Here is a 56,984-nt window from a genome sequence, read left to right as displayed (position 1 = left end):
TCCTGCTGATGCTCGGGCTGCTTTTGTACGGCCTGCGGTTTCTGTGGCGGTACCTGTTGAACGGGGGAGCGCTGATTTTGGAGAAGACGCTGCGGGAGCGGCTGTTTGCCCATTTGACCCGCATGACGCCTTCCTTTTACAACCGCAAGCGCAGCGGCGATCTGATGGCGGTCGCCACCAACGACATCCCGAACATCGAGCAGACGGCGAGCATGGGAGTGCTGACGCTGGTGGATTCACTGTTCATGACGCTTTTGACGTTCATTGTCATGCTGACGGCTATCGACTGGAGGCTGACAATTGCCGCGTTGATTCCGATGCCGTTTTTGGCGTGGTCGACGGCGTATTACGGAAAGCTTTTGCACGAGCGCTTTTATTTGGCCCAGGAGGCGTTTGGCGAGATGAACGACCACGTGCAGCAGTCGGTCTCCGGCGTGCGCGTGCTGCGTGCCTTTGTCCAGGAAAAAGCGGATGTGGAGGCGTTTCGCCGCGTGAGCGAGAAGACGCTGGAGCGCAATGTGAGCGTCACCCGGATCGATGCCTTGTTCGAGCCGACGATTGCCATTATTATCGGGTTCAGCTTTTTGATCGGGCTCGGCTACGGGACGTATCTCGTCTTTACGAGCGCCATTTCCTTGGGGGATCTGGTCGCCTTTAACATGTATCTGGGACTGTTGATTTGGCCCATGTTCGCGTTCGGCTGGCTCATCAACGTCCTGCAGCGAGGCGGCGCTTCGCACAAGCGGCTGGCGGAGCTGCTGAGGGAGGAGCCGGATGTGCAGGAGCAAGAAATGCCTGTCGCGTCCGCCATCGCCAGTACAGTAGAAGCGCGTCATTTTTCGTTCACGTATCCGGGGGCGGAGAAGCCTGCCCTTTGCGATGTGACGTTTACGCTGGGAGAAGGCGAGACGCTCGGCATCGTCGGACGCACGGGCAGCGGCAAGTCGACGCTGTGCCGCACCTTGCTGCACCAGTATCCGGTGGACGAAGGCTCGCTCTTCGTCGGCGGCGTGCCGATCGAATCGCTGTCGCTGTCTGCTCTGCGTGAGAAGATCGGCTATGTTCCCCAGGAGCATTTGCTCTTTTCCCGCAGCATTGCCGAAAATGTGGCCTTCGGCAAGCCGGACGCGGCGGAGCAGGAAGTGCTGCGCGCGCTGGAGCTGGCGGAAATGGGCAGCGATCTTCTGCAGTTTCGGGATGGCATCCGGACGATGGTGGGGGAAAAGGGCGTCACCCTCTCCGGCGGTCAGAAGCAGCGCATTTCCATCGCCCGCGCCTTGCTGCTGAACGCCGATATTTTGATTTTGGACGATTCCTTGTCGGCTGTAGATGCCCGCACGGAGGAGAGCATTCTGCGCCATTTGCGTAAGGAGCGGGCGGGCAAAACGACCATTATTACGGCGCATCGGCTGTCTGCGGTGCAGCATGCCCAGCTGATTCTCGTCCTCGATGAAGGGCGGATCGTGGAGCGGGGAACACACGACGAACTGATGCAGCGAAACGGCTGGTACGCCGAGCAGTTCAGGCGCCAGCAGATGGAGCAGGATGTCGTCGGGTAGACAGGAGGTCAAGTCATGAGCGGACAAAAAGCAGGAAGGCGGCTGGTCGATTTCGCGAAGCCGTTCCGAAAACAGATACTGGGGGCGCTCCTGCTGCTGCTGCTCGGCACCAGTGCGGAGCTGGCTGGCCCCTTTCTGGCGAAGGTGATGATCGATAGCCACATCCTCGCCATCCAGAAGCCGTGGTACGAATTTGCGAAGCAGCCGCAAGCAGCCGAAGCCGTGCAGGTGGACGGGAAGTTCTACGTACGTCAGGATGCGCTGGAAGCGGCGGGGTTGTCGGCTGATCCCGGGAGCCAGGTAAGCATTTTGGCGGAAGGAGTGACGTACTACCTCGTGCACGGAGAGGTAGACCAGAGCGAAGAGAAGCGGATTACGCCGCTGCCTGCGGAAAGCGGCCGTGAGCGCGTGCAAGTGGTCACGGGTGATGCAGCGGCGGGTGCGGCACATACGGGCATTCGCCTGACCGCCGATGAAGTCAAGGCGTTGTACCAAAGCGAAGTGCTGCCGATCATCTGGCTGTCTTTCGGATACGGCGCCCTGATCCTGCTGTCGGCGGGCTTCAACTACGTGCAGATTTTGTGGCTGCAGACGATTGCCCAGCGGATCATTCAGCAGATGCGGATGAAGCTGTTTGTGCATTTGCAAAGGCTGCCCGTCTCCTTTTTCGACAAGACGCCGGTCGGCTCGCTCGTCTCCCGCGTCAGCAACGATACGGAGGCGATCCGCGAACTGTATGTCAGCGTGCTGGCGACCTTTGTGCAGAACGGCATTTATTTGCTCGGCATCCTCGTCGCGCTGTACATTTTGCAGCCCGAGCTGGCGCTGATCTGCTTTTTGACGGTGCCGGTGCTGGCAGTGCTCGTGGTCGTGTACCACAAATACAGCTCCCGGTACTACGCGCTCATTCGCTCCTGCTTGAGCGACATGAACGCCACCATCAACGAAATGATCCAGAATATGGCGATCGTTCAGGCGTTTCGCCGCGAGACAGGCGTGCAGCGCGAGTTCGCCCAGGTAAACGAGAAGTATTTCAAAGTCAAACTGAAAGAAAACAACATCGAGGCGCTCCTGCTGCGCCCGGCGGTGGATTTGGTCTGGAAAGTGGCCTTGACCTTGATCGTCTGGTACTTCGGTTCGTCCTCTTTTCATGGCGCGATTTCCTTTGGGGCGCTGTTCGCTTTCGTGGACTATATGGGGCGTTTCTTCGAGCCGATCAACATGATCATGAACCGGCTGTCCCAACTGCAGCAGGCGACCATTTCGGCGGGGCGTGTTTTCGCGATCCTCGATACGGAGCCGGAGGAGCAAACGGGTACGCCGGAAAAGCCCATCGAGCGGCCGCAGGGGGAAGTCGTCTTCGAGAACGTCTCTTTTGCCTATACGGGTGACGAATACGTCCTGAAAAACGTCTCGTTCACGGCGAAGCCCGGCCAGACGATCGCGTTGGTCGGTCATACGGGTTCGGGCAAAAGCTCCCTGATGAACCTGCTGCTCGGATTTTATCCGGTGACAAAAGGAAAAATTTTGATCGACGGCAAAGACATGGGCAGCATCGACACCCAGGCACTGCGCCGTCATATCGGGCTCGTGCTGCAGGACCCGTTCCTGTTTACCGGCAGCATCGGCTTCAATATCCGGATGTACAATGAGGGCATCACGGATGAGGAAGTCCGGCGGGCGGCCGAAGCCGTGCGGGCCGACGAATTCATTCGCCAGCTTCCCGGCGGTTACGACGAGCCGGTTGTAGAGCGGGGGATGACCTTGTCTGCGGGACAGCGGCAGCTGATTTCGTTTGCCCGGGCGCTGGCGGCGAATCCGGCCATTCTCATTCTGGATGAGGCGACGGCGAGCATCGACAGCGAGACCGAGTCTGCCATTCAGGAAGCGCTGCACGTCCTGTCGCGCGGACGCACGACGTTCATCATCGCGCACCGGCTGTCGACGATCCAGCATGCCGACCAGATTCTGGTGCTCTCGCGCGGGGAAATTGTCGAGCGTGGCACGCATGAAGAACTGATGGAAGAGGATGGCTTGTACCAGAAAATGTACCGGCTCCAGCTTGGCAACGAATCCGTTACAATGAACGGATAGCCTGCTGGAACGAAACCAGTGAGAAATAAGGAAGAAAGGAGATCAACACCGATGGCTTCATCGCGCTTTACCTTTTGGGTGTTGATTTTGGTAGTAGCGATCGCAGGACTTAGCCAGGGATTGAGCATCCCGCTGCTTGCGGTCTTGTTGGAAAAACAGGGAGTTTCTTCGCTGATGAACGGAGTAAATGCAGCGGCATTGTACATCGGTATGGTGCTGATCAATCCGTTCCTGGAAATTCCTTTGAGAAGGCTCGGCTACCGGACGACGATCATCTGCGGACTCTTTCTTGTGACACTCGCGACTGCGCTGATCCCCATGTTTTCGCACCTCGCTGTATGGTTCGCACTACGCTTCCTCATGGGGGTAGGCGACACGGCGCTGCACTACTCCAGCCAGATGTGGCTGACGAAAATTTCTGCGCCGGAAAACCGCGGTCGTGACCTGTCCATATACGGACTTGCTTACGGCGTAGGCTTCAGTGCGGGGCCGCTTGGTCTCAACCTGCTGCCGCTCGGCTTGTGGGTCCCGTTTGGCGTGCTGCTCTTTTTGTACGCCGTGGCATTTCTCCTGCTCGGTCAGATAAAAAACGAGTATCCGGACGCCATTGCCGCGTCGGAAAAGAAGCAAAACAAGTACGCCGTCGTGCTCCGTTACGGCTGGCTGGCCCTGATTCCGTCCTTTTTGTACGGGTATATGGAGACATCGCTGAACGGCAGTTTTCCGGTCTACGCCATGCGCTCCGGAATATCGCTGGAATGGGTGTCGGTCATTTTGCCGTCGTTCGTCGTCGGGAGCATCATTTTGCAAATGCCGCTGGGGACGCTGAGTGACCGGCTGGGGCGCAAGCGGGTGATGACTGCCTGCGCTCTCATCGGGGGTGCCGCGTTTTTCCTCTTTCCGCTGTCCGGCGAAAACGTCTGGCTGATGATGCTGCTGCTCGCCATCGCCGGGGCGGCTGTAGGCTCGTTTTATTCGCTGGGCCTTGCGTTTGCGGCAGACGTGCTCCCCGCTTCCATGGTGCCGACCGCAGGCATTATCGCGGGGATCAATTTCGGCGTGGCCAGCATTCTCGCGCCAAGTCTGAACGGCGTATTGATGGACGTGTGGGAGCCGTGGACGATTTTTTGGCTGATGGGGGCCTTCCTGCTCGTCTTTGCCGCTGCCTGCCTGGCTTCGCGGCGCGGCACGCCGCATGAGCAGCCTGTTGCGGCAAGACACAACACTTGAACGGCGCTGAGTGTGAACGACGCTGCGTCCGCATACCACGAATACAGCCGTGACCGTTGCTTATTCCGGAAGGCGACTTCCCTCATGCAGGGAGGGCGCCTTTTTGCGCTCCTAAAAAATGTTGCCGAAAAATGGGGAAAAGAATAAACGGGCGCAGGGGTGGGAAGCGTATGAATAAAGAGGCAGAAGTTTGGAAGGGGTTGACCCGATGCTTACTCCGTCCGTTTTCAAGCGGGGTATCGTGTGGATTCTGTTTTTCGTCATCAGTCTGGTGATTATCCCGTTCTTTTCCGATGACAGCCCGACACCGCCGCCTGCTCCAGCTGCGACCGAAGCAACCGCGCAATAGACCGTACGCGAAAATCCTCCTGTGCCGACAGTTGCCGCAGGAGGGTTTTTCTTTGCGCAGTTTCGCCTGATTGCATCTACGCCCGGCGTTCGCGAATGACGTACGTTTTGGCGAGCAGATCGTGCCAGCCTTGCTTGCGTGCATTCCAGCCCGCCCACATGTACCCGAGAAGAAAAGGCAGGGAGGACAGAAACTTGCCGATGAATTCGCGCAGAAAGACTTGTCCGAAAGTCAGATTGCCACGCGACTGGCGGGCGTTGACCACGCGGATGCCCACGATGGTTTTGCCCAGCGTCTTCCCGGTCCACCACGTCAACAAAATGATGTACAGCAGGTCAAAGATGATTTCCAGCAGGTCGACGACGGAAAAGACGGCATCCATGGTTCCCCACGCCCGCCGCAGCGGGTTGAAGACCAGCATGCTGACTCCGACGAGAAAGAGCGAGTCCAGCAGTGTCGCCGCCACGCGAATCCAGAAGCCGGCGTAGCGGACGAAAGAGGCGTCTTGCGCGAAGCGGGCTGATTCCTGGGAAGAAGGGGAAAAGGTATGGTCGGTCATAAGGCACCTCCTGTCATGGCATGAACTGGTACAGCAGCTGCGGAGAGCTTTGCCGCTCCAGTACGCGATTGAGTCCCAGCGGATCGGGATTCGCCCAGTGCTGCTTCAAAGTAAACAGCATCTTGCTTAGAGATAGCTGGTCTGTGTAGCGGACGACGGTGGCTTCAGACAGCCCGGTGAGGGTGAGGGCATGGCGGGTCGCCTCCTCCAGGTCACCGAATTGGTCGATCAGACCGAGCCGTTTCGCCTGCTCGCCGGAATACACACGGCCATCAGCGATTTCCAGCACCCGCTGGCGAGACAGATTGCGGCCGTCCACGATCACATCGACGAACTTGTTGTAGCTCTCGTTGACGAGCGTCTGAAAGATTTGCCGCTCCGGCTCAGTCAGAGGGCGCGCAGGGCTGCCAATGTCCTTGAACCGCCCGCTTTTGATCGAAAATTGATGCACGCCTAGTTTGTTTGCCGCATCGCTGTAGTTGACCAGATTGAAGATGACGCCGAGACTGCCGGTCAGCGTATTGGGATTGGCGAAAATGACGTCTCCCGCAGTCGCCAGATAGTAGCCGCCGGAAGCTGCCGTCGAGCCCATGCTGACGACGATCGGGATGTGGCGCACCTGTTTCAGGCGTAGCAGGCGGGAGTGCAGCTCATCAGTCGCCACGACCTCGCCGCCCGGGCTGTTGATCCGCAGCACCAGTGCCTTGACGCTCTCATCCTCTTCCACACGGCGCAGCTGCTCCGCGAGCAGCTCGCTCATGGAAGGCATCCCTGTGGCATTCGGCTCTCCGGAGATGACGCCGTTGACGAAAAGCTGGACGATCTTGCCCGAACCGTAGCCGGAGACGACGGTTTCCTCCCAGGAAAAAGCGGGACTTTCCGCCAGCTCGTCGTAGCGTGCCGAGAGCAGCTCTACAGCGAGCCCTGCTCCGAACACCACGAGGACGACGATCAAGGCAATCCATTTATGACGTTGCATGAGAACCACCTCGCTCCTTAGCATGAGCCAGGAGTGCCGGAGTTACGCATCGCGCAGAGGTTGGAAAAAAAGGGATTGACGAAATCAACGGACGAAATTAGAATAATTATAAATTTATTTCCTCTGCGCAAAAAAATTCACCAAGGTAAAGATAGGAATAATCATTATCAATTAGGATGCTGTTGCCCTCGGGCAGCAGCTTCCACTGTTTTTACGGAGGAAATAAATCTGATTCTCTTTCTCAACAAGCGTGCTGGATTGTCAAAAATGCCGATAGAAAAGGGGATGGAACGTATGTGGCAAAAAGCGGCAATGATCGTTTCGGGAGCAGGGTTGCTTTGCAGTTGGCTGTACGGGGAGATTGGAGGGGTGGATGCCGCATGGCTGGCGGTATTGCTGTGCGGAGTGCCGATCGCGTGGACGGCCGTGAAGGAGCTGTTCGCCGAGCGGATCATCAACAGCGACTTGCTGGTGACGATCGCCATTATCGCGGCGGTCTTCGTCGGAGAAATTTTTGCAGCCGGGGAAGTGGCACTCATCATGATGCTCGGCATGTGGCTGGAGCAGCGGACGGTAGCCAAGGCGGCTTCCGCGCTGGAGGATATGGTACAGATGGTGCCGCAGACAGCACGGGTCAAACGGCAGGGGGATTGGGTGGAAGTCGCCCTGGAGCAGGTCGCTTGTGGCGATGTCATCCTGGTGAAGCCGGGCGAGAAGGTGCCTGTGGACGGAATCGTGGAAAGCGGGCAGGCGGCTGTCAACCAGGCGGCGCTTACCGGGGAATCGCTGCCGGTGGAAAAACGCGCGGGTGACGAAGTGTTTATGGGCACGCTCAATACGAACGGCTCGATCGAGGTTGTGGCCGAGCGCGTAGGCGAGGAGACGACGTTTGCCAAAGTGACGAGACTCGTGGCGGAAGCGATGGAGCGCAAGGCCCCGGTACAGCGCCTGCTGGACAAATGGGCGGCGTGGATCGTTCCGAGCAGTCTCACCTTGGCCGTGCTGATGTATTTGTTTACCGGCGACCTCGTGCGTGCCGTGACCATTCTCATCGTCTTTTGCCCTTGTGCGCTCGTCCTCGCTACACCGACCGCGATCATGGCGGGGATCGGCAGCGCCGCCAAGCACGGCATTTTGATAAAAAGCGGTGTGGCGCTGGAGCAGATTGGGCTGGTCAACGCGCTGCTGTTCGACAAGACTGGTACGCTCACGGAAGGCAAGCTGCAAGTGACCGGCGTCGCTCGTCTGCACAGCTGGAAGCAGGAAGAAGTGCTGCGCCTGGCTGCGGCCCTGGAGCGCCATTCGGAGCATCCGCTGGCGCAGGCGATCGTCGCGGCGAGCGAGCGGCAGCGCCTCGAACTGCCACAGGTAGAGTCGTTCCTGGTCCATCCGGGCAACGGTGTCTCGGGAAGGGTGGCAGGACGGGAAGTGCTCGTCGGCAACCGCCGCTTTTTCGCTGACATGGGCGTCTCCACCAAGGAGCTGCATCAGCTGCAGGAAGAACAGGAAAAGGCAGGGCAGACCGCGGTATTCGTAGCGAGTGAAGGACAACTGATCGGCATGGTGTCGCTGGCAGACCGCGTGCGGATGGAGTCGCGCGAGACAGTCGGGCGGCTGCGCCTGTACGGTGTGGGAGAGATCGCGATGCTGACGGGAGACAACAAAGGGGCAGCAGGAACGATTGCCCGCCAGGCCGGCGTGACCACGGTCTTTGCGGAACAGTTCCCGGAAGCCAAATACCAGCGCGTGGAAGAGTATCGGGCGCGCGGTCTGGTCGTCGGGATGGTCGGAGACGGCATCAATGATGCGCCTGCTCTCACCTCTGCTCATGTAGGCATCGCCATGGGGGCAGGCGGTACCCAGATCGCTGCCGAAGCGGCGGACATCGTCATCATGACCGATGACATTTCCAAAGTGGCAGATGCGGTGAAACTGGGCCGCAAAGCGCTCCAGGTCATTCGGGAGAACTTGATTGTATCCAGCGTCATCAACGCGGCTGCCATCCTTCTCGCGATGGCGGGCATCTTAGGTCCGGTCGGCGGGGCTTTTGTGCACAATGCGACTTCGGTGCTGGTGGTGCTCAATTCCGCGCGGCTGATCCACTATTTGTCGCGTGGCGACCGGGCGAAGAGGATGACGCCGCCGACGATTTCGGCCTGCGATTCCTGTACGTGCAGCAAAGGCGTTTGCGATCTCGGGGCATCCAAAGGTTGAACCGGGGAATGGAAAGTCGATCAAAACAACAGCCGGGGCGATTACGAGCACAGCCCCGGCTTTTTGCTGGAATCCTCGTCTAAAGTTCATGCAATCTTTCAACTATTCATGTAAACTATAAACACAGATGAAACAGTATAGAAGGAAACAGGGGGCGCAAACATGATTATTCAAGTGACGGATCTGAAAAAAAACTACGGGCAGCTGCAGGTGTTAAAAGGCATTACGACACAGGTGGCCGAGCGGGAAGTGGTCTGTGTCATCGGGCCATCGGGCTCGGGAAAAAGCACCTTTTTGCGCTGTCTCAATCAGCTGGAAGAAATGACGAGCGGACGCATCGTCATCAACGGGCACGATTTGTCCAACCCGAAAGTCGATATTAATAAAGTGCGGGAAGACGTAGGCATGGTCTTCCAGCGCTTTAATCTGTTTCCGCACAAAACGGTGCTGGAAAACGTGATGCTGGCTCCCGTGAAGGTGCGCAAAATTTCCCCGGAGCAGGCGCGGAGCCGTGGTCTCGAGCTGTTAAAAAAGGTAGGTCTGCAGGACAAGGCGGATGTCTATCCGGATCGTCTGTCCGGCGGGCAAATGCAACGGGTGGCGATTGCCCGTGCGCTGGCGATGAATCCGAAAGTCATGCTGTTTGACGAGCCGACTTCTGCGCTGGACCCGGAACTGGTAGGGGAGGTGCTGGCCGTCATGAAGGACCTCGCCAAGGAAGGGATGACGATGATCGTCGTAACGCATGAGATGGGATTTGCCCGTGAGGTGGGAGATCGCGTCATTTTCATGGACCAAGGGGTCATTGTGGCCGACGGAAAGCCGGAGGAAATCTTTGAAGGCACGCAAAACGAACGGCTGCGCGCATTTTTGGGGAAAGTGCAGATGAAATGATCGCTCCTTTGATTTTGGGCAGCCGGAGAGCGAGGCAAAAGACCGGAGCCGTATCGGTGAACTAGCAGCAAACAGTGAAAGCAGATCGACGCCAAAAAAGCACCAGGCGCTTTGGCAGCGGGACTGGCCCTTGTTCGCAGGGCATGGAGCAGTCCCGGCAACGTCAGCGCCGGTGCTTTTTCGCTCACTTCGCCGCGTCCAGCAGCTGGCTGACCGTGACGAAGCGGTAGCCTTGGGAGCGCAAATCCGTAATCAGCTCCTGCAGGGCGGCGACGGTCTGCCGTTGATTTAGTCCGCCGTCGTGAAACAGGATAATATCTCCGGGAGCGACGCTTTTCTTCACGCTTCTGGCGATGACAGAAGCGGTGCGGGCGAGCGACCAGTCTCTCGGGTCGACCGACCAGTGGATGATATCGTAGCCGCACGACTGCACGGCATTCATGACATCGTGCGTCATGACGCCGCCAGGAGGACGGTAATACTGGGCGAGGACACCGGTCGTCTTCAGGATCGAACGCTCGCCTCGCTTGATGTCTTCGTACACTTCATGCTCGGTCAGTTTGCTCAGGTCCCCGTGATGGTAGCCGTGATTGCCGATCTCGTGGCCGGCCTTGTAAATCCATTGCATCACGCGGGGATGCTTGTCCACCTGGGAGCCAAGCACAAAAAAGGTGGCGAGTACCTGGTTTCGATGCAGCACCTCTAATATTTTCGGGGTATAGATCGCATCGGGGCCGTCATCGAACGTAAGCGCTACGACTTTTTTCTGCGTGTCTATCCGGTGGATCGGTTCGTAGGACGGTGTCGGTGAATTCGCCCGCGCAGGCAAAACGCTCCAGCCGAGAAGGCAGGCGATGAGACAGACGTATAACGCACTGCGGCGCATGACGCTCGCCTCCTTCGTTGTCGTCTGTCATTAAGGTTCGCTCCCCGTGGGGAAAACATGCTGCCAAAAGAAAACAGCTGGTCAGCAAAACAAATCTGATATGGTAGAATAAATGAACCGTACATAGGAGAGGAGAGAATCAGGTGGAACTCCGCGGTATTTTACATGGACTTGTGCACGAGTACCACGGGAAAGACAAGCCCGTCGACTATTACTTGCACATCGGCGAGGAGCGCATGCCGCTGAACGAGTGGCTGGGCGGGCAATTGACGATAGCGTTTTTGGGGGGAAAAAACTGCATCGCCTGCGGGCGCAAAACGAACAAGACGTTTAACAGCGGGTACTGCTACCCCTGTTTTACCAAGCTGCCGGAAAATGACCTGTGCATCGTCAAGCCGCACGAATGTCATTTTGACCAGGGAACCTGCCGGGACGAGAGCTTCGGCGAAACGCACTGCATGATTCCCCACTATGTCTACCTGGCCGTTTCCAGTGATATGAAGGTAGGGCTGACGCGCAAGCACAACCAGCTCAAACGCTGGGTGGACCAAGGGGCGATCCGGGCCATTCCGATTGCAGAAGTGCCGACGCGGCGCATGGCAGGCCAGCTGGAATTTCACTTGAGCCAGTATTTGCCGGACAAGACCAACTGGCGCAAAATGCTCAAGGGCGACGTCCGGGAGATCGACTTGCTCGCCATGCGTGACGAGGTGTACAGCCATTTTCCGGAAGAGTTCAAGCCGTTCCAGTACCGGGAGGATGAGTGGGTCGAGATTACGTATCCGTTGCTGGAGACTTTGGACAAGATCAATTCCAGGACGCTGGACAAGGAAGAAAAGCTGGGCGGGCGTCTGATCGGGGCCAAGGCGCAATATTTGATCTTCGACAACGGCGTGTTCCATGCCCGCAAGCACGCCGGCTACCAGGTGCAGATTACAGCAACTCCCTCCGCATAAAGCGGTGAAAACTCCTCACACTGAAACAAACAGGCGAATGAGGAGAGATGGCCAGTGAAGGATGAGCATATTGAATATACGGAGCCTCTGACCGGGACGCTGGCTGAAGCGGCGGGAGAGGCGGCGCAAAGCTGCAGCCAGTTGGGAGTGCCTTTTTCGCCGCTTGAACAAACGTGGCAGGTCAATCCTCCAGCGAACAAGGCAGAAGAGGCGCAGGATTTGTAGGCCGCAAGAGCAGCGAAAATGATCACTCAGAAACGGCAGCCGGAGATGACAGAAGGCTGTCGTTTTTTGCATTCTTTTATAGTAAGAATGACAGGGATAGAAAGAACGGAATGGAACAACGGTGTAGAGATAACGAAGGGTGTGGAGGGCGAATGAACGAATTCATTTATGCAAACGGCTATTCAGCGGAAGGGGACAAGCGGGAGGCGCTGTACCCGCTGTTTGAGAAGGTGTTTGGCATTCCGGCTGACGATCTGCGCGACTTTTATTCCCGAGGGTTTTGGGACCCGACGTATTGGCCGTATACGTGGTTTGACGGCACTCGGGCCGTGGCGAATGCTTCCCGCTTCACACTCGAGCTGCAGTGCGCCGGGCAAAGGGTTCAGGCGGCTGGCATCCAGTCAGTGATGACACACCCCGACTACCGCAAGAGGGGACTGATGCGCAGGCTGTGCGAGCGCATGCTGGCGGATGCAGATCGGCAGTTTTCCACCGCCTGGCTGTTCACGGAGACGCCGGAGCTGTACATACCGTTCGGATTTCGGACGGTCCCGCAGTATTCCTTTGCGGCCGATTGGATACACCCCGGCAATCCGCACGGGTGGCTTCGTCGAATCGATTTTTCGGCAGAGCAGGACGTGCAGCTGATCCGGAAATGCTTCGCCGGACAGGAGCCTCTTTCGCAGACATTTGCTCCCGTCGGCTACGAGTCGTCCTTCTTTCTGCACATGTACAGTCCTTCTTTTCAGCAGAACGTCTATTATTCCGAGCGGCTGGATGCGATTCTCGTATTTGCGGTAGAAGAGCAGACGCTGCATCTGTACGACATCATCGGCAAGCGGCTGCCGTCTTGGGCGAAGCTGTGCGAGGAAATCCGGGAGCCTTTTGCGCGGGCGGTGCTGCACTTTTGCCCTGACCAGTTTGCAGAACTGTCTTTTACTCCGCTCCCATATGAGGGGACGGGCAAGCTGATGGTACGCGGGCTTTTGGGGCAGGAGCTGGAGCAGGGTATGCTGCGGATGCCGATGACGGCGGCATTTTAATCGGACGGACAGGGTGCGCAGAGGACGAGCGCAATGGTATGCTTACGGTAAGGAAAAAACAAGCAAGCAGCAAACTACATAACCGAGGTGACCTTCGCAATGACGATCAAGGCCTATTTGTACAACAAATGCGACACGTGCCGCAAAGCGAAAAAGTGGCTTGTGGAGGAAGGAGTGCCATTCGAGGAAATCCCGATTGTCGACACTCCGCCGTCCAGAGAGGAGCTGCGCCGCATCTGGCAGGCGAGCGGGCTCGATCTGCGCAAGTTTTTCAACGTCAGCGGCGTGCAGTACCGGGAGCTCGGGCTAAAGGACAAGCTGCCCGGCATGACTGACGAAGAAATGCTCGACCTGCTGGCATCCAACGGCAAGCTGATCAAGCGTCCTCTCATCACGGATGAGGCGAAGGTGACGCTCGGCTTCAAGGCAGACGAGCTGCAAAAAGCGTGGGGAGGTCAATAGCATGCGTCAGCCATCCAAACGACTGGAGCATCTGTCGGCCGCGATTTTTTCGGAGATGGCCTCGCGCAAACGCGAAGCGGCAAAAACGAGGAAAGTCTACGATCTGTCCATCGGCAGCCCGGATCAGGCGCCCGATCCGCACCTGCTGGAGACGCTCGTGAACGCGGTCCGGCAGCCGGGGGCGTTTGGCTATGCCTTGAGCGAAGGAACGGCGGCTTTTCGCGAAGAAGTCGCCCGCTGGTATCAGTTCCGCTTTGGTGTGGAGCTTGCCCCTGACACAGAGGTTCATTCCTTGATGGGCTCGCAGGATGGCCTGGCGCACTTTGCACTCGCGTGGACGGACCCGGGAGATACGGTGCTGGTGCCCGATCCCGGCTATCCGATCTACGCCGGCAGCGTGCATCTTGCCGGGGCTGTTCCGTATTTCATGCCGCTGCGCCAGGAAAACGGCTTTCTCCCCGATCTGTCGGCGATCCCCGATGATGTGGCCGATCGGGCGAAGTTCATGATCCTGAACTACCCGAACAACCCGGTCTCCGCTGTCGCGACGCTCGACTTTTTCGAGCAGGTGGTCGCGTTCGCCAAACGCCACGACATCATTGTGGTGCATGACCTGGCGTACTCGGAGATGGCTTTTGACGGCTACAAGCCGCCGAGCTTCCTGCAGGCGGCCGGGGCGAAGGAAGTAGGGATCGAATTCAACTCCTTTTCCAAAAGCTTCAACATGGCGGGCTGCCGGATTGCCTATGTGGTAGGGAATGCGGAAATCATTCGACCGCTTGCCGTCGTGAAGTCCAACGTCGATTACGGCGTCTTTTTGCCCGTCCAGCAAATGGCTGTCGAGGCACTGCGGGCTGACCGGCTTTCTGGCGGCTCGCAGGCTGTGGGGCCGATCTACCAGGAGCGGCGCGATGTTTTGCTCTCTGCCCTCGCCGAAGCAGGTTGGGAGATCGAGCCGCCGAAAGCGACCATGTTCGTCTGGGCCAAAGTGCCGCAGGGCTGGACATCCCGCGAATTTGCCTTTGCCCTGCTGGATGAGGCAGGCGTGGTCGTCATCCCCGGCAGCGCGTTCGGAGCCGAAGGGGAAGGCTACGTCCGCATCGCCCTCGTACAGCCCCCCGACGTACTGAAGCAGGCCGCGCAGTCCATTGCCCAGTCCGGCATTCTCCGACGCAGGCAGGAGTATGTATAAATCAGGGGAGCCCTGGTCATTCTATCTTGTGTTGAATAGAGGAGCGCCTGTAATTGAAAAGGAATAACAGGTTGAAATTATTCCTATATTGTATTGACTATAAAGTAGAGAGTTGCTATCATTGTTTACGGAAGCAAGAACATATTCCTGAAGGAGGTTTCATATAATGGCTCAACGTCTCGTAGGAAACAAAGCTCCAGAATTCACACTGGAAACAGCTCTGGGCAACGGTAAAGACTTCGGTAAAGTATCCCTGTCCGACTATAGCGGAAAATGGTTGGTACTGTTCTTCTATCCACTCGACTTTACCTTCGTTTGCCCGACGGAAATCATCGCTTTGAGCGATGCTTACGAAGAATTCAAAGACCTGGATGCGGAAATTCTGGGTGTGTCCACTGACTCCATCCACTCCCACCGCGCGTGGATCAACACTCCTCGCGACCAAAACGGTCTGGGCGGCCTGAACTTCCCGCTGGCTGCAGACTTCAACAAAACAACTGCTCGCGACTACGGCGTGCTGGATGAAGAAGGCGGTCAAGCATACCGCGGTCTGTTCATCATCGATCCGGAAGGCGTCCTGAGATATCAAGTGGTCACCGACCTGAACATCGGACGTTCCACTGACGAGACTCTGCGCGTGCTGCAAGCTCTGCAATCCGGTGGTCTGTGCCCGGCTAACTGGCGTCCGGGACAAGCTCAACTGACTGCGAAGTAATTTTTGGCCACAGCTGAAAAGGAAAGGGTCTAACATGGTTAGGCCCTTTTTTATAATCTGAAACCAGGGGTGTTCGAGGATGCGTTTGCGCGAAGAATTGCCTGATTTTCCGGGGATTACCGAATGGGTGAACGGCAAGGTGACCAAAGCGGATCTGGCGGGAAGCCCGGTGCTGGTCCATTTCTGGTCCGTCAGCTGCTACATGTGCAAGGAGTCCATGCCAAGCCTGAACGAGTGGCGGGACAAATATGCGGCCAACGGATTGAAAGTTGTCGGTATTCACATGCCTCGTTCGGAAAAAGATATGGATATTGAAACCATCAAACAGACGATTGTCGAACACAACCTGACCCATCCTATCGCGATCGACAACGAGATGAAAACCGTTGATGCATTTCAAAATGAGTATGTGCCAGCCTTTTACTTGTTTGACGAGAACCTGCAGCTGCGTCATTTCCAGGCGGGAGAGAAGGGGCTGAACCTGGTGAAAAAACGCCTGTACAGAATTTTGGGGATCGAAGAGGAATCCTAGAATGTTCGTCAAATAAGTATGGGGTACGGAATGCACCTGATAGGAGGATACGAAAACGATGGAATTCCCGAAAGATCTACGTTACAGTGAAGAGCATGAGTGGGTACGTGTAGAAGGAGACAAGGCTTACGTCGGAATTACTGCTTTTGCTCAATCCGAGCTGGGTGACATCGTGTTTGTGGAACTGCCTGAAGTAGGCACGACGATCAAGCAAGATGAGCCGTTTGGCAGCGTGGAATCCGTAAAAACGGTTTCCGAGCTGTACGCCCCTGTATCCGGCAAAGTAGTAGAAGTAAACAAGGAACTGGAGGATGCACCAGAGCTGGTCAACTCCTCGCCTTATGAGAAAGCCTGGATGATCGTAGTCGAGATGGCGGACGCGGCTGAACTGGATAAGCTGCTGGATGCTGACAAATACGAAGCAATGGTAAAAGAATAGGAAAGCGGAAAGAAGCCGGGCGGCGCTGCAATCGCTCGGCTTTTTCTTTTTGCGCGGACGAAGCTTCAGGCAGGAAAGGGAAAATTTTCAAACTAGTCAGAAAGTGGTGGTCAATCCGTCGAAAATCAGGTACAATAGGGGAACCATTCCTTTCCCATCAATGGATTGGTATGATTTGCGGGTAGAGAGTTTTGTGGATCGTACGCTACAATGCTCATACAGACAAGAGTGTCGACCAAACGCAGGATTGTTTGGCGAAAGGGAGGGAGACTACATGAGTTATTGCTGCGGTGCCGGAATGGTAGGATCGGTAGGTTCTGTCCGTCATTATAAAACGCTGGTGCACAATGTCCCCATCATGTTTTGTCCTGTATGTGACAGAATCGAAGTCCATCCCGCTATTGAGGGAGAGTATGAAATTCTAGTAGAATATGCTCAGGGAGATCAGGCTCCGGAAGTGGATTTTGCTGATTTTGTGAGTGTTGACAATACATCCGAGTTGTTTGAGAATTGTACCATGACGGATGAAGCGGCCAGCTTCGCCGACGTCCTCAAGCAGCAGATTGATATTTCGCTGGATCTGCTCGGCGTCGCCAGGGAATTGCAGGACGAGGAATGGCGCGAGGCCTTGATGCTCCGTTTGAGAAGGTTGAGCGAGCGGCTGAAGCAGTACAACAAGAGAAAGCAAATGTCGCAGAAAAGCGCGTGACTGTAAGTTGACGTGGGAGGCAGTGTGCATGTTTCATTTGAAAGGCGTTCATCACATCGCAATGAACTGCAGCGATGTCGTGAAGGTAGCTCATTTTTTTAAAGACATTTTGGAAGTTCCCATCCCGGAAGAGAATATAGTGGAAGGAGCGCCTGTCTACTTTCAAATCGGCACATACACACGGATCGGTCTCCATCCATACGGCGGGGAGGAAGGCAAGGGAGGAGTGGGCCAGATTGATCACCTGGCTTTTTCCGTAACGAGCCGTGCGGAACTGGACTACCTGGTCGACAAGCTGGAAGCGGAAAACATTTGCTACCGCGGCCCCATCGCGCGTCCGACCAGCTTTAATCTCTATTTTGAGACGCCGGACGGCCACCATCTCGAAGTGCGGCTGGATAAGGACGAGTTTGACGAATAGAAAACGGATTGATGCGGAAAGGAGCTTCTGCTCGGATGGGCAGGAGTTTTTTTGTTTGTGTCGAGAAAAACAACTCCCTCCTGACAGAACACGACAGTGCCTCCTATCCCTCGTCAAAGGATTCGACCTGCCGATCCGCGAACCCAAACTACAGAAAAGGGGTGAGCGAGCGTGATCGGGATTGGCAGGTTGCTGGCAGAGGTGGCGGAGCGGTTGCAGAGAAGGCCGCACATAAGGTTTCTGACGGTCGGTTGGGAAAAGCGGGTCGGCATTGTCGCGGTGGATACGAAGCTGCGGTGGCAGCTGACGTTTTCGCAAGGGAGCGCTTCGTGGGGAGAGTGGCGGGAGGAGCAGTCCGCCGATTTGGTGCTGCACGGCCGCGAGAAGCTGATCCGCATGCTGCTTGCGGGCGACGAGCTGCAGTATTTGAGCGCCAAACAGCAGGTGCGGTTTTCCGGTACGGTGCGCGATCAACTGAAGCTGGATGCGATCTTGCGGCTGACCAGCAAGTGAGCGGAAGACTTTGTGGTATAATGGAAAGAAACGACAATCGAGGAGGAGCCTATGTCTGTAACCATTTCTTTGAAGCAGGCCGTGACCGCGCGCGAGGCATCTATTGCCGAAACATTCCGTCATTTGCATGAAAATCCGGAGATCAGCTGGAAGGAAGTAGAGACGACGTGCTATTTGGAGGAGCGGATGCGATCACTGGGACTTACGGTCACGACCTTTGACGATTGCACCGGCCTGGTGGCGGAATGGGGAGAAGGCAAGCCGGTGGTGGGCTTGCGCACCGACATCGACGCGCTGTGGCAAGAAGTGGACGGAGAGTGGCGGGCCAATCACTCTTGCGGACATGATGCCCACATGACGCTGGTCGTGGAAGCAGTGGAATCGCTGATCGCATCGGGCTACCAGCCTCCGGGCAAGGTGAAGATTTTGTTCCAGCCTGCGGAGGAGAAGGGGACAGGCGCTCTGAAGCTCATAGAAAAAGGCGTCGTGGACGACATCGATTTCCTGTACGGGGTTCATCTGCGGCCTGTTCAGGAGATGAAGGGCGGTCATGCCGGTCCGGCGATCTACAATGGCGCGGCCATGTTCATGTACGGAGAAATAACGGGAGTGTCTGCCCACGGCGCGCGGCCGCATCTTGGCATCAATGCCATCGAGGTAGCGAATGCGATCATTACGGGCATCAGTCAGATACATATCGACCCTACCGTTCCGGCGACCGTGAAAATGACCATGCTCCAGGCGGGCGGGGAAAGCTACAACATCATCCCGGACAAGGCGCGTTTCGCCCTCGACTTGCGGGCGCAGACGAATCAGGCGATGGATGAGCTGATTGCGCGGGTGCGCCGGGTGATCGAGGGAGCTGCCCTTTCTTTCGGAGCAACGATCGACGTCCAGGAAGGCTCCCGCATGGTAGCGGCGGAAGTCAACGAGGAGGCCAAACGGCTGATGGAGCAGGCAATCGTCGACGTGCTCGGCGAGGAAAATTTGCGCCCGGCTCCGGTCAGCCCGGGTGCCGAGGACTTCCATTTTTACACCGTGGAGCGTCCGCAGATCAAGGCCACGATGCTGGCGCTCGGCTGCGACCTGTCTCCTGGACTGCACCATCCGCACATGCGATTCGATCAGGGGGCGCTGGCCAACGGCGTGGAAATTTTGGCGCGCGTGGTCGTCAAAACTTTCGAGCATCTCGCATAGCGCAGGAAGCAGGCAAGCCTGGCACCGCATCTGGTGCCGGGTTTTTTATGCTTTGCCTGCCGGAAGAATGACCAAACGCTGGTGCTTGGCTCCCATATTCTATATACTGGAGGTCGACGCTTCCATCACACAGCATTTCAGTGTTTCGCTGCCTGTGCCAGCAATTTACTGCCACCGTGTACAAGCATGGGGGAAGGAAAGCGGATGGCTCGGGAAAACTACTCATAACCGTTATTCACACATTCTCCAAATGCGGTCCTAAAATTATGTAGCTTATTTCGGTAAATGTGATATACTAATTACAAATTGAACGACAAAATGAACGACAGAGAGAAAGTCGCAATAACGGATATACAATTGGGAAGGAGATCGTTCACACATGGAAACCAAAATCGTGCATCAGCTTGCTGACATTCTGGGAGCAGCAAAGGTCCATCACAACCTGCCTGTTGCGAAGCTCATCGAAATGGCAGTACAGCGTGGCGAGGGGATTTTGACCGACAAAGGGGCGCTCAATGCGCTGACAGGCAAGTTTACTGGCCGTTCGCCAAAAGACAAATTTGTGGTGGACGAAACTTCCGTACACGATAAAATCAACTGGGGTCCTGTCAACCAGCCGATCTCCACTGAACACTTCCTGCGCTTGCAGCAAGATGTGCTCGATTACCTGCAAGACAAAGAGCTGTTTGTGTTTGACGGCTTTGCCGGCGCGGACCCGACCTACCGTTTGCCGATCCGCGTCGTAAACGAATACGCTTGGCACAACCTGTTTGCCCGTCAGCTGTTCATCCGTCCGACAGAAGAGGAGCTCGCCAGCCACGAAGCACAGTTCACGGTCGTGTATGCGCCGACCTTCAAGGCGAACCCGGAAGTGCATGGCACCAACTCCGAGACGTTCATCGTGGTTAGCTTCGAGCACAAAACCGTGCTGATCGGCGGTACCGAATATGCCGGAGAAATGAAAAAATCGATCTTCAGCGTCATGAACTTCCTGCTGCCGGAGCAAGGCGTCCTGTCCATGCACTGCTCCGCCAACGTCGGCAAAGACGGCGATGTGGCGCTGTTCTTCGGTCTGTCCGGTACAGGCAAAACGACCTTGTCCGCCGACCCGAACCGCTTCCTGATCGGCGACGACGAGCACGGCTGGTCCGATGACGGGGTGTTCAACATCGAAGGCGGCTGCTACGCCAAATGCATCAAGCTGTCCGAAGAAGGCGAACCGCAAATCTGGAACGCCATCCGGTTCGGTACGGTTCTGGAAAACGTAGATATTGACGAAGAAACGCGCAAAGCAAATTACGACAGCGATAAATACACGGAAAACACCCGTGCCGCCTACCCGGTAGAAATGATTTCCGGCGCCGTGATTCCAGGCGTGGCCGCACAGCCGAATGTGATCGTGTTCCTGACGGCGGACTCGTTCGGGGTGCTGCCTCCGATCTCCAAGCTGACCAAGGAACAGGCGATGTACCACTTCCTGTCCGGCTACACCAGCAAAATGGCGGGCACCGAGCGCGGCGTCACCGCTCCGCAAACTGAATTCTCCACCTGCTTCGGAGCACCGTTCCTGCCGCTGCATCCAGTGGTGTACGCAGAAATGCTGGGTAAAAAGATCGACGAGCGCGACGTGCAAGTCTACCTCGTCAACACCGGGTGGACAGGTGGACCCGTCGGCGTCGGCAGCCGCATGAAACTGAGTTACACCCGTGCGATGGTGACGGCAGCGCTGAATGGCGATCTGGAAAAAGTGGAATACGTCACAGACGCGACTTTCGGCGTGAAAGTGCCGACGACTTGCCCGAACGTGCCGGCTGAAGTCCTGCAACCGCGCAATACGTGGGCAAACAAGGAAGACTACGACAAACAGGCGGCAGACCTGGCTTCCCGTTTCATCGAGAACTTCCAGAAAAACTTCCCGAATGCGACCGAGATTGCGCAAGCAGGTCCAAAAGCGTAAAGCGATCGAAGAAGAAAAAACGGTTAGACACACGACGTCTGACCGTTTTTTCCTGTGCTTTTTCAGGTAATCTCAGCTGTTTCCAAAATGATGGGACAGTGATCGCTGCCTGTTATTTTTGCGTCGATTTGCGCGTCAACCAAAAAAGGAGCCAGTCTTTGCGAGGCCAGGAAGTAGTCGATGCGCCAGCCGATGTTCCGCTCCCGTACGTTGGGCATGTAAGACCACCAGGTGTAGGCGTCCTTTTGCTCGGGATAGAAGTAGCGGAACGTGTCAAGAAAGCCGGATTGGAGCAGCTGGGTCATCTTGTCCCGCTCCTCCTGGGTGAAGCCGGAGTTGCTGCGGTTCGACCTGGCGTTTTTGAGGTCGATTTCCTGATGGGCGACGTTCAGGTCTCCGCAGACGATCACCGGCTTTTTCGCGTCCAGCTCCAGGAGGTAGCGGCGGAACCGGTCCTCCCACTCCAGACGGTAGTCCAGCCGGGAAAGGTCGCGCTTGGCATTTGGGGTATACACGTTCACGAGGAAAAAGGACGAAAATTCGAGTGTAATCACCCGGCCTTCAGGCTCGTGATTTTCCTCGAGGCCGTAGCGCACGGACAGCGGCTTGACTTTTGTGAAGACGGCGGTGCCGGAGTAGCCTTTTTTGATGGCGTAGTTCCAGTACTGCTCGTATTCGCCGGCCCAATCCGCCGTGAACTGCCCTTCCTGCAGCTTGGTTTCCTGAACGCAGAAAATATCCGCATCCACCTTTGCAAAATAGTCGGTAAAGCCTTTGGCGACGCAAGCTCGAAGCCCGTTTACATTCCACGATACCAGTTTCATTGTCAGCTGTGTCTCCTTGCAACGATTTGGCAGATGCCGTTTCCTCTATCCTATCATATCGGGGCCAGGCTACATTTCTTTTCAGTCCGAGTATTTCTTGAACAAGGGCAGGGAAAAATGTTCCAATGGTGAGGGGGTGGAGTTTGGGTGTCGCCAAATGGTGACTTTCTAAATATAATGATTTAAAAATTACAGATATGTTCTATTCCTTGATTTATAATTATTCTTATTATAAGATGGGTATTGAGAATGGATTGAGAATCAACCCACTCACTTCTGACGTTTATGGAGGGAATTCAGATGACAGCAGTACCGCATTTGCAAATAAAAAACCTTCGCGCCAAGATCGAGGACAAAGAAATCCTCAAAGGCATGAATCTGGAAATCAAGGGCGGCGAAGTTCATGCGATCATGGGCCCGAACGGAACGGGTAAATCCACGCTGGCTTCCACGCTGATGGGTCATCCAAAATACGAGGTAACCGAAGGCGAAGTCATCCTTAACGGCGAAAACCTGCTGGAAATGGAAGTAGACGAACGCGCCCGCGCCGGTCTGTTCCTCGCCATGCAATATCCGTCCGAAATCAGCGGCGTGACCAACTCCGACTTCCTGCGTTCCGCCATCAACGCCCGCCGCGGCGAAGGCAACGAAATCTCCCTGATGAAGTTCATCCGCGAGATGGACAAGAAAATGAGCATCCTGGAAATGGATGAATCGTTCTCCCACCGCTACCTGAACGAAGGCTTCTCCGGCGGTGAGAAAAAGCGCAACGAGATTCTGCAAATGATGCTTCTCGAGCCAACCTTCTGTATCCTGGACGAGATCGACTCCGGTCTCGACATCGACGCGCTGAAAGTCGTTGCGAACGGCGTCAATGAAATGCGCTCCGCTGACCGCGGCTTTTTGATCATCACCCACTACCAGCGCTTGCTGAACTATGTGAAGCCTGACTTCGTACACGTCATGATGCAGGGCCGTATCGTGAAGTCCGGTGGTCCAGAGCTGGCTGAACGCCTCGAGGCAGAAGGCTATGACTGGATCAAGGAAGAGCTCGGCATCGAGGATGAAACCGTAAACGCCAACGTGTAGGAAAGAAGGAGGCAGCAGTGAAATGAGTGTGGATGTACAGCTCCGCTTCGATGCTGAAGCGATCACCGAGTACTCCAAAGCGAATCAGGAGCCTGCCTGGTTCCTGGAAAAGCGCCTCGCCGGCCTGAAGGCGGCGGGAGAGCTGCAACTGCCCGTTTTGGAGAAAACGAAAATCGATAAATGGAACACGACGGAATACGATCCGTTCCTGACCGGAGCCAAAGCGGCGACAGCAGGCGAGCTTGACGAACTGGTCAAGGCGCAAATCGACGTCGACAGCGTGAAAAACCTGTTGGTGCAAAAAAACGCGACTGCTGTTTTTGAAGCCGTCTCCGAAGACCTGAAGAGCAAGGGAGTCATCTTTGCCCCGTTTGCCAAAGCACTGGCGGAGCATGGCGATCTCGTGCAAAAATACGCAGGGAAAGTCGTTGCCTTTGACGAGCACAAGCTGACGGCTCTGCATGCAGCGACTGTCAACGGCGGTGTGTTCCTCTACGTGCCGAAAAACGTGGAAGTGGAAGTGCCGCTGCAAGCTGTCTTTGAAGTAGCCGGCGACCATGCGCTCCTCTCTCCGCACGTGTTGATCGTGGCAGAAGCGAACAGCAAAGTGATTTACGTAGATACATTCGTGTCCGGCGAAGGCAAAAACATGGTAGCCAGCAGCGTCGTGGAAGTATTCGTAGGCCCTGGCGCATCCGTGCAGGTAGCTTCCGTGCGCTCCCTGTCCGCAGAGGTGCACGACTACAGCTTCCGCCGGGCTACCGTAGACCGTGACGGCAAAATGGAATGGATTCTGGGTGAGATGAACGACGGAAACACCGTTGCCAACAACACGACGATCCTCCAAGGCACAGGCTCCGTTGCCGAGACCAAATCCATCTCTGTCGGAACAGGCTCCCAACGCCAAAACCTGACTTCGCAGGTGCAGCACATCGGTACGCACTCCGAGTCTGACATGGTGAGCAAGGCCGTCATGACGGGGGAAGCGGTCAGCATTTTGAACGGTATCACGAAAATCGAAAAAGGCGCTACGAAAGCGAACGGTGTACAGGCAGAGAACATCCTGATGCTGAGCGACAAAGCCCGCGGAGACGCCAACCCGATTCTTTTGATCGACGAGGACGACGTCAAAGCAGGTCACGCCGCATCTGTCGGACGTTTCAGCGAAGAGTCGCTCTACTACCTGATGTCTCGCGGTATTACCCGTGAAAGTGCGGAACGTCTGATTATCCTGGGCTTCCTCGATCCGGTTGTGTCCCAGATCCCGGTAGAAGAAGTGAAGAACAGGCTCCGCCAAGCGCTTGAAAGGAAGTTAGGCTAATGAACGCCAAGGAGCTTCGGCAATATTTTCCTATCCTGCACCAACAGATCAACGGACATCCGCTGGTCTATCTCGACAATGGAGCGACCTCCCAAAAGCCGATTCCGGTAATGGAGGCGATGGATAAATACTACAAGGCATTCAACTCCAACGTCCACCGCGGCGTGCACACGTTGGGTAACATGGCGACGGATGCGTATGAGGGCGCGCGGGAGAAAGTTCGCGCGTTTATCAATGCGCGGGAAGCGGCTGAAGTCGTGTTTACCCGCGGGACGACGTCGGCGATCAATACCGTGGCGTACGGCTATGCCCGTACGTACCTCAAACCGGGCGATGAGATCGTGACGACCATCGTGGAGCACCATGCCAATTTCATCCCGTGGCAGCAGGCAGCCAAGGCGACCGGAGCTACCTTCAAGTTCATTCCGCTGGCCGAGGACGGCACCGTGACGCTGGAAGCGGTGAGGGCGACGATTACGGACAACACCAAGCTCGTGGCGATTCACCATATTTCCAACGTCCTGGGGGATACTACTCCGATCAAGGAAATCGCAAAAATCGCCCATGAGCATGGCGCCCTGCTGCTGGTAGACGGAGCACAGGGAGCCCCGCACAAAAAAATCGACGTCCAGGATCTGGATTGCGATTTTTATGCGTTTTCCGCGCACAAGATGGCCGGCCCGACCGGCGTCGGCGTGCTGTACGGCAAGCGCGAGGTGCTGGAGCGGGTAGAGCCGATGGAATTCGGCGGCGAGATGATCGACTACGTGGACCTGTACGAGTCCACCTGGAAGGAGCTGCCCTGGAAGTTTGAAGGCGGTACTCCGATCATCGCCGGCGCGATCGGGCTCGGAGCCGCGATCGACTTTTTGAACGAGATCGGCATGGACAACATCGAGCGCCATGAAAAGCAGCTCGTGAAATACGCGATCGAGCAAATGCGCGAGATCGAAGGCTTGACGATTTACGGCCCGACGCAGGACCGCAGCAGTTTAATAACCTTCAATCTGGATACGGTGCATCCGCATGACCTGGCGACGGTACTCGACAGCTATGGAATCGCAGTCCGTGCCGGACATCACTGCGCGCAGCCGCTGATGCGCTGGTTGAATTGCACGGCTACCGCACGGGCAAGTTTCTACCTGTACAATACAGAAGAAGACGTTGATGCGCTGGCGGAAGGATTGAAGAAGGCGAAGGAGTTTTTCGGCAATGTCTTCTCTTGATGATTTATACCGCCGCGTCATTATGGATCACTACCAGAAGCCCCGCAACCGCGGGAAACTGGACGAATCCGACGGACTCATAGTCAATTTGAACAATCCGACCTGTGGCGACAGCATCTCGCTCTCCCTGAAAGTGGCAGAGGGCAAGGTGCAAGACGCGAGATTCCTGGGCGATGGCTGCTCGATCAGCATGTCCTCCGCATCGATGATGACAGATGCGGTCAAGGGCAAAACAGTGGAAGAAGCGCTGGATTTGGCCCACAAGTTTTCCGAATTGATGCAGGGCAAGGAGATCGACGAATCTATCGACCTCGGGGACATCGAGGCGCTGTCCGGCGTGGCGAAGTTCCCGGCCCGCATCAAATGCGCGACGCTTGCCTGGAAGGCGCTGGAGCAAGGCATCAAACAGGCCGGGCAGGAATAGCAATCATAAAGGAGTGAGCAACGATGGCGAAAAAAGCCCCTGAATTACAGGATTACCAGTACGGCTTCCGCGACAAGGACGTGTCCGTGTTCCGTACGAAAAAGGGCCTGACTCGCGAAATCGTCGAAGAAATTTCGCGGATCAAGGACGAGCCAGCCTGGATGCTGGAATTCCGTTTGAAAGCACTGGACATTTTCAACAGCCTCCCAATGCCAAAATGGGGCGGCGATCTGGATTCCCTCGACTTCGACAGCATCACCTACTACGTGAAGCCGTCCGAAAAGCAAGGGCGCAGCTGGGATGAGGTGCCAGAAGAAATCAAGGCGACGTTCGACAAACTGGGGATTCCGGAAGCGGAGCAAAAGTTCCTTGCAGGCGTATCCGCCCAGTACGAGTCCGAGGTCGTGTACCACAACATGCAGGAAGACCTCGAAAAACTGGGCGTGCTGTTCTGCGACATGGATTCCGCAGTGAAGCTGTACCCGGACATCGTGAAGGAATACTTCGCGACGGTCATTCCTCCGGCAGACAACAAGTTCGCAGCCCTGAACTCGGCAGTATGGTCCGGCGGTTCCTTCATTTACGTGCCAAAAGGCGTAAAAGTGGACACTCCGCTGCAAGCGTACTTCCGCATCAACTCCGAGAACATGGGTCAGTTCGAGCGCACGCTGATTATTGCAGATGAAGATTCCTTTGTTCACTATGTAGAAGGCTGTACCGCTCCGATCTACAGCACGGATTCCTTGCACTCCGCGGTTGTAGAGATCATCGTGAAAGAACGCGCCCGTTGCCGTTACACGACGATCCAGAACTGGTCCAACAACGTCTACAACCTCGTGACGAAGCGCGCGGTTGCTTACGCAGACGCGAACATGGAATGGATCGACGGCAACATCGGCTCCAAGCTGACGATGAAATACCCGGCGGTCATCATGAAAGGGCCTCGCGCCAAAGGTACTGTTCTTTCCATCGCGGTAGCAGGAAAAGGACAGCATCAGGACGCAGGCGCGAAAATGATCCACCTGGCTCCGGATTGCACATCGACCATCATTTCCAAATCGATCTCCCGCGACGGCGGTAAAGTAACCTACCGCGGACTGTCGCAGTTTGGCCGCAAGTCGGAAGGCTCCAAGTCCAACATCAAGTGCGACACGCTCATTCTCGACAAACTGTCCACGTCCGACACGATCCCGTACAACGAGATCATGAACGACAACATCACGCTGGAGCACGAAGCGACGGTCTCCAAAGTGTCCGAGGATCAGCTGTTCTACCTGATGAGCCGCGGCCTCACCGAAGCGGAAGCGACCGAGATGATCGTCATGGGCTTCATCGAGCCGTTCACCAAAGAACTGCCGATGGAGTACGCGGTAGAGATGAATCGACTCATCAAGTTTGAGATGGAAGGTTCTATCGGGTAATTCTTGCGTCACAGGTAAATACGTGTCCGCAGCAAGTCGCTCGGACACGTATTTTTTGTTTGCATGAGAAACCTTCAAGAGTCTTTCCCACGACCAGCCAGGGAGTGGGGTGTCTCTTGAAGGTTTTTTTGCGTGTGCCGCACGCAGCAAGTGACACCGCCGATGAAACATTTGCCAAGTGGTTTCTACGCAGCGAAAGGCTGCCCGCACGAGTCCAATACGGGAGGGCAAGTCTGTTTCACGCGGGGGAAAGAAAAAACTTTCGGGACGTTGTTAATGGTTTTCCAAAGCCTGCGTATTTACTTGTGCAAGTTGGCCAGACGAGCTGGTGGAGTTCGCCAGGGAAGAGAGGAGGAAGCAAAGTGGAGTGTGTGCCAGTGGCCAGGGAGATTCATCAAGAGCGGGCAAATAAGCTTCGCGGCGATGGTTTGACCACCGAGCAGTTTACCGAGATTTACGAGAGATACTTCGACCGCGTGTACAAGTATATCTACTACCGGATTCAAAATCAGTATGAGTCGGAGGATATTTGCAGCCAGGTATTTGAAACAGTCATCGCCAAGTTTCACACGTTTTCAGAGGAGAGGGCCTCATTTGAAGTTTGGCTGTTTGCGATCGCACGAAACGCGGTGACAGATTACTTTCGCTCGCGCAATAAGAGATTCCATTTTTCGCTGGATTCCATCGCCGAGTTTATCATGCCCAAATCGTCACCCGAAGAGCTGGCGATCCAGAATGATACGCACCGGACTCTGTTTCAAGCCTTGGCAAAACTGCGGGACAAAGAAAAGAACATCCTCGCCCTGAAGTTCGCCGCCGGCCTGAAAAACGCTGAAATTGCCGCAATGATGAATATAAGCGAGTCCAACATCGGTGTCGTCGTCTACAGGAGTTTGAAAAAGCTGGAAAAAATCTTGGGGACAGGCAGGGATCGAGATGAGTAAGAAACGAGACTGGGAAGATGTCAAAGACGTGACCGATCTGCTAAAGGGTGGAAGGGTCGAGAACAAGTTGGCAAAAGAGCGCATTTACAAACGTCTCGTACACAAAATCGAGACGGGAACCATTCAAACCAGCCACGGGAAAAAGGACGGGATGATGCAAATGAACAAGAAATGGAAAACAACTGCTGCCGCTGCTGTCGCTGTCGTCATGATCGGCGGAGGGCTTTCTACGACCTCCTATGCGCAAGGAATGATCCAATCCATCCTCGCCAGCTTTCAGGTAGGGAATATGGAAATCGTTCAGGTTGACAAGGAACGGCCGACTTCTGCCGAGAACATTTCCACCGAGCAGAGCAGCCAAGCCGCGTCCCGTGCAGTGGAGCTGCCCAAGCGACCACAGCTGAGCCTGCAGGAAGCGCGCGCTGCTGTCGGGATCAACTTCCCGGCGCCGACATGGATGGCTGATTTTTCCTACGTGAATACCGTCGTTCACGGAAAAAGCATGGTAGAGGTGCAGTACGCGCAAGGCGAGAAGACCGTGAACTTTCTGATTTCGCAGGGGGGGAAAAACGGCATCGAGACCACTGGCGAAGTAAAAACAGAGGTGCTGGAAGGGAAAAAGGTCTATTTCGCAAACGGCATTGTCATCTGGGAGCATGACGGGTTCACGGTAGAGATGTACGCCCGAGATGATTTCGACACCCCGACATTGAAGAAAATTATTAAAAGCTTTGCGGCCGGAGAACCATTGACGCAAGCGCAAATTGATCAGGCAAAAGCAAACGTGGACAGTCTGATCCAGACCGAACGAGCTGCAACAGCCGCTCCTGCTCCTGCAGCGCCCTGACGATACGAAGAAAAACGGTCATCTCATGCAGCGGGAATTCTCCTGCTTCGACGGAATCCATCGTCTTCCCCGCGATGGATTCCGTTTCTTCTTGTGCATAAAAGAGTCAATGATCATTAGGCGATTTGCATGTGGGTGTTGTATATTCATAACGAAAGGCAACGAATCGATACCGGATCGCATAGGGATCGGGTCGAGAGAGAATAGAGCGGGACGTTCGCGAAAGGATTGGGCAGGATGTGCTCGGCAGATGTGAGGTTGTTCATCGCCTAAATTTGGAGAGTAACGATATTTCGAGCAGATAGCAGGGTAAGGAGTCACATATGATACTAGTAAAACAACTGTTGGATCACTGCAGCCGCGCGTTTGGCAGCAGCGGGGAGCTGTACCAGACGGAGGAGGCTGACGTGCTGATTGCCGTTTACCCGCCTACCAGAAGGCGCGGGTGGTGGACGTATGCCACGCTGGAGCTGCACCGGACGGGGGCGAGTGAATGTCTGCTGTATTCCTACCAGTTTGATCGGGAAATCGTCACCTTGCTTGGGCGGGTAGCCGGGCAGGTCAGGGATAGGTGGGAGCAGGAGCGTGCGCGTCTTGCGCCGGGGGATGTGTTCGTGCTGGGAAATGCGATTCAGGAAGCATCGCGGTTGGACTGCGTGATTGCGACACCGGCTGATTTTGAAGAGGACGGCTTTGATTACTATACGAACGGCGCAGAAGTCATTTGTTTTTTGATGCTGCATGCCATCGCGTCGACGGAAGCAAAGTTCGCAGAGCAGTACGGTCTTTCGGCTCTGGAAAATTTGTTTGTGCGTGCCGGCGTCGATTCCCTGGACTTCATGCGCAGCCCTGTCATATGAGAAGGGAGCGAGCGGGATGAAAGCAGTGCGGATGAGAGTGACCGTGGTGGTCGTGCATGAAGGGAAAATATTGTTGATACGGGAAAAGTCGGGCGGAGAAGTCGGCTACAGCCTTCCCGGCGGCAATGTCGAGTACCTGGAAGCTCTGCCGGAGGCGACGCGCAGAGAGGTCTGGGAGGAGACAGGCTTGCTCGTGGAGATGGAGCGTCTGCTCTGGGTGGACGAACGCATCGTGCGGTCGGGAGAAGGAAAGCATACCGTAGCGGTCGCGGTGAAAGCCCGGTTGATCGGGGAGGACACCACGCCCATACCCGGCGGGATCGAAGACGAGCATATCGAATGGGCCGGATGGGTCCCGCTGGAGGAGTGGTGTACGCTGCCGCAATACGGAGCCGCTCGCCAGGAGCAGGTGATAAAGGCGCTGGCAAACGACTACAAGCCCGAGTACATCGGCAGCACGCTTGACGAAATGGCGCCGTGAGCCAGGCTGTGCTGCAAGCGGTGTGGCGTAAGGCTCCTGAACTGTGCGGGCACATGTGGGGCGACCAGCGCAGAATGGCATTTCGCGGCTGAAAAAAGCTGTGCGTGAGACGGAGCCGCTCCGGTAAAGCGATAGACGGGGCCATTCCCGGCTCAATCGAAAGACGGCAGCCATGGCGCAGCCCGCCATCATCGCCTCGTGGGGATAGCTGACGATTCGCGGCAGGACACTGTCTGATCCGCTGTGAAAATTGCTGGAAAATTGCTCGATCGACCTCGTATTCGGCAAGCGGGCCGTTTTCGCTTCGCCTTCCTCTGACAGTTTGAGCGCGGAAAAAACGGCGGCTCGTCTCCGGTTGCAAAATGGGGGGGAATGAGTATAATATAGATATGTTGCTCAAGGTAAACTTTTTTGGACATAGCAAACCCTATATTTTTTTCCTTGAAAGTTGCACACGTGCAAAAAAGGTGGATAAAGCCACAAGGGTAGGTGGATTATGATGATACGTGGTTCAAATGTCAATGAAGCAGTTGAACAAAGAAGCTGGAGGCAGGCGGCCCAGCAGCCGTCATTGCCCGAGGTGCACCGCTCGCTGAAGGTGCCGCAAAAAGGGTCGTGGATTCGCAAGTTTCTCGCTTTTGCAGGTCCCGGCTACCTCGTCGCCGTCGGGTACATGGACCCGGGGAACTGGGCCACCGATATTGCCGGGGGCTCGCTGTTCGGCTACTCCCTGCTGTCGGTTATCATGCTGTCCAATCTCATGGCAATTTTGCTGCAGGCGTTGGCAGGAAAGCTGGGGATCGTCACAGGCCGGGATCTGGCGCAAGCGTGCCGGGATCATTACAGCAAGCCGGTTGCGATGGGGCTGTGGGTTTTGTGCGAGCTGGCGATTGCGGCATGCGACCTGGCCGAAGTGATCGGGGCCGCGATTGCCCTGAACCTGCTGTTTGGCATCCCGCTATTATACGGGGTGCTGATTACCGCGCTGGACGTGTTGGTCGTTCTCTTTTTGCAAAATAAAGGCTTTCGCTACATCGAATCGATCGTCATCGCCCTGATTGTGACCATCGGTGCGTGCTTTGCTTTCGAGATGATCTGGTCGCAGCCGGAAGTGAAAGAAATCCTGGGCGGGTTCATCCCGTCCGCCGAGATCGTGAAAAACCCGGAAATGCTCTACATCGCCATCGGCATTTTGGGCGCGACCGTCATGCCGCATAACCTGTACCTGCATTCCTCGGTCGTACAGACGCGGCAATACGAGCAGACGACGCTCGGCAAGCGGGAAGCGATCAAATACGCGACGGCGGATTCGACGATCGCGCTGGTCTTTGCCCTTGGCATCAACGCAGCGATCCTGATCCTGTCTGCAGCGACCTTTCACCGGGCCGGCATGACGGAAGTGGCGGAGATCGGGGATGCGTACCATTTGCTCGCACCGCTGCTCGGGACGACGCTGGGGAGTATCCTGTTCGGCGTCGCCTTGCTGGCCGCCGGGATGAACTCGACACTGACAGGGACGCTGGCCGGGCAGATCGTCATGGAAGGCTTCCTGAACCTGCGCATCACGCCGTGGCTAAGACGGCTGATTACGCGGCTGATCGCCATTGTCCCGGCTGTCATCGTGACGGCGCTGTACGGCGAGAGCGGAACGGCGCAGCTGCTCATTTTAAGCCAGGTCATCTTGTCTCTCCAGCTTAGTTTTGCTGTCGTGCCGCTGGTGAAATTTACGAATGACAAACAAAAAATGGGCGAGTTCGTGAACAAGCCATGGCTGAAGGTGCTGTCCTGGATCGTGGCGGTCATCATCGTGGTGCTGAACGCGTACTTGCTCTGTCAGACCTTGTTCGGTTGACGGCAAAGGCAGTACAGGGGGCTTTTCCTTTGGAAGAGGCCCCTTTTTCGTGCAGACAAACGGTTCGCCGCCGCAGTCCGGTTTGGAATGTGCGGCTATGCTTTACGAATGTTGGCCAATCGGGTAGGGTTAAGGGGAGTGGAATGGTTTGAAAATTGGAACATTTTCATCGCAGGAGGCGAAGAGCATGGAGCAAGAGCAATGGGGGATAGTGGGAACAGGAAACCTGGGGGGTGCAATCTTGACGCAGTTGGCCAGGGTGAAGCGGTTTATCCGCTTCTACCATCGAGACGCGCACAAAGCGGAAGCCATCGCCAAAGCTTATCCGGGGCAGAACAGCATTTCGCGGGAGGAACTGGGCAATCTGGACTTCCTGATACTTGCGCTGCCTGCCGATCAGATCGCACCTTTTGTGCGGGATTTGCTCGACTCGGGGGTATCGCTTGCGGACGTGACGTGTATCAACATGGCTACGGTGCTGGACACCAGTGAACTGAAGAGAGAGTTCCCCACGCTGCGCTGGCTGGGCATGAAATTCATGGGGCACTCTGTCGATCTGCGGGAGAGAGGGGGCGGCCTGTTCGTGACCGAGCAAAACGAAGGGCTGTGGCGCGAGCAGGAGAAGGCGATCCGCTTGTTTGAGCAAATCGGCAAAGTCGTGGTCGACAAGGAAGCGGTCGTCGCAGAAGTGAACCAGCTCGCTACCCGCGCTGCGGTGAAAGCGGCGCTGGAGCTGGAGCAGGCAGTTCGCGCAGGCGGGTACCGCCAGGAGTACGCCGAGCGCGCCCTGCTCTCCCTCGCGCCGGAAGTCATGCGCGCCTACGTGACCGGCACGATGGGGCATTTTGCCCGCCAGATCGTTGAACAGATGAGAGGAACAGACAGGCAGGAATGAGCAGGCAGATATGACCGGCTGTCATTTTGTCTGGGCTTTGGCACGGATGACGGGCGAGAGCGTTTGGTATGGTTTTATCCAGGGAAATTTCTTTCGGTCTGAATGTTTTACGCGCAACCTTTTTCCATTTGGATCGTATGAAAAATTGATGCATTTCTGGAAAGGGGTGACAAATGTGGAGGCGTTGGAATCCATCTACATCGTCTGCCTTGTCTGCGGCGTCCTTTATGCCTTGGCCGCGCTGATCTTCGGGCATACCGGAGCAGACTTCACGGGGCATGGCCATGTTCACCTGCCGTTGTTTCAGCCGATGCTGCTCGTCAGCGGCGCCACGGCTTTTGGCGCGGCGGGCTACCTGCTGACCCGGTTTTCTTCCTTATCGGCACTGGTGGTGCTGGGGCTGTCTGTCCTGATTGGCAGCGCGCTCGCCATGGCTTCTTACTTCCTCTGGATCAAGCCGATGAACAGGGCGGAAAACTCTACGGGGTACGCCATGAGCCAGCTTTGCGGGAAGCTGGGTGAGGTCAGCACGACGATTCCGGCGAACGGACTGGGGGAAGTGCTGGTGAAGATGGTCAGCGGTACGACCTTTCACATGGCGGCGAGCCTGGAGGGAGCCGTGATCCGGGAAGGCACGCGCGTCGTCGTGGTAGAGGCGCGCGACCATGTGCTGTACGTCACTCCTTTCCCAGATGATCGTACAGAAAAAGAGGAGGAATAGCGGATGACACTAGGAATTGCGCCAGGTATTCTGACGACAGTGCTGATTGTCGTCGCCGTATTTGTCGTGCTGGGGATCGCCTTTTGGGCGAGGTACAAAACGGTCGGGGCGGATGAAGCGATGATCGTGACGGGGAGCTATCTCGGCTCGAAAAACGTCTTGAGTGACGAATCCGGCCGCAAAATGAAGATTGTCCGAGGCGGAGGCGCTTTTATTTTGCCCATTTTTCAGCAAGCCAATTTTCTGAGCCTGCTGTCCCACAAGCTCGATGTGTCTACTCCGGAGGTGTACACCGAGCAGGGGGTGCCGGTTATGGCGGACGGCGTGGCGATCATCAAGGTCGGCGGTTCGATCGAAGACATCGCTACGGCGGCGGAGCAGTTCATGGGCAAGTCGGACGATGCGCTGAAGGCGGAAGCGCAGGAAGTGCTCGAAGGCTATCTGCGCGCCATTCTCGGCAGCATGACGGTCGAGGAGATCTACAAAAACCGCGAGCGCTTCGCTCAGGAGGTACAGTCGGTCGCGACGAAGGACCTGAAAAAAATGGGGCTGTCCGTGGTCAGCTTCACCATCAAGGACGTGAGGGACAAAAACGGCTATCTGGCGGCTCTCGGGATACCCCAGATTGCAGCCGTGAAGCGCGACGCCACAATCTCGCAGGCCGAAGCGGACAAGGAAGCGCGCATCAGGCAGGCGCAGGCGGAGGAGGAAGCGCGCAAGGCCGAGCTTTTGAAAGAGACGAACATCGCCGAGGCGGAAAAGGAAAAAGAACTGAAGGTCGCGGCCTTCAAGCAGGAGCAGGACAAGGCAAGGGCCAGCGCCGACCAGGCCTACAAGCTGCAGGAGGCGGTAGCCAAGCAGCAGGTGACCGAGGAAGAAATGAAGATCGATCTGGTTCGCAAGCAAAAGGAGATCGAGCTGGAAGAAAAGGAAATTCTTCGCCGCGAGCGGCAGTACGACGCGGAGGTCAAGAAAAAGGCGGATGCGGACCGCTACTCCGTGGAGCAGGCGGCCGAAGCGGAAAAAGCCAAGAAGCTGCGTGAAGCAGACGCCATCAAATACAGGATTGAAGCCGAAGCAAAAGCATTGGCCGAGCAGAAGCGGCTGGAAGGTCTGGCGATTGCGGAAGCGGAGAAAGCGCGAGGCGCCGCAGAGGCAGAGGTTACACGCCTGAAGCTGGAAGCAGAAGCCGAAGGGAAAGAGAAGCTGGCCGAAGCATTTGAAAAATTCGGTCAGGCAGCGGTGCTCGACATCATCGCGAAAATGCTGCCGGAGCTGGCGGAAAAAGTCGCGGAGCCGATGAAAGCGATCGACAAGGTGACGATCGTCGACGCCGGCGGTCAGGGAGACGGCGTCAACCGCCTGAGCGGCAATGTGACCAAGCTGATGGCCCAGCTGCCTGAAATGCTGAAGGACGTGTCCGGTCTCGACATGAACCAGATGATCGCGAACTTCATGCAAAAGGGCGGGGCACCGGCTGCGAAGGAAGCGCCTCCCGTAAAGCTGCCAGATACGGCAGAGGTGGCGGCGACGGCCGAGACCGCCGACAGCAAAAACTGATCGCGCACATACAAACAGACGAAGCCCCTTCCGTTTGCAGGAAGGGGCTGTTTGCCGTCTAGCCGCCGCTCTGGTCGCCTTTGCCCACCTTCCGCGCCTTTCCGTACTGGTGCATCAGCTCGGAGACGGTCACGAAGCGGTAGCCGCGTTTGTGCAGCTTTGGCAAAATTTCCCGCAGCGCCTCGACGGTTTGCTTGCGGTTGCCTCCGTAGTCGTGAAAGAGGACGATGTCGCCGTTGCGGGCGTTGGTCAGCACTTTGCGGACGATTTTTTGCACCCCTGGATCGCTCCAGTCGCGCGTGTCCTGATGCCACGACCACATGACCACGAGGAAACCGGCTCGCTTGGCGACGTTGACGACCTCGTCGCTGTAATACCCACCCGGCGGGCGAAACAGCTGCGGCCGTATCCCGGTGCTCTCGTAGATGGTCTCCTGCGTCTTTTCCATTTCCGCTTGCAGCCGTTCATCGGAGATGCGGCGGATGTCCGGATGGCTGAACGTATGGTTCGCCAGCTCGTGGTGTTCCTCTGCAAGCTGACGCGCTACTTCGGGAAATTGCTTGACGCGCGAGCCGACCATGAAGAAGGTGGCTTTGGCGTTATATTCCTTTAGCAGCGCGGCTATTTGCGCGGTGTACGCAGGATCGGGCCCGTCGTCAAAGGTCAACGCGATCACCTTGGAGTCGGTCGGAACTTCCCACACAATTTCGCCGCGCGTCTCGTAGTAGTCGCGGTCTTTCTGCTGACGGGCATGAGCAGAGCCCGAGAGAGCTGCGGCCAAAACCGTCATGCCGATCAAAAAGGCAAAAGCCTGCTTTTTCATGCGTTACCCCCCTTGGCTGCGAAAAGGATACAGGCGGTACTCGTGTCTCTTTACTATGTGCGAAGGAAAACCGATTATGTGTACCTCTGTTATTTCGTCCTTCTTGAAAAGACACTTGTACTTTTTGGGTGGATACTTTAATCTGGTATCAATGTTAGCCTGCAGAAAACAGTATGAGACGATGAGATAGGCAGATGGAGGAGAAATCATGAAGGTTGCAAAATTCGGCGGTACTTCGCTTGCGAATGCAGCACAAATAAAAAAAGTATGTTCCATTGTCAGGGCGGACCGGGAAAGGCGGCTGATCGTCGTCTCCGCTCCGGGAAAGCGGTACAAGGACGACACGAAGGTGACGGATTTGCTCATTGCCTATGCAGAGCGGCATTTGCTGGACGGCGCGGCTGAGGCGGAGAAACAGGCGGTTTTTGCGCGCTTTCGGGAGATCGCGGCGGAGCTGGATTTGCCTGGGGAAGCAAGGGAGCAGATCGAAGCCGAGTTGGAGGAAGTGCTCTCCAACCGGAAAAAGCTGTCCGCAGAGCGGTTTATGGATGCGGTCAAAGCAGCCGGGGAGGATACGTGCGCCAAGGTCGTCGCGCACTACTTGCGCAGCCTTGGAGAAAATGCGCACTACATCAATCCCGGGGAGGCCGGCCTGCTTGTAACGGATGAGGCAGGCAATGCCCACGTGCTCCCGGAAGCGTACGAGAAGCTGTCTGCGCTGCGCGAAAATCCGGGCATTTCTGTTTTTCCGGGATTTTTCGGGTTTACGGAGGCGGGCGACCTCGTCACGTTTTCCCGCGGGGGATCTGACATCACAGGCTCGATTCTGGCTGCTGCGGTCAAGGCTGACGTGTACGAGAACTTTACGGACGTCGATTCCGTCTACGCAGTCAACCCGAATCTGATCGACCATCCAGCGGAGATCAAGGAAATTACGTACCGCGAGATGAGGGAGCTGTCGTACTCCGGTTTCAGCGTATTTCATGAGGAAGCGTTGATCCCGGCGTATCAGGCCAACATCCCGGTCTGCATCAAAAACACGAACAACCCGTCAGCGCCGGGAACGATGATTGTCAGCGAGCCGCGATATTCGACCAAGCGGGTGTCCGGGATCGCCTGCGACAGCGGGTTTTGCAGCCTGTACGTCAGCAAGTATTTGATGAACAGGGAGATCGGCTTCGGCCGCAAGCTGCTGCAAATGCTGGAGGAGGAAGGTCTCTCCTACGAGCACAGCCCATCCGGGATCGACAACATCTCTGTCATTTTGCGGGAGCGCGATCTGACGCCGGAAAAGGAGCAGCGGATCGTCGAGCGGATTCGCCGCGAGCTGCGGGTCGACGACGTCGCGGTGACGCACGGCCTGGCCCTGGTCATGATCGTAGGGGAAGGGATGAGACAGTCGGTAGGCACCACGGCGCGGGCAGCATCCGCACTGGCGGCGGCGAAAATCAATCTGGAGATGATCAACCAGGGGTCGTCGGAGGTCAGCATCATGTTCGGGGTCAAGGCGGTAGAGGCGGAACGGGCTGTCATCGCCTTGTATCAGGAGTTTTTCGGGAATGAGGAGGAGGCTGCGTCAGAGCAGGCTCTGGTGTCTCCCGTCTCCTCGGTGACCGCGTAAGGAATTTGCGCAAAGGCGCCGTCGCTCCAGCGGTACGCCCTCCACTGCGGCTCTTTGTCCGCGAGACCGACGATCCAGTAGCTAAGCTGCGGGTAATGCCATCCGCGAACGTCACGGGTGGACGGGATCGGGGGAGAGTGCGGATGGGTGTGCAGGACGCCGAGCCACTGTACATTGGCTTCGCGGATCGCCGCCAGCGCCCGCAGAAACGCCGGGCCGTCCCAGGCGAAGGCGTGCTTGTCTGGTGCGGCGGCGGTCATGGGAATGTGGCTGGTGATCGCCGCGCCGCGTCCGGTTAGCAACGCGGAATATTCATACGGGAACGCCTCTTGCGCTTCGGCCAGGAGGCGTTTCTGCACTTTTCGGGTTATGGATAATTTGTTATTCTTAGACGCAAAGGGTTCGCCTAACCAATCGGGATGCATAGGTGCGCCTCGTTTCTTCACGGGAATGAGAACTTGGACCTGGAGGTTTCAGGACAATGAGCAACATACATATCGGGGTATGCGGCTGGGGCGACCATTACGACCTGTACACGGCAGGGGTAAAGGGGAGAGACAAGCTCTCCGTCTATGCCAGCCACTTCCCCATCGTGGAAGTGGACAGTTCCTTTTACGCCATTTTACCACAGCGAAATTACGCGGCGTGGGTCCGGGAGACGCCGGATCGCTTTGGTTTTATCGTGAAGCCGTATCAGGCGATGACCGGGCATCAGCGGGGGAGTGCGCCCGTGGACAGGAAGGAGCTGTTTCGCCAGTTCGAGGAGAGCATCCAGCCGCTGGTGGAAGCAGGCAAGCTCAAGGCTCTGTTGTTTCAATTCCCGCCCTGGTTCGATTGCACGCGCGAAAACGTCCAGTACGTGCGGGCCTGCCGCCAGGCACTCGCCCGCTATCCGTTCGCTGTCGAGTTTCGCCACCGCAGCTGGTTTGCCGAACGGTTTTGCGAGCGGACGCTGGACTTTTTGCGGCAGATCGAAGCGACGCATGTCCTGTGCGACGAGCCGCAGGCAGGCGACGGCTGTGTCCCGATCGTCGTGGGCGTCGCTCATCCCGCCCTGGCGCTGGTCCGGTTTCACGGCCGCAACCACGCAGGCTGGCGAGATCCGGGCGAAGGGCAAAACTGGCGCGACGTCCGTTACCTGTACCGGTATTCGGAGGAAGAGCTGGCCGAGTGGGTTCCGCGGATTCGCCAGATCGAGAGCGAGGCGGATGAAGTCTGTATTTTGTTCAACAATAACTCTGGCGGGGATGCGGCAGCCAACGCGAAGCAATTTGCGGACATGCTGGGCGTCGATCCCGGTGGTCTGAACCCTCGCCAGCTGGAGCTGTTCTGACGAGAGAAAGAAGGGTTTGCATGCTTGTAGCCATAGCAGTCTTGTTTGTCTTTATCGGGGTGGCGGCAGGTGTCGTCGGCAGCATCGCCGGTTTGGGAGGAGGGATTTTCTTCGTCCCCGCGCTGCTGTACTTCGTCAACACCTATCAGCCAGGCTCGATGTCCCCGCAGGTCGCCGCTGCGACATCGCTCATCGTCATTGCAGTGACGGCCTTGTCGTCGTCGATTTCCTATTTGAAGCAGAAAAAGGTCGACGTGCAAAGCGCCCTGCTCTTTTTTGTCGGCAGTGCGCCGGGGGCAATTGTCGGGGTCTACGTGAATAAATTACTGCCAATAGGAGGATTCACGCTGCTGTTTGGCGTGTTCCAACTGCTCATATTTACGCTCATGATGGTCAAGGACAGACTCAAGCCAAGAAACATCCAGTGGCAAATCAAGCGGCATTTCACCGATCACGAAGGAAATGAGTACGACTACGGATACAGCAGGTGGACTGCCATTCTGATCGCCTTTTTTGTCGGCGTGACGTCCTCCCTGTTCGGCGTCGGGGGCGGCGTGCTGATGGTGCCCGCGATGATTATTTTGTTCCGGTTTCCTCCGCATATTGCCACGGCGACCTCCATGCTCGTCATATTTTTTTCCGCCGTGATCGGCTCGGTCACGAATATATGGCACGGCAATATCGACTGGCTGTACGCCGCCATGCTGGCGCCGGGCGCATGGGCGGGAGGAAAGCTCGGAGCCTACGTCGCCAGCAGGATGAAGGGGCGTACGATTGTGCTGGTGCTGCGCGTGCTGATCTTGGGCATCGCCTTGCAAATGATCGGGGAATCCATTCTTGGATAAGCCCGCGGAGAGGGAGGGGAAGGTCTTGGCAGACACCTGTACCTTGCACATGCTGCATACGAATGATCTGCACAGCCATTTTGCCACAATGCCGCACATTGCCACCTGCATCCGGACGTATCGCCGGAAGTGGGAGCAGCAGGGAGAGCATGTGCTGACCGTGGATATCGGGGATCATATGGACCGGATGGACATAAAATCCGAAGCGAGCCTGGGAAAGGTGAACGTCAGCGTCATGAACCGAACGGGCTACGAGTACGTGACGATCGGCAACAATGAAGGCGTCACCCTCCCGAAGGAAAAGCTCGACGACTTGTACACAGAAGCTGCTTTTCAGGTAATTGTCGGGAATCTTCTCGACCCGCAGAGCCAAACGACGCCGCAGTGGGCAGTGCCCTACGCCATCCGCGAGTGGGAGGGCCTGCGGGTCGCGCTGCTGGGCGTGACGATTCCCTTTGCCGACTCTTACAACAGCATGGGCTGGGACATTCTGGAACCAGCTGAACTGATCGCGCAGCAGATCGCTGCGCTGCGCGATCAGGCGGACATTTTCGTGCTCTTGTCCCATCTGGGCTATCAGTCTGATTGCAGGCTGGCGGCCCAGGTGGAGGGGCTGGACGTCATTCTCGGCGCCCATACGCACCATGCCTTGCCGCACGGGACGCGCATTGGCCGCACGCTGATCGCGCAGACGGGGAAGTTCGGCCAGCACGTCGGCCATGTGCGGCTCGTCTGGGACCGGACAGCGAGGCAGGTGCAGGCGGCGGAGGCCGAGCTGTTCGTCACCGCTGATTTTGGGCCGGACGAGGAGCTGGCAGCGTTTTTGCAGGAGCAGGAAAAAGCGGCAGAGCAAATTTTGCTGCGGCCTGTCGCCGTTCTGGAGCACGATCTGCGGGCGGAGTGGATGGAGGAGACGCCGTTCGGCTCGTTCGTCGCCGCCAGCATACGCTCCTGGACGGGGGCAGAGATCGGGCTTGCAAACGGCGGGCTGCTTCTAGCCGATCTGAACCGGGGCAGCGTCTCCTTCGCGGATTTGCTGCACAGCTTGCCGCACCCGATCAACGCCTGTGCCGTCACCTTGACCGGGGCGCAGTTGACGCGCGTCCTCGAGCAGGCGATCCAGCCGCAGATCATTCAGCGGGAGCTGCGCGGCTACGGCTTTCGCGGCAAGGTAGAGGGGTGGATGGCCGTGGACGGGCTGCGCATCCGCTACACGGCGGGAGACAGCCCGCGCATCGTGCAGATCGAGGTCAATGACAAGCCTTTGGTGCCCGAGCAAAAATACCGGGTGGGAACGGTCGATATGTTTATGTACAACCGGCTGTTTCCCGATTTGCTGCAGGGCAGCCAGATCGAATTTTTCCTCCCGCACATGCTCCGCGAGGTCATCGCCCGCACGGTGCTGGACCAGTCGCTCGTGCAGCGGTCGTTTCTCCCCAGATGGGAGTGTGTGCCGCAAAGCGAATCCGGGGCATGCTGATCCGTTGGGGAGGGCATCCTTGCGCAAACACACATTTCTTTCCCGTGTCATAGGATGGTAACGCCACGAGACAGGAAAGAAGGAGGAGTTGCGCGATGGTCGAGGTAGCGCCTGTTCATTTTCCGGAAGGGACGGCGGTCGCTGTCACCGTCCGTCTGCCGAAGACGACCTTGCTCGCAGTCACGACAGACATCGGATATATCATGTGCGGCGCGCTGGATGTAAGGCTGTTGAACGAGCGGCTCGCCAGCCGGGAAATCGTAGCCGGGCGGGCAGTCGGGGTCAAATCCATCCAGGAGCTGCTGGATGCGCCTCTCGAATCAGTGACAACCGCCGCAGAAAAACGGGGGATCACCGCCGGAATGATCGGGCGGGATGCCGTTATCAGGATGCTGTAGCGCTCCAGCTTTCAGGAGACCATACAAAGGACGCCTTTGTCGCGGAGACAGAGGCGTTTTTCTCTATCGATCCAAGGGGCCTGTTTGGCGGGAGACAGAAAAAAACATGTAGAATTTGGTCGAATCACGCTATAATAGGAATACCCTGAGGAAAGGCGTATGTTGGAAATGAGACTGATATCCATACAAAAATGCCGGCCAGGCGAAACGCTGGCACGTTCCATTTACTCGGAAAACGGAACGGTTCTTGTTGGCGCTGGCGTGGAATTGACGCAGCGAATGCTGGAAAGACTCAAGGCCAAAAATATCTCAAGCCTTTACATTCAAGACAAGCGGACAGACGACATCACGGTAGAGACGGTGATCTCCGAGCAGACACGCAGTGCGGCGATGTCGATCATTCACGAGACGTTCCGAACGGTTTACGACTTTCCCCAAAAATGGCAGCAGGTATTTTCGGACAGAGCTTTCGGGCGCGAATTGCGCCAGGTGATGAAAACCGTTGCCGATGAGTTGAGCGCTACCCGTTCAGCCATGAACTTGCTTGCGAACGCCTGCGCCTTTGACAATTACATCTTTAATCATTCCTTCAATGTTGCATTATACAGTACCGCAGTGGCGCTGAAGACAGGATGCTCCGAAAAGGAAGTGCTGGAAATCAGCATAGGCGGGATGCTGCACGATATAGGGAAAATGCTCGTTCCCGATTACATATTGAAAAAGCCAGGCAGACTGACGGCAGAAGAATTTGAATGGATGAAAAAGCATGCGGAATACGGATTTGAAATGTTGCGTCACCTGGACGAAATCCCGCTTCTGTCAGCTCATTGCGCGTTACAGCACCACGAGCGCTTGGATGGCTCCGGCTATCCAAGGCGGTTGAAGGGCGAGGAGATTCATCCGGTCGGGCGGCTGATGGGGGTCACCGATGTTTTTGATGCGCTGACGTCCCATCGCGTCTATCGTCCCGCGATGCTGCCGCACGAGGCGATGGAGGTGCTGCTTTCCGGCTCCGGCACGCTGTTTGACCAGAAGTATGTGGAGGGCCTGCGGGATACGATCGCTCTGTATCCGCTGGGGCTTACCGTCAAGCTGAACACCGGTGAGGCAGGTGTGGTCGTCGATTCCAACAAAGGAATGCCCAGCCGGCCCGTGGTCCGCATTCTCGTGGACGAGTACGGACAAGACCTGGACCAGCCGTACGAGTGCGATTTGTCCAAAAAGCTGAGCCTGATGATTGTCGCGTGCGATGAGCTTGTCTAGTTCTCGCACGCAGGGAGGCTACAGCCATTCCTTTTTCTTGAAAATGAAGTACATCGTCATCCCGATAACCGCCATAACCCCGAGCACGATGTAGTAGCCGTACGGGGAACGCAGCTCCGGCATGTTGTCGAAATTCATACCGTAGATGCCGGTGACGATGGTGAGCGGCATGAATATCGTCGTCAAGGCGGTAAAGACCCGCATGATGTCGTTGGCACGGCCGGCGAGCGCGGATTGATACGCCTCGCGCAAGTTCCCGATCAGCTCGCGAAACGTCTCGAAGCTCTCTACGACTTTCGCGGCATCCTCCAAAATATCTCCGAAGTACTTCCGCATGGTTGGATGAATCAGCGGAAGTTCTTTTTTGTGCAGCGAATCGATCAGCTCCCGCTGCGGCACGAGCATTTTCCGGGCGTACAAAATCTCGCTGCGCAAGCCGATGATCTGGTCCAGATGCGACTTGCGGGTGTTCATCAAGATTTGCTCCTCCAGCTTTTCGATCAAGTCCTCGATTTTCTCGATGACTTCAAAATAGCGGTCCACGACCTGATCGACCAGGTAGTACAGAAATTGGTCAGGGCGGTTTACTTCCCGATCGCGCAGGATGGCGAGCATGACCGCGAATTCCGGCGCTTCCTGCTTCGTGACAGTGATGATCGTATGGCTCCCGAAAAAGACGTTGATCTCACGCAAAAAGATGTCCTGGTTGTGAAAGGCAATGCCGTTGATGACGAGAAAGTAGTGGTCGTCGTACAACTGCAGCTTGGGGCGCTGCTCCTCCTCGTCGATGCAGTCTTCCACGGCGAGATGGTGCAGGCCGAACAACGGCTGCAGGACATCCAGGTCAAACGGGGTAGCATCGATCCAGTAAAATCCGTTGACGGGAGGCTGCACGGCTTCTTCCACGTCGTCAATCTCGGTAATCAATCCGTTTTGGATCAGTCGTATCTTCATCATGTTCTTCGGTTCTCCTGCAGGTGGTTTGGGTCTTGACCAGGCGCGGCCATATCCGGGTGAGGATCAGCGTATAGGCCTCGCGCAGGGCCTGACGGCTGGGAGGCTGAGGTGCTATCGGCTTTTCCTTTGGCGTATCCACCGCTTGATCGCTCCTTCCTTCTCTCTCCCCACATACGTATGACAGCCGGCTTGTCAGTTTGCGCACAGCGCTCGGAGGTGCCCTGGTTTAGTGTTCCTCCCTTTTCCTGTTTCAACAAGTTCACCGTTATCCTATCCGTGTGACGACAGCGGTAGACTTGTCCGGCGCTATTGACAGAGGCGGAACAGGGGGTGGAAAATGGAGGAAGAAAACGTTTTCATAACATTCCGAATCGTGTGGGAGGGGAATTGAATGATGCGTACACGCAAAGTGGTGTGGGAGCCGACGCAGGAGCAGCGCGAGCGCAGCAATCTGCATCGTTTCATGGAGCGGGAGGGAATCGCCGATTACGAGACGCTGCTGTGTCGCTCGGAGGAAGATGTCAGCTGGTTTTGGGATGCCTTTATCCGCTTTGCCGGTATCGAATTCGCCCGGCCTTACCGCGCTGTCGTAGACGTGTCCAAAGGACTGCCGTGGCCAGAGTGGTTCGTCGGCGGGAAGATCAATCTCGTCCACAACTTTTTGGATAAATGGGCACTCCAGGAGTCCACGGCTGATCGGCCCGCGCTGCTCTGGGAAGGCGAGGCGGAGGAAGAGCGGCGGTTTAGCTTCCGGGAGCTGCACGGGCAGGTGAACCGGTTCGCCAACGTTTTGAGACGGATGGGTGTCGAGCGGGGAGATCGGGTGGCCATCTACATGCCGATGATTCCCGAGACCGTCATCTCCCTGTACGGCATCTACAAGGCAGGAGCGGTCGCCGTTCCGCTGTTTTCCGGGTTCGGTCCCGAAGCAGTCGCGGTGCGCCTGCGGGATGTGGAAGCAAAGGTCGTGGTGACGGCAGACGGTTTCTACCGCGGCGGGCAGCAGGTGCTGCTCAAGCATGTGCTGGACAAGGCGCTGGAGTCGGCTCCGACGGTACAAAGCGTCCTGATCGCCGAACGACTGGGAGAAAAGGCGCTGCTCGTGCCTGGTCGTGACTGGCGGTGGAGCGAAGCGATGGATGCGGCCTCCGACCAGTTTGCGACAGTCGAGACGGACGCGGAGGAGCCGTGCATGGTCAGCTACTCCTCCGGTACGACCGGCAGCCCGAAAGGCATCGTCCACGTGCACGGCGGGATCGCGGTCAAGACGGCGGAGGTCGGGATGTTTATTTACGATACGCAGCCGGACGACATTTTCACCATGGTGACGGATTTCGGCTGGATGATGGGGCAACTGCCGCTCTTTTCCGCACACAGTGTGGCGGCGCCTTTTCTGATCTACGAAGGCAGCCCGATGCACCCGCATCCGGGGCGGTTGTACAAGATGATCGAGAAGTATAAGGTGACGGTTTTCGGCGCTCCTGCTACGGCGCTGCGCATGCTGAAGGCGTACGGCGAAGCGTTCCGCGAACAGGCGGATCTGTCTTCTCTGCGCATCCTGGGCCATACGGGCGAGCCGATCGACGAGGAGACGTGGTCGTGGTATTTGTCCTGGACGGGGGGCCGGACCCCGATTATCAACGGCAGTGGAGGTACGGAGGTGTTCGCCGAGATTCTGTCCTCTACGTGCATCACGCCGCAAAAGGCGACGTGTCTGGGAGCGACGCCAGCTGTCGGGGCGAGAGTGGTGGACGAAGCAGGACAGCCGGTCCCGGCAGGCAAGCCGGGCTACCTCGTCTTTACCGTGCCGCAGCCTGCGCAGACACGCGGCTTCTGGCGTAATCGCCAGCGCTATCTCGACACGTATTTCCCCCTTGGGGAGCAGATGTGGTGGCAGGGCGACATGGTCGTGCAGGATGAGGAAGGCTACTGGTTTCATCTGGGCCGGGCGGACGACGTCATCAAAGTATCCGGAAGAAGAACAGGCCCGGGCGAGATCGAGGACGTGGTGAGCCAGTACCCTGGCGTGCTGGAAGCGGCTGCGATCGGCGTTCCCCACGCCGTGAAGGGCGAGGAAATCGTCCTGTTCGTTGTCCTGACGCCGGGAGCTGCCCTGCAGCCGGGCGAGCTGAAGCGGCACGTGGCCGAGTCGCTCGGCAAGCCGTATGAGCCGGGCGAGATTCACGTCGTCGCTGATCTGCCCAAGACGCGGACCCAGAAAATCATGCGCCGCCTGATCAGGCAGCGTTACCTTGGCGATGCGCTCGGCGACACGGCCAGCCTGATGAATCCGGCTGCGCTGGATGGCTTGCCGAGACGATCGGCGGTGGATCAGTGAGAAAGCCGCAATCCCTTGTTATTTCCGGCGGCTCTGCCCGAAGTGCTGACAGGCATGTCGGGCAGAGCTTTTTTTGCTGTCCGGAATGGGCAGGGAGGAGTACAATAACAAAAAAGAGAGACGAAAGAGGAGTCTGGCCATATGCAATCTTACGTAGACCAACCAAATGGAGTATTTCCTTCGGTATGTTCCCTGGACTGTCCGGACCAGTGCGGCCTGCTCGTGCATAAAAAGGATGGGCGAATCGTCAAAATCGAAGGCGATCCGAACCATCCGGTGACACAAGGCAGCATCTGCAACAAGGTGCGCAACATGGCCGAGCGAATCTATGACGCGAAACGGCTGGCATACCCGATGAAGCGCGTCGGGGCAAAAGGGGAGGGCAAGTTTGAGCGGATCAGCTGGGAGGAAGCGATCGAGACGATTACATCCCGATGGAAGCAGCTGATCGCTGAATACGGTCCCGAGAGCATTTTGCCGTACAGCTTTTACGGAAACATGGGCAGGCTGAATGCCGAAACGATGGATCACCGGCTGTTTCACCGTCTCGGCGCCAGCCGTCTGGATCGGACGATCTGCAATGCAGCAGGCAGTGTCGGCTACAGCTTCACGATGGGCGGCGCATACGGAACCGATCCGGAAGAGACCGTCCACACGAAGCTGTTTATCATGTGGGGCATCAATGCGGTCAGCACGAATATGCACCAGGTAATGTTGGCGGAAAAAGCGCGCAAGCAGGGCGCGAAAATCGTCGTCATCGATGTCCATAAAAACCAGACAGGACGATGGGCAGACTGGTTTATTCCGGTGCTGCCAGGCACGGATACCGCGCTCGCGCTGGGCATGATGCACGTTTTGTTTGCGGAAGGCATGGTGGATACGGATTTTCTCGAGAAGTACACGGTCGGGCACGAGCAGCTGCGCGAGCACGTCCGCCAGTACGATCCGGTGACCGTCTCCGCGATTACCGGCGTTCCGGCCGATGACATCTGTCGGCTGGCTCGCCTGTACGGCCAGACATCTCCGTCGCTGGTCCGTATCGGCAACGGGTTGCAGCATCACGACAATGGCGGCATGAGCGTGCGGACGATCGCCTGTCTGCCGGCCTTGACCGGGCAATGGCTCGTTCCGGGCGGAGGGGCCATGAAGGGCAACAAAGGCTTCCTGGAGCACAACAAGCATGCTTTGCAGCGCCCCGATGTACTCGCCGACAAAAATACGCGGCGAATCAACATGAACCTGATCGGCAACGCTCTGCTCACACTGGACCCGCCGATCCGCTCCTTGTACGTGTACGGCTGCAATCCCGCTCTGGTGGCACCGGAAGGGAACAAGGTAAGGGAGGGGCTGCGGCGGGAGGACCTGTTTACGGTCGTGCACGATCTGTTTATGACGGAGACGGCAAAGTATGCCGATATCGTCCTGCCCGCCACGTCGGCTTTTGAAAATACGGATTTCTACACGTCCTACTGGCATCACTACATGCAGGTGCAAAAGCCGGTGATTGAGCCGTACAAAGAGAGCAAATCCAACGTAGACGTCTTCCGCCTGCTGGCAAAAGGAATGGGCTACGAAGACGAGATGTTCGACGACACCGAAGAAGACATGATCCGCCAGGCTTTGGACTGCCCGGCCAATCCGTACCTGCGCACCATCAGCTACGAGGCTCTGATGGAGAAAAACTACGTGAAGGCGGGGGTCACGCCTGCGTTCATCGAAAACCTGCCGACGCCGAGCGGCAAGATCGAGCTGTACTCCAGGCAGATGGAGAAGCTCGGGTATCCGCCGCTGCCGACGTATACACCGCTTGTCGTGGAAAGCGACTATCCGTTTTTGTACGTGCCAGGGCCCAATCACAATTTTCTCAACTCGACGTTCTCGAACAATGCGAAGCACGTCCAGATGGAAAAATTTCCGCGGCTGTTCATGAACGTTGCCGATGCAAAGTCTGCCGGCATTGCCGACGGGGATGCGGTGCGCGTGTGGAACGACCGGGGCGAGATCGAGCTGACGGCATCGGTTGGAGAGAGCGTGCTGCCCGGAGTGGTGGTGAGCCAGGGACTGTGGGCCGACACCGATGAGGCGGGAGCCAAACGTTTCGTCAACGCGCTCACGCCCGACCGGATCGCAGATATGGGCGGCGGAGCAACCTTTTTCTCGGGACGCGTCAACGTGGAGAAAGCCGCCCGCTAACGCCATCCGCCGCCGAATCGGTCGATCGGGCCTGCGGAATGGAGCAGTCCGGCGACATAGCCTCGCTTGGCCAATTACGGCTAGGCGAGGCTGCTTTTTGCGCATACTAGGACTGCCATTATCTGCGAAAGGTGGAATCGCTCATGCGGGCAAGGAATTGGACAGGCGTATGGGGAAGTGTTGTCTTGACGTTTGGCATTTGCGGAACCGCGCTGGCTGCTCCCCCGCCGGAAGGGAGCCAGGCTGCCCCCGCCCCGGCTGTATTTGAAGTGCTGGAGACAGCGAGGCAGGATGTGACCGGAGACGGGCGCCCCGATCTGGTTTCGCTGCTCGGCCAACGGTTTGCGGCAGACAGCCCGTACTACGAGAAGCTGAAGGTGATGGTCCAGGACCCCGTCGCGAAAAAAGTGTCGTTTATGCAGACCGCGTACGGCGGCTACCAGCCGCAGCTGTCCTTCTGCGATTTTACAGGGGAGGGGACCAAGCAAATTCTGGTGCAGGCTCCGACGGGCGGAAGCGGGGGCACATCGGACTACTACCTGTTCAGCACGAGGGACAACAATCCGGCGGTTCTGCCCGTTCCGCAACCGTTGACCATCTCGGGCTCCTATCAGGACGGCTACAAGGTTCCGCTGACGATCAAGGAGACGAATCAGACGACGGTGCTCGACTTGTCGGACCGCAAACAAATCTACGAGGACAACGGCGTCTACAAAAACGGCAAACTCGCCCGGCCGGTGGTGGTCATGCCGAATTCGTTCAGCGTGCTGCGGCCCCTCGAAAAGCGCGACGGGGTATGCGTGCTGCAAGGGGAGCAACGCGTGAGCGGCGTGGCCAATGCGGACACGATCGCGTACGTGGAGTCGCTGTGGAAATGGGAAAACAACGGCTGGAAGCTGCAGAGCGCGCAGGTGAAAAAAGCGGTTCGGTAGCGGGAAACGGCAGGGGCTGTCTCAAAAGTCGATTTTTTTGACTGGGGAGCCGCCCCTTTTGCCGCTCTAAAATGTTGAAAGTTGACGTTGTAAATGCAACCGAGCGGGCGTTCTGTTTACCTGCCCGGAAAAGCGGGTAGTTATGTATTATTCTACGCATATACACAACTGGGAAAATTTATTGTATAGTACAATGAGAATATGACCAGTACCCATATCAAAAAGGAGTTTGTGCTATGAGTACATTCCCGATTTCAAGTCTGTTCGGCTTAAAAAGAAAAGCGAAAAAAGAGCCTTTCTTTCGCGAGGGGAAGGAAATGGGCGAGATTCAGATCGAACTGGGAACCCAATTGGCGAAACAGTTGGCCATGATCCAGCTGACCGAGCAGGACTTGTCGGATGCGAAAGCGATTCAGCCTTTGATCATTCAAAATATTGACAAAATTGTAGAGCTTTTTTATAAACAAATTGCCGGCGAGTCATTGCTTATGTCCATTATCGACAAGCACAGCAGCATTGACCGCCTGAAACAGACGCTGAACCGCCACATCCAGGAGATGTTCAGCGGCAGGATCGACAGGGACTATTACGAGCAGCGCAGCCGGATTGCCATCATCCACATGCGCATCGGACTGGAGCCGAAATGGTACATGGGTGCGTTCCAAAACCTGCTGGTCTCCATCATGGATCTGCTGCATGAACATATCGAGGACAAGCAGGAGTATGTCCGTGCGATCCGGGTCGTGACCAAGCTGCTCAGTATCGAGCAGCAGATCGTTCTGGAGGAATACGAGAACGAGCACGAGCGCGTGCGCAGGCAGGCGCTGGAGAAAAAAGGCCAGTTGCGGGTGGTTCTCTGCAATTCGGCCAAAGAGCTTGCCGCCATTTCCGAAGAAAACAGCGCGTTTGTGCAGCAGCTGACGGAGCAATCGCGTGAGGTGTTGCGCTTTGCAGAGAACGGGACGAATTTTTCCGTCAAAGCGCAGCAGCTTTCCCAGGAAGGCAAGGAAAAACTGCAGAAGCAGCAGGAGCAAATGGAGCTGATCCAGGACAGCGCCAAGCAAATTGCGGAAGAAATGGCTATGCTGGAGGAAAACGCGGAGAAAATCCGCGGCATTGTCAACGTGGTGACCGCCATTGCGGAGCAGACCAACCTGCTCGCGCTCAATGCGGCGATCGAGGCGGCCAGAGCGGGGGAACAGGGACGCGGGTTCGCGGTGGTCGCCGATGAAGTGCGCAAGCTGGCGGAGCAGACCAAACAATCTGTCTTTGGCGTGCGTGAACTGATCGAAAAGACGAACCAGCAGACCGAAGCGCTGTCGCTGGTCTTCGGGGAGATCCAGGCGCTCGTTCATTCCAGTACGATGATGAGCAACGAGACCAACGCCTTTTTCGAGGGGATCATCGGCGCCGTCATGGAAGGCAAGGAGCAGAATTCGAGGATTCAAAAGGAACTGGAAAACTTCCTCCGCGTCATGGAAGACATGAATCAGGCGGTGGCGCAGGTAGCCAGTTCGGCAGACGAGCTGTCGGAAGTGACGATAAACCTGTAGCAACAGTTGGCATATACGGCGCATCACATCAGGCACATCCCGCCCAGTCGGAGATGTGCTTTTTTCGTTTAAGTAGGAGATAGTGGAAAGTCAAGTCGATTTGTCGGGATGAACGCGGAAACGGAAGTCTTTTTTCCTGTTGGCCGCCATAGGATGTAGCAATTGGGAGGTGACGGGCGTGGCGAAGTTTCGACCCCGTCGGCGTTGGAAGAACCCGCTGTCCCGAACGAAGGCGTTTTTTATCGCGATCGTCATCTTTTTGGCGATGACGATCCAGACGCTCATCTTTTTGGAGAACCGGCTCGAGCCAACGCTCCTGATCCTGGCTTCGCAAAAGGCGGAGCAGCTGGCCAAGGAAGCGATAACGGATGCGGTCACCAAGCGGATATCCCAGCAAGGCGTCGACTTTAACCAGATCGTGAAGATTGAAAAGGACAAAAAGGGGCAAATCCAGGCGTATCAGTTTAATTTCAAGGAGTACGCGCGGATCATCGGAGAGACGACTTCCCGCATTCAGAACAAGCTCCAGGAGTTCGAGCACGATCATGTGGGCAGCACGATTCCTCTTGGTCTGGCGACAGGCAACAGCTTTCTCGCGAACATGGGACCGGAGCTGCCGGTGACGTTCATGCCGATCGGCTCGGTCAAGACCAAGCTGGAGACGGAGCTGAAGGAAGCGGGCATCAATATGGTGCTGGCGACCGTCTACATTTTTGTGGAGGTGGATCTGCGCATCGTCATTCCGTTTGCGACCGACGAGCAGACCGTCACCACGAAAATTCCGATCACCCACTCTCTGATCGTCGGCGACGTGCCGCAGTACCTGTACAACAATCCGGAAGGCAAGCCGGATGTGCCGCGGGCCGAGACGCCGCAAAGCCAGGCGATTCCGGATGCGTCGGAGTAAAGGAAGCAAGTTGCTGAGGTCCATGTGCTATGCTATCCTTTAGGTAACGAACATGTACTATCGGTGCATATTTCTGGAAAGAAAGTTTTATCCGATGAGCAGCTTCCCGAAATCATCAGTCATAATCAAGAGTTGCTGGATACCATCACGGAGGTAGTCGGAGGGGATTCGAGATGAAGGATGCGGGTAAAAGAAACGCACAAGATTCTATTTACGGAGCCGCCACTGGACGATGGTTAACGAACGCCCCAACGAAGCAGGACTGGATCAAACATGATACGCGTACGGGCGTGTATATCGGGCCGGCGAGTGAAGGCGGAGATGCCGAGTACGTCAAAGTGATCAGCGGCCCCGTCCACAGCAAGAAACCTTCCTTTGCAAGATAAATAGCGATACACGCGTTGCAGGACCGCATGGCTGATGCTGTGCGGTTTGTTGTTTGAAAAGAGGAAAAGTCAGTCAAAGCCTGACAGAAAAGGGGGCAAATCATGAACGCACACAGGGCCAAAGGCATCATCTTTGACATGGACAATACCCTGCTGAAATCCAGGATCAACTTCGCGGAGATGAAGCGCGCCGTGTTCCGGCTGCTGGCAGAGCACGGATGCTGCCAGCCCGACCTGGACTGGACAAGTCATACGGCCTCGCAGTTGATCGAGATCGGGAGACAGTCTGCGCAGATGACGCAAGCGCTCGAGGAAAAGATGTGGGCGGCGGTGACAGAGATCGAAAAGGAAGGGATGCACGGGGCTGTGCTGGAGGAGCACGCCGTGGAAGTGCTGGAGGAGCTGCGGCAGCGCTGCTCGCTCTACATCCTGACGAACAATGCGCGTGCGGCGGCCATGGAAGCCTTGCAAAGGACGGGAATCGCTCACTTTTTTGCAGACGTTGTGGGGCGGGAGCAGATGGCCGAGCTGAAGCCTTCTCCCTCCGGCGTCCGCTGCATATTGCGCCAGCAGCGCGAATGGCCGGTGGAGGCATGGACGATGGTCGGCGATTCGTGGATCGATGGCAAGGCGGCGCAGGATGCAGGCATCCGGTTTGTGGCCTACCAGGGAAAAGAAGGCGAGATGGCCAATCACGGGGTGCATCCGCTGGCGACCATCCAGAGCTTGCGGGAGCTTTTGCCTTATTTTTCATGATTTCTGGCGGACAAGAAACTTTTCGCACGGATAGGCTTCGGTCTCGTCCAAAAGTGTGGTATACTTAACGCAACTGAATACCAGCCTTCAGGGTAGGGTGCAATTCCCGACCGGCGGTAATGACGAACGCACGTCTGAGCCCGCGACTCGCTGCCTGCTTTTGGGCGGCGACTGACTTGGTGAAAATCCAAGGCCGACGGTACAGTCCGGATGGGAGAAGGTATTTGGAATGGCCTCGCAGTCGTTTTTTGGCAAAAAAACGGTTGTGAAAGGCTTCTTTCTCGATGCCCTGGGACGATCAGCTCACGGGCATTTTTATTTGTCACGCAAGGAGGAAGGGAACGAAGGCACGCAACTTCATAAGCAGACAAGCAATCTTCAGGGCAGGGTGCAATTCCCGACCGGCGGTAATGACGAACGCATGTCAAAGCCCGCGACTCGCTGGCCTCGTCAGGCAGCGACTGATCTGGTGAAAATCCAGAGCCGACGGTACAGTCCGGATGGGAGAAGATGCAAAGTGCTTTCCTCGTCTGTTTTTGCAAAAAACGGATGGAGCGAGGCTTCTTTCCCTATGCCCTGAAACGAAAGGTTTCGAGGGCTTTTTGTTTTGGCTGGAATCTGAAGCAGACAGGAGAGCGAGATGGAACAAGACACACGCTTCATGACATTGGCGCTGGAGCTGGCGCGAGCCGCAGAGGGGCAGACCAGTCCCAATCCGCTGGTCGGGGCTGTCATCGTCCGGGACGGTCAAGTGGTCGGCATGGGAGCGCATCTGAAAGCGGGTGAGCCGCATGCCGAGGTGCACGCGCTGCGCATGGCAGGAGAAAAGGCGCGGGGCGCTACCTTGTACGTGACGCTGGAGCCGTGCAGCCATCACGGGAAGACGCCGCCCTGCGCGGAGGCGGTCATCGCGGCGGGCATCGCGCGGGTCGTGGTCGCTGTCGTGGATGAAAATCCGTTGGTGGCGGGCAAAGGAATCGCCTTGCTGCGGGCAGCCGGAGTGGACGTGACCGTCGGGGTGTGCGAGCAGGAGGCAAAAAAGCTCAATGAGGTGTTCTGGCATTACATGAAGACGAAGCGGCCGTTCGTCACGGTGAAAACGGCGAGCACGCTGGACGGGAAAATCGCCACCTCCACAGGACACAGCCGCTGGATTACGGGAGAGGCGGCGCGCAGCGAGGTACATGCGCTGCGCCGCAAACACGATGCGATCCTGGTCGGAGTCGGGACCGTGCTGGCGGACGACCCGCAGCTGACGGCCCGCGCCAAGGGAGAGCTGTACGGCAGGCAGCCTGTGCGGGTCATCCTCGACAGCCGGCTGCGCACACCGCTGGAAGCCCGCGTCGTGCAGGACAAGGCAGCGCCTACCTGGATCGTGACGACAGCAGAGGCACCGGAGGAAAGGCGGCAAGCATTCGCTGCAGTTGCAGGGGTCAAGCTAATCACGTTGAACGCTCCGCTCTCGGTCCCGGCTGTGCTGGAGAAGCTGGGCGAGCTGGGCATCACTTCCCTGCTGGTGGAAGGAGGAGCGGAAGTAAACGGCTCCTTCCTGCAAGCGCGAGCGATTCAAAAAGTCGTCAGCTACGTCTCGCTCAAACTGGCAGGGGGCAAGCTGGCGCCGACTCCGTTTGGCGGGACAGGCTTTGCCACCATGGATGAAGCGGTGCCGCTGGCCGATCTGTCCATCGAGCGAGTAAGCGAGCAGGACGTGCGCATCGTCGGCTACCCGCAGTGGGACAGGGCGAGTGAATAACGCGAGGTGAGAGAAATGTTTACTGGACTGGTGGAAGAAGTGGGGATTCTTGAGGTCATGACGGGCAGCAAGGAGGCGAGCCGGCTCGCCATTCGCGCAGAGCGTGTGCTGGACGGCGTACAGATCGGCGACAGCATCGCCGTGAACGGCATCTGCCTGACCGTCACCTCCTTTACCTCCCGTCAATTCACCGTAGATGTCATGCCGGAGACGATGAACAAGACGACCCTGGGTCAGCTGCGGAGGGGGCAGCGCGTCAACCTGGAGCGGGCGATGCGCCTTGGCGACCGGTTCGGGGGGCACATCGTCTCCGGACACGTGGACGGGACAGGGACGGTCCGCTCCCGCGAGCCGCATGCCAATGCCGTGCTGTTTCGCATCGCGGCACAGCCGGCTTTGCTGAAATACGTGATCCCACGCGGATCGATCTGCGTAGACGGGATCAGCTTGACGGTCGTCGATGTGGACCACGCCAGCTTTTCGGTGTCGATCATCCCCCATACGTTGTCCCAGACGAGCTTGCAGGACCGCCGTCCGGGGGACCTGGTGAATCTGGAGGCAGACGTCATCGGAAAATATGTGGAGCGGCTGATGGGCATGCGGGACGCGGCGCCCAAACAACGGACGGAGCAGCAGTCCCGATTGAGTCTGGCCTTTTTGCAGGAGAACGGATTTGCCTGATTTTTTTCCTAGTTGAGGAGGGAGAACGATGTTAGACAGCATAGAAGCAGCATTGGAAGATTTGCGCCGGGGCAAGGCCGTGATCGTCGTGGACGATGAGGACCGCGAGAATGAGGGCGACTTTGTCTGCCTCGCGGAAGCGGCCACGCCGGAGATGATCAACTTCATGGTGACGCACGGGCGCGGGCTGGTCTGCGTCCCGGTCACGGAGGAAAAGGCTGCACAGCTGGGACTTGCGCCGATGGTGGAGACGAATACGGACAAGCAAGGAACGGCATTTACCGTCTCCATCGATGAACGCAGCACGCATACCGGAATTTCGGCGCACGAGCGCTCACGTACCGTACTGGCAATGCTGGACGAGCGCAGCCGGGCCGAGGACTTCCGCCGCCCCGGGCACATTTTCCCTTTGATCGCGCGGCCGGGCGGCGTTCTGCGCAGGGCGGGGCACACCGAGGCTGCCGTTGATTTGGCGCAGCTGGCGGGAGCCGCGCCTGCCGGGGTCATCTGCGAGATCATGAACGAGGATGGCACGATGGCGCGACTGCCGCAGCTGGAGGAGATCGCCAAGCGGTTCGGGCTCAAGCTGATTTCGATCGCTGACCTGATTCGCTACCGGATGGAAAAAGAGTCGCTGGTCAAAAAGGAGATCGAAGTGCAGCTGCCGACCGCCTATGGCGACTTCCGCATCGCCGCGTACACGAACGAACTGGACGGCAAGGAGCATGTCGCGCTGATCAAAGGCGAGATTGTCCCGGACGAGCAGATTCTCGTGCGCGTCCATTCCGAATGCCTGACCGGGGATGTCTTCGGCTCGCACCGCTGCGACTGCGGTCCGCAGCTTCATGCGGCACTGGCGCAGATCGAGGCGGAAGGACGGGGCGTGCTTCTGTACATGCGGCAGGAGGGACGCGGCATCGGCCTGATCAATAAGCTGCGCGCCTACAAGCTGCAGGAAGAAGGGCTGGATACGGTAGAGGCCAATGAAAAGCTGGGCTTCCCTGCCGATCTGCGGGAATACGGGATCGGGGCGCAAATCTTGCGCGACCTCGGGGTGTACCGGATGCGTCTTTTGACGAACAACCCCCGGAAAATTCGCGGGCTTGACGGCTACGGCCTGAAAGTCGAGGAACGGGTGCCGATCCAGATGCCCGAGCATCCGCACAACCGCAAGT

Annotated in this window: 54 protein-coding genes and 2 riboswitches (2 of these 56 running past the window's edge); of the genes, 47 read left to right on the top strand and 7 right to left on the bottom strand. The window is 56.9% G+C overall.

Annotated elements, in window-relative coordinates; genetic code table 11:
* From ACFSO0_RS10905 to ACFSO0_RS10890, 4 genes are all read left to right on the top strand, one after another.
* A protein-coding gene (locus ACFSO0_RS10905) for an ABC transporter ATP-binding protein (RefSeq protein ID WP_376879934.1) crosses the window boundary here: on the top strand, window positions 1-1,559 show its 3' portion. Its footprint begins 184 nt before the window's first position; the window shows 1,559 of its 1,743 coding nt (coding positions 185-1,743); its start codon lies beyond the left edge, outside the window; the stop codon is at window positions 1,557-1,559.
* A 15-nt stretch (window positions 1,560-1,574) separates the two neighbouring features.
* Entirely contained in the window at window positions 1,575-3,653 is a 2,079-nt protein-coding gene (locus ACFSO0_RS10900; RefSeq protein WP_376879931.1) for an ABC transporter ATP-binding protein, read from the top strand.
* A gap of 51 nt (window positions 3,654-3,704) precedes the next feature.
* A complete protein-coding gene (locus ACFSO0_RS10895; RefSeq protein WP_376879929.1) occupies window positions 3,705-4,883 on the top strand; it encodes an MFS transporter in 1,179 nt (392 codons plus the stop codon).
* Window positions 4,884-5,091: 208 nt separating this feature from the next.
* A complete protein-coding gene (locus ACFSO0_RS10890; RefSeq protein ID WP_376879926.1) occupies window positions 5,092-5,232 on the top strand; it encodes a hypothetical protein in 141 nt (46 codons plus the stop codon).
* Between the two features lie 76 nt (window positions 5,233-5,308).
* Here the strand turns inward: ACFSO0_RS10890 and ACFSO0_RS10885 are convergent, their stop codons facing one another.
* The gene (locus tag ACFSO0_RS10885; protein ID WP_376879924.1) at window positions 5,309-5,791 is read right to left on the bottom strand and encodes an RDD family protein; all 483 of its coding nucleotides are present in this window, start codon (window positions 5,789-5,791) and stop codon (window positions 5,309-5,311) included.
* 13 nt (window positions 5,792-5,804) lie between these two features.
* Window positions 5,805-6,770: a signal peptide peptidase SppA gene (gene sppA / locus ACFSO0_RS10880; RefSeq protein WP_376879922.1), complete on the bottom strand. Its 966-nt coding sequence runs from the start codon at window positions 6,768-6,770 to the stop codon at window positions 5,805-5,807.
* Between the two features lie 294 nt (window positions 6,771-7,064).
* On the opposite strand from sppA, the gene ACFSO0_RS10875 reads away from it, so the two are divergent.
* A complete protein-coding gene (locus ACFSO0_RS10875) occupies window positions 7,065-8,984 on the top strand; it encodes a heavy metal translocating P-type ATPase (RefSeq protein WP_376879920.1) in 1,920 nt (639 codons plus the stop codon).
* Between the two features lie 162 nt (window positions 8,985-9,146).
* Window positions 9,147-9,878 carry an amino acid ABC transporter ATP-binding protein gene (locus ACFSO0_RS10870; RefSeq protein ID WP_376879918.1) on the top strand — a complete coding sequence of 244 codons (732 nt, stop codon included), beginning with the start codon at window positions 9,147-9,149 and terminating at the stop codon, window positions 9,876-9,878.
* A 184-nt stretch (window positions 9,879-10,062) separates the two neighbouring features.
* Here ACFSO0_RS10870 and ACFSO0_RS10865 read toward each other — a convergent pair whose 3' ends face one another.
* Window positions 10,063-10,764: a polysaccharide deacetylase family protein gene (locus tag ACFSO0_RS10865; protein WP_376879915.1), complete on the bottom strand. Its 702-nt coding sequence runs from the start codon at window positions 10,762-10,764 to the stop codon at window positions 10,063-10,065.
* Between the two features lie 143 nt (window positions 10,765-10,907).
* On the opposite strand from ACFSO0_RS10865, the gene ACFSO0_RS10860 reads away from it, so the two are divergent.
* From ACFSO0_RS10860 to pckA, 13 genes are all read left to right on the top strand, one after another.
* A complete protein-coding gene (locus tag ACFSO0_RS10860; protein ID WP_376879913.1) occupies window positions 10,908-11,720 on the top strand; it encodes a DUF2797 domain-containing protein in 813 nt (270 codons plus the stop codon).
* Window positions 11,721-11,774: 54 nt separating this feature from the next.
* Window positions 11,775-11,945: a hypothetical protein gene (locus ACFSO0_RS10855; RefSeq protein WP_376879911.1), complete on the top strand. Its 171-nt coding sequence runs from the start codon at window positions 11,775-11,777 to the stop codon at window positions 11,943-11,945.
* A gap of 152 nt (window positions 11,946-12,097) precedes the next feature.
* Window positions 12,098-12,988 carry a GNAT family N-acetyltransferase gene (locus ACFSO0_RS10850; RefSeq protein ID WP_376879909.1) on the top strand — a complete coding sequence of 297 codons (891 nt, stop codon included), beginning with the start codon at window positions 12,098-12,100 and terminating at the stop codon, window positions 12,986-12,988.
* Window positions 12,989-13,087: 99 nt separating this feature from the next.
* Window positions 13,088-13,450, top strand: coding sequence for an arsenate reductase family protein (locus ACFSO0_RS10845; protein ID WP_376879907.1), 363 nt, complete (start codon window positions 13,088-13,090; stop codon window positions 13,448-13,450).
* A gap of 1 nt (window position 13,451) precedes the next feature.
* Window positions 13,452-14,642 carry an aminotransferase class I/II-fold pyridoxal phosphate-dependent enzyme gene (locus ACFSO0_RS10840; RefSeq protein ID WP_376879904.1) on the top strand — a complete coding sequence of 397 codons (1,191 nt, stop codon included), beginning with the start codon at window positions 13,452-13,454 and terminating at the stop codon, window positions 14,640-14,642.
* Window positions 14,643-14,808: 166 nt separating this feature from the next.
* Window positions 14,809-15,357, top strand: coding sequence for a peroxiredoxin (locus ACFSO0_RS10835; protein ID WP_376879902.1), 549 nt, complete (start codon window positions 14,809-14,811; stop codon window positions 15,355-15,357).
* A gap of 79 nt (window positions 15,358-15,436) precedes the next feature.
* Window positions 15,437-15,889, top strand: coding sequence for a redoxin domain-containing protein (locus ACFSO0_RS10830; protein ID WP_376879900.1), 453 nt, complete (start codon window positions 15,437-15,439; stop codon window positions 15,887-15,889).
* Window positions 15,890-15,947: 58 nt separating this feature from the next.
* On the top strand, window positions 15,948-16,328 hold the full coding sequence (gene gcvH, locus ACFSO0_RS10825; RefSeq protein WP_376879897.1) for a glycine cleavage system protein GcvH: 381 nt from the start codon (window positions 15,948-15,950) through the stop codon (window positions 16,326-16,328).
* A gap of 274 nt (window positions 16,329-16,602) precedes the next feature.
* On the top strand, window positions 16,603-17,037 hold the full coding sequence (locus ACFSO0_RS10820; RefSeq protein WP_376879895.1) for a hypothetical protein: 435 nt from the start codon (window positions 16,603-16,605) through the stop codon (window positions 17,035-17,037).
* A gap of 28 nt (window positions 17,038-17,065) precedes the next feature.
* On the top strand, window positions 17,066-17,458 hold the full coding sequence (locus ACFSO0_RS10815; protein ID WP_376879892.1) for a VOC family protein: 393 nt from the start codon (window positions 17,066-17,068) through the stop codon (window positions 17,456-17,458).
* 171 nt (window positions 17,459-17,629) lie between these two features.
* A complete protein-coding gene (locus tag ACFSO0_RS10810; RefSeq protein WP_376879890.1) occupies window positions 17,630-17,971 on the top strand; it encodes an SCP-2 sterol transfer family protein in 342 nt (113 codons plus the stop codon).
* Between the two features lie 51 nt (window positions 17,972-18,022).
* A complete protein-coding gene (locus ACFSO0_RS10805) occupies window positions 18,023-19,168 on the top strand; it encodes a M20 peptidase aminoacylase family protein (RefSeq protein WP_376879888.1) in 1,146 nt (381 codons plus the stop codon).
* 379 nt (window positions 19,169-19,547) lie between these two features.
* Window positions 19,548-21,125, top strand: coding sequence for a phosphoenolpyruvate carboxykinase (ATP) (pckA, locus tag ACFSO0_RS10800; RefSeq protein ID WP_376879886.1), 1,578 nt, complete (start codon window positions 19,548-19,550; stop codon window positions 21,123-21,125).
* Window positions 21,126-21,187: 62 nt separating this feature from the next.
* On the opposite strand, the gene ACFSO0_RS10795 is transcribed toward pckA, so the two are convergent.
* Window positions 21,188-21,949 carry an exodeoxyribonuclease III gene (locus ACFSO0_RS10795; protein WP_376879884.1) on the bottom strand — a complete coding sequence of 254 codons (762 nt, stop codon included), beginning with the start codon at window positions 21,947-21,949 and terminating at the stop codon, window positions 21,188-21,190.
* 300 nt (window positions 21,950-22,249) lie between these two features.
* Between ACFSO0_RS10795 and sufC the strand changes: the two genes are divergently transcribed.
* From sufC to ACFSO0_RS10730, 13 genes are all read left to right on the top strand, one after another.
* On the top strand, window positions 22,250-23,038 hold the full coding sequence (gene sufC / locus ACFSO0_RS10790; protein ID WP_376879882.1) for a Fe-S cluster assembly ATPase SufC: 789 nt from the start codon (window positions 22,250-22,252) through the stop codon (window positions 23,036-23,038).
* Window positions 23,039-23,060: 22 nt separating this feature from the next.
* A complete protein-coding gene (sufD, locus tag ACFSO0_RS10785; RefSeq protein ID WP_376879879.1) occupies window positions 23,061-24,359 on the top strand; it encodes a Fe-S cluster assembly protein SufD in 1,299 nt (432 codons plus the stop codon).
* Entirely contained in the window at window positions 24,359-25,585 is a 1,227-nt protein-coding gene (locus ACFSO0_RS10780; protein ID WP_376879877.1) for a cysteine desulfurase, read from the top strand. Before sufD ends, ACFSO0_RS10780 begins: the two co-directional genes overlap by 1 nt.
* Window positions 25,572-26,009: a Fe-S cluster assembly sulfur transfer protein SufU gene (gene sufU / locus ACFSO0_RS10775; protein WP_376879874.1), complete on the top strand. Its 438-nt coding sequence runs from the start codon at window positions 25,572-25,574 to the stop codon at window positions 26,007-26,009. The genes ACFSO0_RS10780 and sufU overlap by 14 nt, the downstream gene beginning before the upstream one ends.
* A gap of 23 nt (window positions 26,010-26,032) precedes the next feature.
* Window positions 26,033-27,430 (top strand): Fe-S cluster assembly protein SufB, encoded by a 1,398-nt coding sequence (gene sufB / locus ACFSO0_RS10770; RefSeq protein WP_376879871.1) that lies wholly within the window; start codon window positions 26,033-26,035, stop codon window positions 27,428-27,430.
* A 362-nt stretch (window positions 27,431-27,792) separates the two neighbouring features.
* A complete protein-coding gene (locus ACFSO0_RS10765) occupies window positions 27,793-28,374 on the top strand; it encodes a sigma-70 family RNA polymerase sigma factor (protein WP_376879868.1) in 582 nt (193 codons plus the stop codon).
* Window positions 28,367-29,221: a hypothetical protein gene (locus ACFSO0_RS10760; RefSeq protein ID WP_376879866.1), complete on the top strand. Its 855-nt coding sequence runs from the start codon at window positions 28,367-28,369 to the stop codon at window positions 29,219-29,221. The genes ACFSO0_RS10765 and ACFSO0_RS10760 overlap by 8 nt, the downstream gene beginning before the upstream one ends.
* Window positions 29,222-29,544: 323 nt before the next feature.
* Window positions 29,545-30,081, top strand: coding sequence for a suppressor of fused domain protein (locus tag ACFSO0_RS10755; RefSeq protein WP_376879864.1), 537 nt, complete (start codon window positions 29,545-29,547; stop codon window positions 30,079-30,081).
* Window positions 30,082-30,097: 16 nt separating this feature from the next.
* Window positions 30,098-30,562: an NUDIX domain-containing protein gene (locus tag ACFSO0_RS10750; protein WP_376879862.1), complete on the top strand. Its 465-nt coding sequence runs from the start codon at window positions 30,098-30,100 to the stop codon at window positions 30,560-30,562.
* Window positions 30,563-31,061: 499 nt separating this feature from the next.
* Complete coding sequence (locus ACFSO0_RS10745) at window positions 31,062-32,414, top strand: Nramp family divalent metal transporter (protein WP_376879861.1); 1,353 nt, start codon at window positions 31,062-31,064, stop codon at window positions 32,412-32,414.
* A 187-nt stretch (window positions 32,415-32,601) separates the two neighbouring features.
* Window positions 32,602-33,309: an NAD(P)-binding domain-containing protein gene (locus tag ACFSO0_RS10740; RefSeq protein WP_376879859.1), complete on the top strand. Its 708-nt coding sequence runs from the start codon at window positions 32,602-32,604 to the stop codon at window positions 33,307-33,309.
* Window positions 33,310-33,484: 175 nt separating this feature from the next.
* Window positions 33,485-34,030: an NfeD family protein gene (locus ACFSO0_RS10735; RefSeq protein ID WP_376879856.1), complete on the top strand. Its 546-nt coding sequence runs from the start codon at window positions 33,485-33,487 to the stop codon at window positions 34,028-34,030.
* 3 nt (window positions 34,031-34,033) lie between these two features.
* On the top strand, window positions 34,034-35,590 hold the full coding sequence (locus ACFSO0_RS10730) for a flotillin lipid rafts scaffold protein FloT (RefSeq protein WP_376879854.1): 1,557 nt from the start codon (window positions 34,034-34,036) through the stop codon (window positions 35,588-35,590).
* A gap of 58 nt (window positions 35,591-35,648) precedes the next feature.
* On the opposite strand, the gene ACFSO0_RS10725 is transcribed toward ACFSO0_RS10730, so the two are convergent.
* Window positions 35,649-36,413: a polysaccharide deacetylase family protein gene (locus tag ACFSO0_RS10725; RefSeq protein WP_376879852.1), complete on the bottom strand. Its 765-nt coding sequence runs from the start codon at window positions 36,411-36,413 to the stop codon at window positions 35,649-35,651.
* A gap of 208 nt (window positions 36,414-36,621) precedes the next feature.
* Between ACFSO0_RS10725 and ACFSO0_RS10720 the strand changes: the two genes are divergently transcribed.
* Window positions 36,622-38,034: an aspartate kinase gene (locus ACFSO0_RS10720; protein WP_376879849.1), complete on the top strand. Its 1,413-nt coding sequence runs from the start codon at window positions 36,622-36,624 to the stop codon at window positions 38,032-38,034.
* On the opposite strand, the gene ACFSO0_RS10715 is transcribed toward ACFSO0_RS10720, so the two are convergent.
* Complete coding sequence (locus ACFSO0_RS10715; protein WP_376879847.1) at window positions 37,956-38,459, bottom strand: M67 family metallopeptidase; 504 nt, start codon at window positions 38,457-38,459, stop codon at window positions 37,956-37,958. The genes ACFSO0_RS10720 and ACFSO0_RS10715 overlap by 79 nt on opposite strands.
* Before the next feature lie 56 nt (window positions 38,460-38,515).
* On the opposite strand from ACFSO0_RS10715, the gene ACFSO0_RS10710 reads away from it, so the two are divergent.
* From ACFSO0_RS10710 to ACFSO0_RS10690, 5 genes are all read left to right on the top strand, one after another.
* Window positions 38,516-39,367, top strand: coding sequence for a DUF72 domain-containing protein (locus ACFSO0_RS10710; RefSeq protein WP_376879845.1), 852 nt, complete (start codon window positions 38,516-38,518; stop codon window positions 39,365-39,367).
* 20 nt (window positions 39,368-39,387) lie between these two features.
* Window positions 39,388-40,212 carry a sulfite exporter TauE/SafE family protein gene (locus ACFSO0_RS10705; RefSeq protein ID WP_376879843.1) on the top strand — a complete coding sequence of 275 codons (825 nt, stop codon included), beginning with the start codon at window positions 39,388-39,390 and terminating at the stop codon, window positions 40,210-40,212.
* 25 nt (window positions 40,213-40,237) lie between these two features.
* The gene (locus ACFSO0_RS10700) at window positions 40,238-41,692 is read left to right on the top strand and encodes a bifunctional metallophosphatase/5'-nucleotidase (protein WP_376879841.1); all 1,455 of its coding nucleotides are present in this window, start codon (window positions 40,238-40,240) and stop codon (window positions 41,690-41,692) included.
* A gap of 95 nt (window positions 41,693-41,787) precedes the next feature.
* Window positions 41,788-42,090 carry a YunC family protein gene (locus ACFSO0_RS10695; protein ID WP_376879839.1) on the top strand — a complete coding sequence of 101 codons (303 nt, stop codon included), beginning with the start codon at window positions 41,788-41,790 and terminating at the stop codon, window positions 42,088-42,090.
* Between the two features lie 168 nt (window positions 42,091-42,258).
* Complete coding sequence (locus tag ACFSO0_RS10690) at window positions 42,259-43,353, top strand: HD-GYP domain-containing protein (RefSeq protein WP_376880231.1); 1,095 nt, start codon at window positions 42,259-42,261, stop codon at window positions 43,351-43,353.
* Window positions 43,354-43,371: 18 nt separating this feature from the next.
* On the opposite strand, the gene corA is transcribed toward ACFSO0_RS10690, so the two are convergent.
* Window positions 43,372-44,307: a magnesium/cobalt transporter CorA gene (gene corA, locus ACFSO0_RS10685; protein WP_376880228.1), complete on the bottom strand. Its 936-nt coding sequence runs from the start codon at window positions 44,305-44,307 to the stop codon at window positions 43,372-43,374.
* 394 nt (window positions 44,308-44,701) lie between these two features.
* Here corA and ACFSO0_RS10680 point away from each other — a divergent pair, with 394 nt between their 5' ends.
* The 9 genes from ACFSO0_RS10680 to ACFSO0_RS10640 all read left to right on the top strand — a co-directional run.
* On the top strand, window positions 44,702-46,648 hold the full coding sequence (locus ACFSO0_RS10680) for an AMP-binding protein (RefSeq protein WP_376879837.1): 1,947 nt from the start codon (window positions 44,702-44,704) through the stop codon (window positions 46,646-46,648).
* 141 nt (window positions 46,649-46,789) lie between these two features.
* The gene (locus ACFSO0_RS10675; RefSeq protein WP_376879835.1) at window positions 46,790-48,841 is read left to right on the top strand and encodes a molybdopterin-containing oxidoreductase family protein; all 2,052 of its coding nucleotides are present in this window, start codon (window positions 46,790-46,792) and stop codon (window positions 48,839-48,841) included.
* A gap of 143 nt (window positions 48,842-48,984) precedes the next feature.
* Entirely contained in the window at window positions 48,985-49,773 is a 789-nt protein-coding gene (locus tag ACFSO0_RS10670) for a hypothetical protein (protein WP_376879832.1), read from the top strand.
* Between the two features lie 236 nt (window positions 49,774-50,009).
* Window positions 50,010-51,326 carry a globin-coupled sensor protein gene (locus tag ACFSO0_RS10665; protein ID WP_376879830.1) on the top strand — a complete coding sequence of 439 codons (1,317 nt, stop codon included), beginning with the start codon at window positions 50,010-50,012 and terminating at the stop codon, window positions 51,324-51,326.
* 169 nt (window positions 51,327-51,495) lie between these two features.
* Entirely contained in the window at window positions 51,496-52,233 is a 738-nt protein-coding gene (gene yunB, locus ACFSO0_RS10660) for a sporulation protein YunB (protein WP_376879828.1), read from the top strand.
* Window positions 52,234-52,721: 488 nt separating this feature from the next.
* Window positions 52,722-53,375 carry an HAD family hydrolase gene (locus ACFSO0_RS10655; protein ID WP_376879826.1) on the top strand — a complete coding sequence of 218 codons (654 nt, stop codon included), beginning with the start codon at window positions 52,722-52,724 and terminating at the stop codon, window positions 53,373-53,375.
* A 79-nt stretch (window positions 53,376-53,454) separates the two neighbouring features.
* Window positions 53,455-53,601, top strand: a riboswitch (FMN riboswitch).
* A 144-nt stretch (window positions 53,602-53,745) separates the two neighbouring features.
* Window positions 53,746-53,891: riboswitch (FMN riboswitch) on the top strand.
* Between the two features lie 124 nt (window positions 53,892-54,015).
* Window positions 54,016-55,128, top strand: coding sequence for a bifunctional diaminohydroxyphosphoribosylaminopyrimidine deaminase/5-amino-6-(5-phosphoribosylamino)uracil reductase RibD (gene ribD, locus ACFSO0_RS10650; protein WP_376879823.1), 1,113 nt, complete (start codon window positions 54,016-54,018; stop codon window positions 55,126-55,128).
* Window positions 55,129-55,143: 15 nt separating this feature from the next.
* Window positions 55,144-55,809, top strand: a complete 666-nt coding sequence (locus ACFSO0_RS10645) for a riboflavin synthase (RefSeq protein ID WP_376879821.1) — start codon at window positions 55,144-55,146, stop codon at window positions 55,807-55,809.
* Between the two features lie 28 nt (window positions 55,810-55,837).
* Window positions 55,838-56,984 carry the 5' portion of a bifunctional 3,4-dihydroxy-2-butanone-4-phosphate synthase/GTP cyclohydrolase II gene (locus ACFSO0_RS10640; RefSeq protein WP_376879819.1) on the top strand. It continues 53 nt past the right edge of the window, so the window shows 1,147 of its 1,200 coding nt (coding positions 1-1,147); it begins with the start codon at window positions 55,838-55,840; its stop codon lies off the right edge, out of view.

The sequence above is a fragment of the Brevibacillus sp. GCM10020057 genome, assembly GCF_042683565.1.
Classification (GTDB): domain Bacteria; phylum Bacillota; class Bacilli; order Brevibacillales; family Brevibacillaceae; genus Brevibacillus.
Note: the sequence above shows the minus strand (reverse complement) of the source record. Positions and strands in the feature narration are given on the sequence as shown.

Excerpts from the sequence above, each read along its gene's own strand:
- ACFSO0_RS10820 (WP_376879895.1), top strand. The coding sequence starts at position 16,603 with ATGAGTTATTGCTGCGGTGCCGGAATGGTAGGATCGGTAGGTTCTGTC.
- ACFSO0_RS10670 (WP_376879832.1), top strand. The coding sequence starts at position 48,985 with ATGCGGGCAAGGAATTGGACAGGCGTATGGGGAAGTGTTGTCTTGACG.
- ACFSO0_RS10755 (WP_376879864.1), top strand. The coding sequence starts at position 29,545 with ATGATACTAGTAAAACAACTGTTGGATCACTGCAGCCGCGCGTTTGGC.
- ACFSO0_RS10740 (WP_376879859.1), top strand. The coding sequence starts at position 32,602 with ATGGAGCAAGAGCAATGGGGGATAGTGGGAACAGGAAACCTGGGGGGT.
- ACFSO0_RS10710 (WP_376879845.1), top strand. The coding sequence starts at position 38,516 with ATGAGCAACATACATATCGGGGTATGCGGCTGGGGCGACCATTACGAC.
- ACFSO0_RS10795 (WP_376879884.1), bottom strand. The coding sequence starts at position 21,949 with ATGAAACTGGTATCGTGGAATGTAAACGGGCTTCGAGCTTGCGTCGCC.
- ACFSO0_RS10805 (WP_376879888.1), top strand. The coding sequence starts at position 18,023 with ATGTCTGTAACCATTTCTTTGAAGCAGGCCGTGACCGCGCGCGAGGCA.
- ACFSO0_RS10720 (WP_376879849.1), top strand. The coding sequence starts at position 36,622 with ATGAAGGTTGCAAAATTCGGCGGTACTTCGCTTGCGAATGCAGCACAA.
- ACFSO0_RS10895 (WP_376879929.1), top strand. The coding sequence starts at position 3,705 with ATGGCTTCATCGCGCTTTACCTTTTGGGTGTTGATTTTGGTAGTAGCG.
- ACFSO0_RS10695 (WP_376879839.1), top strand. The coding sequence starts at position 41,788 with ATGGTCGAGGTAGCGCCTGTTCATTTTCCGGAAGGGACGGCGGTCGCT.
- ACFSO0_RS10665 (WP_376879830.1), top strand. The coding sequence starts at position 50,010 with ATGAGTACATTCCCGATTTCAAGTCTGTTCGGCTTAAAAAGAAAAGCG.
- ribD (WP_376879823.1), top strand. The coding sequence starts at position 54,016 with ATGGAACAAGACACACGCTTCATGACATTGGCGCTGGAGCTGGCGCGA.
- ACFSO0_RS10890 (WP_376879926.1), top strand. The coding sequence starts at position 5,092 with ATGCTTACTCCGTCCGTTTTCAAGCGGGGTATCGTGTGGATTCTGTTT.
- pckA (WP_376879886.1), top strand. The coding sequence starts at position 19,548 with ATGGAAACCAAAATCGTGCATCAGCTTGCTGACATTCTGGGAGCAGCA.
- sufB (WP_376879871.1), top strand. The coding sequence starts at position 26,033 with ATGGCGAAAAAAGCCCCTGAATTACAGGATTACCAGTACGGCTTCCGC.
- ACFSO0_RS10815 (WP_376879892.1), top strand. The coding sequence starts at position 17,066 with ATGTTTCATTTGAAAGGCGTTCATCACATCGCAATGAACTGCAGCGAT.
- ACFSO0_RS10850 (WP_376879909.1), top strand. The coding sequence starts at position 12,098 with ATGAACGAATTCATTTATGCAAACGGCTATTCAGCGGAAGGGGACAAG.
- ACFSO0_RS10690 (WP_376880231.1), top strand. The coding sequence starts at position 42,259 with ATGAGACTGATATCCATACAAAAATGCCGGCCAGGCGAAACGCTGGCA.
- sppA (WP_376879922.1), bottom strand. The coding sequence starts at position 6,770 with ATGCAACGTCATAAATGGATTGCCTTGATCGTCGTCCTCGTGGTGTTC.
- ACFSO0_RS10835 (WP_376879902.1), top strand. The coding sequence starts at position 14,809 with ATGGCTCAACGTCTCGTAGGAAACAAAGCTCCAGAATTCACACTGGAA.
- ACFSO0_RS10725 (WP_376879852.1), bottom strand. The coding sequence starts at position 36,413 with ATGAAAAAGCAGGCTTTTGCCTTTTTGATCGGCATGACGGTTTTGGCC.
- ACFSO0_RS10680 (WP_376879837.1), top strand. The coding sequence starts at position 44,702 with ATGATGCGTACACGCAAAGTGGTGTGGGAGCCGACGCAGGAGCAGCGC.
- corA (WP_376880228.1), bottom strand. The coding sequence starts at position 44,307 with ATGAAGATACGACTGATCCAAAACGGATTGATTACCGAGATTGACGAC.
- ACFSO0_RS10865 (WP_376879915.1), bottom strand. The coding sequence starts at position 10,764 with ATGCGCCGCAGTGCGTTATACGTCTGTCTCATCGCCTGCCTTCTCGGC.
- ACFSO0_RS10645 (WP_376879821.1), top strand. The coding sequence starts at position 55,144 with ATGTTTACTGGACTGGTGGAAGAAGTGGGGATTCTTGAGGTCATGACG.
- gcvH (WP_376879897.1), top strand. The coding sequence starts at position 15,948 with ATGGAATTCCCGAAAGATCTACGTTACAGTGAAGAGCATGAGTGGGTA.
- ACFSO0_RS10900 (WP_376879931.1), top strand. The coding sequence starts at position 1,575 with ATGAGCGGACAAAAAGCAGGAAGGCGGCTGGTCGATTTCGCGAAGCCG.
- sufU (WP_376879874.1), top strand. The coding sequence starts at position 25,572 with ATGTCTTCTCTTGATGATTTATACCGCCGCGTCATTATGGATCACTAC.
- ACFSO0_RS10885 (WP_376879924.1), bottom strand. The coding sequence starts at position 5,791 with ATGACCGACCATACCTTTTCCCCTTCTTCCCAGGAATCAGCCCGCTTC.
- ACFSO0_RS10750 (WP_376879862.1), top strand. The coding sequence starts at position 30,098 with ATGAAAGCAGTGCGGATGAGAGTGACCGTGGTGGTCGTGCATGAAGGG.
- ACFSO0_RS10715 (WP_376879847.1), bottom strand. The coding sequence starts at position 38,459 with ATGCATCCCGATTGGTTAGGCGAACCCTTTGCGTCTAAGAATAACAAA.
- ACFSO0_RS10830 (WP_376879900.1), top strand. The coding sequence starts at position 15,437 with ATGCGTTTGCGCGAAGAATTGCCTGATTTTCCGGGGATTACCGAATGG.
- ACFSO0_RS10675 (WP_376879835.1), top strand. The coding sequence starts at position 46,790 with ATGCAATCTTACGTAGACCAACCAAATGGAGTATTTCCTTCGGTATGT.
- ACFSO0_RS10845 (WP_376879907.1), top strand. The coding sequence starts at position 13,088 with ATGACGATCAAGGCCTATTTGTACAACAAATGCGACACGTGCCGCAAA.
- ACFSO0_RS10780 (WP_376879877.1), top strand. The coding sequence starts at position 24,359 with ATGAACGCCAAGGAGCTTCGGCAATATTTTCCTATCCTGCACCAACAG.
- sufC (WP_376879882.1), top strand. The coding sequence starts at position 22,250 with ATGACAGCAGTACCGCATTTGCAAATAAAAAACCTTCGCGCCAAGATC.
- ACFSO0_RS10840 (WP_376879904.1), top strand. The coding sequence starts at position 13,452 with ATGCGTCAGCCATCCAAACGACTGGAGCATCTGTCGGCCGCGATTTTT.
- ACFSO0_RS10730 (WP_376879854.1), top strand. The coding sequence starts at position 34,034 with ATGACACTAGGAATTGCGCCAGGTATTCTGACGACAGTGCTGATTGTC.
- ACFSO0_RS10760 (WP_376879866.1), top strand. The coding sequence starts at position 28,367 with ATGAGTAAGAAACGAGACTGGGAAGATGTCAAAGACGTGACCGATCTG.
- ACFSO0_RS10870 (WP_376879918.1), top strand. The coding sequence starts at position 9,147 with ATGATTATTCAAGTGACGGATCTGAAAAAAAACTACGGGCAGCTGCAG.
- ACFSO0_RS10745 (WP_376879861.1), top strand. The coding sequence starts at position 31,062 with ATGATACGTGGTTCAAATGTCAATGAAGCAGTTGAACAAAGAAGCTGG.
- sufD (WP_376879879.1), top strand. The coding sequence starts at position 23,061 with ATGAGTGTGGATGTACAGCTCCGCTTCGATGCTGAAGCGATCACCGAG.
- ACFSO0_RS10705 (WP_376879843.1), top strand. The coding sequence starts at position 39,388 with ATGCTTGTAGCCATAGCAGTCTTGTTTGTCTTTATCGGGGTGGCGGCA.
- ACFSO0_RS10655 (WP_376879826.1), top strand. The coding sequence starts at position 52,722 with ATGAACGCACACAGGGCCAAAGGCATCATCTTTGACATGGACAATACC.
- ACFSO0_RS10875 (WP_376879920.1), top strand. The coding sequence starts at position 7,065 with ATGTGGCAAAAAGCGGCAATGATCGTTTCGGGAGCAGGGTTGCTTTGC.